Source organism: Acinetobacter halotolerans (assembly GCF_004208515.1).
GTDB lineage: Bacteria > Pseudomonadota > Gammaproteobacteria > Pseudomonadales > Moraxellaceae > Acinetobacter > Acinetobacter halotolerans.
Genome location: NZ_SGIM01000006.1, coordinates 115,343 through 173,013, shown reverse-complemented (window position 1 = coordinate 173,013; position 57,671 = coordinate 115,343). Strand labels below are relative to the sequence as shown.

General features: G+C 40.8%; 49 protein-coding genes and 1 pseudogene (2 of these 50 running past the window's edge). 32 read left to right on the top strand and 18 right to left on the bottom strand.

Features of this window, described 5'->3' with window-relative positions:
* Nucleotides 1-10, top strand: the 3' end of a protein-coding gene (locus EXE30_RS09175) for a DMT family transporter (protein WP_130162115.1). The gene continues 458 nt to the left of window position 1, outside the view; the window shows 10 of its 468 coding nt (coding positions 459-468); its start codon lies off the left edge, out of view; the stop codon is at nucleotides 8-10.
* A 287-nt stretch (nucleotides 11-297) separates the two neighbouring features.
* Entirely contained in the window at nucleotides 298-1,902 is a 1,605-nt protein-coding gene (locus EXE30_RS09170; RefSeq protein WP_130162114.1) for a GMC family oxidoreductase, read from the top strand.
* A 35-nt stretch (nucleotides 1,903-1,937) separates the two neighbouring features.
* Here EXE30_RS09170 and ntrR read toward each other — a convergent pair whose 3' ends face one another.
* The 3 genes from ntrR to EXE30_RS09155 form a co-directional block, all read right to left on the bottom strand.
* Nucleotides 1,938-2,684 carry an ADPR responsive transcriptional repressor NtrR gene (gene ntrR / locus EXE30_RS09165; protein ID WP_130162113.1) on the bottom strand — a complete coding sequence of 249 codons (747 nt, stop codon included), beginning with the start codon at nucleotides 2,682-2,684 and terminating at the stop codon, nucleotides 1,938-1,940.
* Between the two features lie 331 nt (nucleotides 2,685-3,015).
* Entirely contained in the window at nucleotides 3,016-4,503 is a 1,488-nt protein-coding gene (locus tag EXE30_RS09160) for a nicotinate phosphoribosyltransferase (protein ID WP_130162112.1), read from the bottom strand.
* 18 nt (nucleotides 4,504-4,521) lie between these two features.
* Nucleotides 4,522-5,406: a phosphoribosyltransferase family protein gene (locus tag EXE30_RS09155; RefSeq protein WP_130162111.1), complete on the bottom strand. Its 885-nt coding sequence runs from the start codon at nucleotides 5,404-5,406 to the stop codon at nucleotides 4,522-4,524.
* 349 nt (nucleotides 5,407-5,755) lie between these two features.
* Here EXE30_RS09155 and EXE30_RS09150 point away from each other — a divergent pair, with 349 nt between their 5' ends.
* Complete coding sequence (locus tag EXE30_RS09150) at nucleotides 5,756-6,931, top strand: zinc-binding dehydrogenase (RefSeq protein WP_130162110.1); 1,176 nt, start codon at nucleotides 5,756-5,758, stop codon at nucleotides 6,929-6,931.
* Nucleotides 6,932-7,048: 117 nt separating this feature from the next.
* On the opposite strand, the gene EXE30_RS09145 is transcribed toward EXE30_RS09150, so the two are convergent.
* The 4 genes from EXE30_RS09145 to betI form a co-directional block, all read right to left on the bottom strand.
* Nucleotides 7,049-7,840, bottom strand: a complete 792-nt coding sequence (locus EXE30_RS09145; RefSeq protein ID WP_130162109.1) for a TorF family putative porin — start codon at nucleotides 7,838-7,840, stop codon at nucleotides 7,049-7,051.
* A gap of 64 nt (nucleotides 7,841-7,904) precedes the next feature.
* Nucleotides 7,905-9,599: a choline dehydrogenase gene (gene betA, locus EXE30_RS09140; RefSeq protein ID WP_130162108.1), complete on the bottom strand. Its 1,695-nt coding sequence runs from the start codon at nucleotides 9,597-9,599 to the stop codon at nucleotides 7,905-7,907.
* Between the two features lie 78 nt (nucleotides 9,600-9,677).
* The gene (betB, locus tag EXE30_RS09135) at nucleotides 9,678-11,150 is read right to left on the bottom strand and encodes a betaine-aldehyde dehydrogenase (RefSeq protein WP_130162107.1); all 1,473 of its coding nucleotides are present in this window, start codon (nucleotides 11,148-11,150) and stop codon (nucleotides 9,678-9,680) included.
* Entirely contained in the window at nucleotides 11,143-11,766 is a 624-nt protein-coding gene (gene betI, locus EXE30_RS09130; protein WP_130162106.1) for a transcriptional regulator BetI, read from the bottom strand. The genes betB and betI overlap by 8 nt, the downstream gene beginning before the upstream one ends.
* Before the next feature lie 200 nt (nucleotides 11,767-11,966).
* Here betI and EXE30_RS09125 point away from each other — a divergent pair, with 200 nt between their 5' ends.
* The gene (locus tag EXE30_RS09125; RefSeq protein WP_130162105.1) at nucleotides 11,967-13,568 is read left to right on the top strand and encodes a BCCT family transporter; all 1,602 of its coding nucleotides are present in this window, start codon (nucleotides 11,967-11,969) and stop codon (nucleotides 13,566-13,568) included.
* Between the two features lie 120 nt (nucleotides 13,569-13,688).
* Nucleotides 13,689-15,749, top strand: coding sequence for a choline transporter (locus tag EXE30_RS09120; RefSeq protein ID WP_130162104.1), 2,061 nt, complete (start codon nucleotides 13,689-13,691; stop codon nucleotides 15,747-15,749).
* Nucleotides 15,750-15,805: 56 nt separating this feature from the next.
* Here EXE30_RS09120 and EXE30_RS09115 read toward each other — a convergent pair whose 3' ends face one another.
* Together EXE30_RS09115 and mqo are read right to left on the bottom strand one after the other, a co-directional pair.
* Nucleotides 15,806-16,261 (bottom strand): hypothetical protein, encoded by a 456-nt coding sequence (locus EXE30_RS09115; protein ID WP_130162153.1) that lies wholly within the window; start codon nucleotides 16,259-16,261, stop codon nucleotides 15,806-15,808.
* Between the two features lie 412 nt (nucleotides 16,262-16,673).
* A complete protein-coding gene (gene mqo / locus EXE30_RS09110) occupies nucleotides 16,674-18,314 on the bottom strand; it encodes a malate dehydrogenase (quinone) (RefSeq protein ID WP_130162103.1) in 1,641 nt (546 codons plus the stop codon).
* A gap of 257 nt (nucleotides 18,315-18,571) precedes the next feature.
* Here mqo and EXE30_RS16125 point away from each other — a divergent pair, with 257 nt between their 5' ends.
* From EXE30_RS16125 to EXE30_RS09095, 4 genes are all read left to right on the top strand, one after another.
* Complete coding sequence (locus tag EXE30_RS16125; RefSeq protein ID WP_265937116.1) at nucleotides 18,572-18,697, top strand: hypothetical protein; 126 nt, start codon at nucleotides 18,572-18,574, stop codon at nucleotides 18,695-18,697.
* Between the two features lie 589 nt (nucleotides 18,698-19,286).
* On the top strand, nucleotides 19,287-20,048 hold the full coding sequence (locus tag EXE30_RS09105; RefSeq protein WP_213072745.1) for an ABC transporter ATP-binding protein: 762 nt from the start codon (nucleotides 19,287-19,289) through the stop codon (nucleotides 20,046-20,048).
* The gene (locus tag EXE30_RS09100; protein WP_130162102.1) at nucleotides 20,045-21,475 is read left to right on the top strand and encodes an ABC transporter permease; all 1,431 of its coding nucleotides are present in this window, start codon (nucleotides 20,045-20,047) and stop codon (nucleotides 21,473-21,475) included. The genes EXE30_RS09105 and EXE30_RS09100 overlap by 4 nt, the downstream gene beginning before the upstream one ends.
* Nucleotides 21,472-22,815, top strand: coding sequence for a DUF3526 domain-containing protein (locus EXE30_RS09095; protein ID WP_130162101.1), 1,344 nt, complete (start codon nucleotides 21,472-21,474; stop codon nucleotides 22,813-22,815). The genes EXE30_RS09100 and EXE30_RS09095 overlap by 4 nt, the downstream gene beginning before the upstream one ends.
* A 138-nt stretch (nucleotides 22,816-22,953) precedes the next feature.
* Here the strand turns inward: EXE30_RS09095 and EXE30_RS09090 are convergent, their stop codons facing one another.
* Nucleotides 22,954-23,646: a hypothetical protein gene (locus tag EXE30_RS09090; RefSeq protein WP_130162100.1), complete on the bottom strand. Its 693-nt coding sequence runs from the start codon at nucleotides 23,644-23,646 to the stop codon at nucleotides 22,954-22,956.
* A 330-nt stretch (nucleotides 23,647-23,976) separates the two neighbouring features.
* Nucleotides 23,977-24,201, bottom strand: coding sequence for a DNA-binding protein (locus EXE30_RS09085; protein ID WP_130162099.1), 225 nt, complete (start codon nucleotides 24,199-24,201; stop codon nucleotides 23,977-23,979).
* A gap of 203 nt (nucleotides 24,202-24,404) precedes the next feature.
* Here EXE30_RS09085 and EXE30_RS09080 point away from each other — a divergent pair, with 203 nt between their 5' ends.
* The gene (locus EXE30_RS09080; protein ID WP_130162098.1) at nucleotides 24,405-26,639 is read left to right on the top strand and encodes an ATP-dependent nuclease; all 2,235 of its coding nucleotides are present in this window, start codon (nucleotides 24,405-24,407) and stop codon (nucleotides 26,637-26,639) included.
* The gene (locus tag EXE30_RS09075; RefSeq protein WP_130162097.1) at nucleotides 26,626-28,467 is read left to right on the top strand and encodes a UvrD-helicase domain-containing protein; all 1,842 of its coding nucleotides are present in this window, start codon (nucleotides 26,626-26,628) and stop codon (nucleotides 28,465-28,467) included. The genes EXE30_RS09080 and EXE30_RS09075 overlap by 14 nt, the downstream gene beginning before the upstream one ends.
* 126 nt (nucleotides 28,468-28,593) lie before the next feature.
* On the opposite strand, the gene EXE30_RS09070 is transcribed toward EXE30_RS09075, so the two are convergent.
* The 3 genes from EXE30_RS09070 to EXE30_RS09060 all read right to left on the bottom strand — a co-directional run bounded on the left by EXE30_RS09070 (nucleotide 28,594) and on the right by EXE30_RS09060 (nucleotide 33,038).
* Nucleotides 28,594-29,877: a ribonucleotide-diphosphate reductase subunit beta gene (locus EXE30_RS09070; protein WP_130162096.1), complete on the bottom strand. Its 1,284-nt coding sequence runs from the start codon at nucleotides 29,875-29,877 to the stop codon at nucleotides 28,594-28,596.
* A 138-nt stretch (nucleotides 29,878-30,015) separates the two neighbouring features.
* Nucleotides 30,016-30,147, bottom strand: coding sequence for a hypothetical protein (locus tag EXE30_RS09065; protein WP_004669850.1), 132 nt, complete (start codon nucleotides 30,145-30,147; stop codon nucleotides 30,016-30,018).
* A gap of 56 nt (nucleotides 30,148-30,203) precedes the next feature.
* A complete protein-coding gene (locus EXE30_RS09060; protein WP_130162095.1) occupies nucleotides 30,204-33,038 on the bottom strand; it encodes a ribonucleoside-diphosphate reductase subunit alpha in 2,835 nt (944 codons plus the stop codon).
* A gap of 523 nt (nucleotides 33,039-33,561) precedes the next feature.
* Here EXE30_RS09060 and bfmR point away from each other — a divergent pair.
* A complete protein-coding gene (bfmR, locus tag EXE30_RS09055) occupies nucleotides 33,562-34,278 on the top strand; it encodes a response regulator transcription factor BfmR (RefSeq protein WP_004669852.1) in 717 nt (238 codons plus the stop codon).
* Between the two features lie 85 nt (nucleotides 34,279-34,363).
* Nucleotides 34,364-36,004, top strand: coding sequence for a sensor histidine kinase BfmS (gene bfmS, locus EXE30_RS09050; protein ID WP_130162094.1), 1,641 nt, complete (start codon nucleotides 34,364-34,366; stop codon nucleotides 36,002-36,004).
* A gap of 94 nt (nucleotides 36,005-36,098) precedes the next feature.
* Here the strand turns inward: bfmS and EXE30_RS09045 are convergent, their stop codons facing one another.
* Nucleotides 36,099-36,455, bottom strand: a complete 357-nt coding sequence (locus EXE30_RS09045; protein ID WP_130162093.1) for a hypothetical protein — start codon at nucleotides 36,453-36,455, stop codon at nucleotides 36,099-36,101.
* Nucleotides 36,456-36,547: 92 nt separating this feature from the next.
* Nucleotides 36,548-37,966, bottom strand: a complete 1,419-nt coding sequence (locus tag EXE30_RS09040; protein WP_130162092.1) for a GGDEF domain-containing protein — start codon at nucleotides 37,964-37,966, stop codon at nucleotides 36,548-36,550.
* A gap of 396 nt (nucleotides 37,967-38,362) precedes the next feature.
* On the opposite strand from EXE30_RS09040, the gene EXE30_RS09035 reads away from it, so the two are divergent.
* The 16 genes and pseudogenes from EXE30_RS09035 to EXE30_RS16070 form a co-directional block, all read left to right on the top strand.
* Complete coding sequence (locus EXE30_RS09035; protein ID WP_130162091.1) at nucleotides 38,363-38,914, top strand: NADH-quinone oxidoreductase subunit A; 552 nt, start codon at nucleotides 38,363-38,365, stop codon at nucleotides 38,912-38,914.
* A 6-nt stretch (nucleotides 38,915-38,920) separates the two neighbouring features.
* Nucleotides 38,921-39,598, top strand: a complete 678-nt coding sequence (locus EXE30_RS09030) for a NuoB/complex I 20 kDa subunit family protein (protein WP_004669857.1) — start codon at nucleotides 38,921-38,923, stop codon at nucleotides 39,596-39,598.
* Nucleotides 39,599-39,684: 86 nt separating this feature from the next.
* Complete coding sequence (gene nuoC / locus EXE30_RS09025) at nucleotides 39,685-41,472, top strand: NADH-quinone oxidoreductase subunit C/D (RefSeq protein ID WP_004669858.1); 1,788 nt, start codon at nucleotides 39,685-39,687, stop codon at nucleotides 41,470-41,472.
* A 12-nt stretch (nucleotides 41,473-41,484) separates the two neighbouring features.
* Nucleotides 41,485-41,994 (top strand): NADH-quinone oxidoreductase subunit NuoE, encoded by a 510-nt coding sequence (gene nuoE / locus EXE30_RS09020; protein WP_004669859.1) that lies wholly within the window; start codon nucleotides 41,485-41,487, stop codon nucleotides 41,992-41,994.
* Nucleotides 41,991-43,316: an NADH-quinone oxidoreductase subunit NuoF gene (nuoF, locus tag EXE30_RS09015; protein ID WP_130162090.1), complete on the top strand. Its 1,326-nt coding sequence runs from the start codon at nucleotides 41,991-41,993 to the stop codon at nucleotides 43,314-43,316. Before nuoE ends, nuoF begins: the two co-directional genes overlap by 4 nt.
* A gap of 11 nt (nucleotides 43,317-43,327) precedes the next feature.
* Nucleotides 43,328-46,012 (top strand): NADH-quinone oxidoreductase subunit NuoG, encoded by a 2,685-nt coding sequence (gene nuoG, locus EXE30_RS09010; protein WP_130162089.1) that lies wholly within the window; start codon nucleotides 43,328-43,330, stop codon nucleotides 46,010-46,012.
* A 3-nt stretch (nucleotides 46,013-46,015) separates the two neighbouring features.
* Nucleotides 46,016-47,032 (top strand): NADH-quinone oxidoreductase subunit NuoH, encoded by a 1,017-nt coding sequence (gene nuoH, locus EXE30_RS09005; protein ID WP_130162088.1) that lies wholly within the window; start codon nucleotides 46,016-46,018, stop codon nucleotides 47,030-47,032.
* 18 nt (nucleotides 47,033-47,050) lie between these two features.
* Nucleotides 47,051-47,593 carry an NADH-quinone oxidoreductase subunit NuoI gene (gene nuoI, locus EXE30_RS09000; protein ID WP_121930106.1) on the top strand — a complete coding sequence of 181 codons (543 nt, stop codon included), beginning with the start codon at nucleotides 47,051-47,053 and terminating at the stop codon, nucleotides 47,591-47,593.
* Nucleotides 47,593-48,111 carry an NADH-quinone oxidoreductase subunit J gene (gene nuoJ, locus EXE30_RS08995; RefSeq protein WP_171065302.1) on the top strand — a complete coding sequence of 173 codons (519 nt, stop codon included), beginning with the start codon at nucleotides 47,593-47,595 and terminating at the stop codon, nucleotides 48,109-48,111. Before nuoI ends, nuoJ begins: the two co-directional genes overlap by 1 nt.
* Nucleotides 48,111-48,419 carry an NADH-quinone oxidoreductase subunit NuoK gene (nuoK, locus tag EXE30_RS08990; RefSeq protein ID WP_004638057.1) on the top strand — a complete coding sequence of 103 codons (309 nt, stop codon included), beginning with the start codon at nucleotides 48,111-48,113 and terminating at the stop codon, nucleotides 48,417-48,419. Before nuoJ ends, nuoK begins: the two co-directional genes overlap by 1 nt.
* Nucleotides 48,416-50,311: an NADH-quinone oxidoreductase subunit L gene (nuoL, locus tag EXE30_RS08985; protein WP_121930107.1), complete on the top strand. Its 1,896-nt coding sequence runs from the start codon at nucleotides 48,416-48,418 to the stop codon at nucleotides 50,309-50,311. Before nuoK ends, nuoL begins: the two co-directional genes overlap by 4 nt.
* A gap of 1 nt (nucleotide 50,312) precedes the next feature.
* On the top strand, nucleotides 50,313-51,911 hold the full coding sequence (gene nuoM / locus EXE30_RS08980; RefSeq protein ID WP_130162087.1) for an NADH-quinone oxidoreductase subunit M: 1,599 nt from the start codon (nucleotides 50,313-50,315) through the stop codon (nucleotides 51,909-51,911).
* 3 nt (nucleotides 51,912-51,914) lie between these two features.
* Complete coding sequence (gene nuoN / locus EXE30_RS08975; RefSeq protein WP_130162086.1) at nucleotides 51,915-53,411, top strand: NADH-quinone oxidoreductase subunit NuoN; 1,497 nt, start codon at nucleotides 51,915-51,917, stop codon at nucleotides 53,409-53,411.
* 106 nt (nucleotides 53,412-53,517) lie between these two features.
* Nucleotides 53,518-54,153: a uracil phosphoribosyltransferase gene (gene upp, locus EXE30_RS08970; RefSeq protein WP_121930189.1), complete on the top strand. Its 636-nt coding sequence runs from the start codon at nucleotides 53,518-53,520 to the stop codon at nucleotides 54,151-54,153.
* 118 nt (nucleotides 54,154-54,271) lie between these two features.
* A complete protein-coding gene (locus EXE30_RS08965) occupies nucleotides 54,272-54,562 on the top strand; it encodes a cold shock domain-containing protein (RefSeq protein WP_130162085.1) in 291 nt (96 codons plus the stop codon).
* A 30-nt stretch (nucleotides 54,563-54,592) separates the two neighbouring features.
* Nucleotides 54,593-54,722, top strand: a pseudogene (locus EXE30_RS16070) (excalibur calcium-binding domain-containing protein); the annotation flags it as partial.
* A gap of 10 nt (nucleotides 54,723-54,732) precedes the next feature.
* Here EXE30_RS16070 and gigC read toward each other — a convergent pair.
* The gene (gigC, locus tag EXE30_RS08955; RefSeq protein ID WP_130162084.1) at nucleotides 54,733-55,617 is read right to left on the bottom strand and encodes a LysR family transcriptional regulator GigC; all 885 of its coding nucleotides are present in this window, start codon (nucleotides 55,615-55,617) and stop codon (nucleotides 54,733-54,735) included.
* Nucleotides 55,618-55,729: 112 nt separating this feature from the next.
* On the opposite strand from gigC, the gene EXE30_RS08950 reads away from it, so the two are divergent.
* On the top strand, nucleotides 55,730-56,491 hold the full coding sequence (locus tag EXE30_RS08950; protein ID WP_130162083.1) for a ferredoxin--NADP reductase: 762 nt from the start codon (nucleotides 55,730-55,732) through the stop codon (nucleotides 56,489-56,491).
* A 58-nt stretch (nucleotides 56,492-56,549) separates the two neighbouring features.
* On the opposite strand, the gene EXE30_RS08945 is transcribed toward EXE30_RS08950, so the two are convergent.
* Complete coding sequence (locus tag EXE30_RS08945; protein WP_130162082.1) at nucleotides 56,550-56,972, bottom strand: hypothetical protein; 423 nt, start codon at nucleotides 56,970-56,972, stop codon at nucleotides 56,550-56,552.
* A 208-nt stretch (nucleotides 56,973-57,180) separates the two neighbouring features.
* Between EXE30_RS08945 and EXE30_RS08940 the strand changes: the two genes are divergently transcribed.
* Both EXE30_RS08940 and EXE30_RS08935 read left to right on the top strand, forming a co-directional pair.
* Nucleotides 57,181-57,381 carry a hypothetical protein gene (locus tag EXE30_RS08940; protein ID WP_130162081.1) on the top strand — a complete coding sequence of 67 codons (201 nt, stop codon included), beginning with the start codon at nucleotides 57,181-57,183 and terminating at the stop codon, nucleotides 57,379-57,381.
* Nucleotides 57,382-57,613: 232 nt separating this feature from the next.
* A protein-coding gene (locus EXE30_RS08935) for a mechanosensitive ion channel (protein WP_130162080.1) crosses the window boundary here: on the top strand, nucleotides 57,614-57,671 show its start. The gene runs 1,505 nt beyond the window's last position; the window shows 58 of its 1,563 coding nt (coding positions 1-58); its start codon is at nucleotides 57,614-57,616; its stop codon lies off the right edge, out of view.

The following is a 57,671-nucleotide window of genomic DNA, read 5'->3' as shown; positions in this document are numbered from 1 at the left end:
ATCATCTTGAAAAATATTGTAGATACATGGAGAAATAAACAATCACTGGATCAAATATTTCGTCTTGAAGCTGAATATTTTAAATAGCAATAATGAGAGAAAGAACTAATAGCTTAATCTTTTGATTGGACTGATTATTTGTTGCAACCCTCTTGCAGGATTTGGCTATTGTAGTTTGGGAAATATCCAGTTACTTTGCATTTCAGGTGGGATATTTCTTAGGCAGCTACCGCAGGATTTAGGTGCGATGTCTGACACATTGTCTGAATGTTTAAAAAAGAAAAAATAGGGATAGAGATGACACAAACAGCTTTTGATTTTGTAATTATTGGTGGTGGTTCAGCAGGATGTGTGCTGGCTGGACGATTATCTGAAAATCCGAACATTTCTGTGTGTTTATTAGAAGCAGGAGGAGATGGAAATAGTTGGTTGGTCAACACGCCAGCCGCAGCGGTAATCAGTATTCCGACAAAATTGAATAACTGGGCAATAGATACCATCCCTCAAAAAGGTTTGAATCAACGTAAAGGTTATCAACCGCGTGGTAAATGCTTAGGGGGGAGTTCAGCGATCAATGCGATGGTGTATATCCGTGGGCATCGTGATGATTATGATCATTGGGCCGCACTGGGAAATACAGGTTGGTCATATGATGAGGTGCTTCCATATTTTAAAAAATCAGAACATAACGAAAGCATTAAAAATGATTACCATGGTCAACATGGGCCTCTCAATGTGAGTAATTTATGTTCAGATAATAGTTATCAAAAAACATTCATCGAGGCGGCTAAACAGGTGGGTTATCCACTCAATGATGATTTTAATGGCGCTGAACAAGAAGGTTTAGGGGTTTATCAAGTCACACAAAAGAATGGTGAGCGTTGGAGTGCCGCACGAGCTTATTTATTACCCCATTTAGGCAAACGTCCAAATTTACATGTGATTACACACGCGACAGTTTCTCGTATTGTCATCGAAAATGGTCGTGCCGTTGGTGTGGAATATAAACAAAAAAATCAAACTACGATCGTTCAGGCAAACAAAGAGGTGTTGTTGTCGGCAGGGGCATTCCAATCTCCGCAAGTATTGATGTTATCGGGTATAGGTCCACGCCAAGAGCTAGAAAAGCATGGTATTCCAGTCATAAAAGATTTGGCAGGGGTGGGTGAGAACTTACACGATCATCCAGACTTTATTTTTGCTTATAAAACCAAACTGATGGAGGGTACATTTGGCTTATCTTTAGGTGGAAGCTTAGATTTAGTTAAACAAATTGGGCGCTATCGTAAAGAACGTCGCGGTTTGATTACCACGAATTATGCTGAATGTGGTGGTTTCTTAAAAACGCGACCTGAACTAGACAAGCCAAATTTACAGTTACATTTCGTAATTGCCATTGTGGATAACCATGCGAGAACAATGCATGCTGGACATGGTATCTCGTGTCATGTTTGTTTGTTAAATCCACGTGCACGTGGTTCGGTCAAACTCAGTGGTAAGCACGTGGATGATCCTTTATTAATTGATTTTAAGTTTCTTGAGGATGAGCAAGATCTTCAAGATATGGTGGATGGCTTTAAAGTCACGCAGAAGTTAATGCAAGCGCCAGCGTTAAATGAAAAGATCAAAGAAGATATCTTTACTGCGAATGTGAAATCGGATGATGAGATTCGGGAGATTTTATGTCAGCGTGTAGATACGGTTTATCATCCTGTCGGTAGCTGTAAGATGGGTGTAGATGAGATGGCGGTGGTTGATCCTGAGCTGAAGGTTTATGGGGTTGATGGTCTTCGTGTTATTGATGCTTCAATTATGCCAACCGTGGTGAATGGCAATACCAATGCTCCTACGATTATGATTGCAGAAAAAGCAGTTGATATGATTCGTCAAACTTGGAAGTAAGATTTTGGAGCTAAGGGTTTTTGCCTTAGCTCTTTTTATTGATCACAGGGATGACGTGGTGTTTCCAACATACGTGGGAAAGTAAAATTATAATCTTTTAGAGCATAGCGAAATAGTTGAGCAGGGCGTTTACCTACAATTTTCTGTTGTCCTGTTTCTTCAACTGCTCCTGCTTCTTGCATCCTACGTCTAAATGATTTTTTTTCTAATGTATGCCCTAAAATAATTTCATAAATGGTTTGTAATTCGGTCAATGTAAATAACTCAGGCATTAGACTGGCCGGTAGAGCAGTATAGCGAGTCTTATTGCCAAGACGCCCAAATGCGATCTGTAGTAATTCCTTATGATCGAAGGCTAAATCAAGTTTCAAGGCCTCCTCTAAAGAATGCCATTGACTCTTTTCATTTGCTGTACTTTCTTGAATGTCAAATTTATGAAAATCAATCAATGCAAAGTATAGAGACGTAATAGACCAGCCTCGTGGATCACGATGATGGTTGCCGATGGTCTCGACTTGTTCGAGATAAGGTGAGTTAATGCCTGTTTTCTCAACCAATTTACGATGCGCCGTTGCCATTAAATCTGAATCAGTTCTTAAATTGACAAAGCCACCAGGTAAGGCCCATTTTCCTTTTTCTGGAAAGTTCGAGCGTTGAATCATTAAAACCTGTAATTGACCTTTTGCCACAGAGAAAATTGCCATATCAACGGTAAACAAAGGTGTGTCATAGTCTGTTTTTAAATAGTGGGCAAGGTATTCCTGTTCAGAAGTATAGGTCATTTGGATTACTCTCATTGATGAGTGAGTTAAGTATAAAGGTTTTTTTATATTTAGATTAGCTGTTTATAAATGGAAAAATGAGGGTGGTCTGATTTTGGTCTAGACTCGAAATTTATTGATAAATCAAAAGGTTTCTGTATTGGTTATTGCTTACTTTTCGAGGGTGAAAAGTAAGCAAAATCCTTTATTAAGCTGTTGGTACATCCTGAGCGATTTTAAAGCTCAACGTTGAAAGCAGCACAAGACCATGAAACAGGGGTATTTATGCTGTCCGTCACGATAGTCAATAGTCGATTAATTTCAGGTCTAAAGTTAATTTTTTTAAATGATTTTATGCCAATCTCTCCCGAATCTGATCAAGTGAACACTCTCTTAACAATTGGCCATTTTCAAATACGGTTTGAAGTACGCCCATATTTTCTTGTTCAGCAGTTTGTTGATCAAATAATTCAAAACCATTTTCAGTTTGCTCAATACGCAATAAACCTTTGGCAGATTTTTTCACACCTGAATCCGTTGCTGGGTCTTTGAATAAATCACGACCAACGCCGTTCACTTGTCCCCAAGTAGCTTTCACTGCAAAACCAAACGTATCACGTGTGAGGTAGTTATAGGTGTAGCTACCAATCCCAAAGACTAGATTGTTTGAGGCAAAGCCTTTGGCAACGAGACCTTTTAAAATATTTTGTGCACGTTCCAGTGTAATTGAGTCACCATAGATTAAACCGACACGTTCATTCAGCACTTTATAGCCTTGAGTTGTTTCGGTACCTCCAAAAATCTCCCATAAACATTGCACTGCGCCTTTATAAGCAGGGCTGTCCACTTCTGCATCGGGATCACCGCAGATAATTTTCACAGGATCACCTGAGTCCGGACGAAATACCACTTTGGCTAAACCTAAGGCATTTGGCTGTCGATTTAGAATCTCTGCTTTTAATTCAACGCTAAACTCAGTAATGACGCGCCAAAAATCCCAAGTATCCGATACGATACTGACCACACCAGACGGATAAAGCTCACAGATAAGACGTCTAAAGGTCTCGATTTCACTGTCTTCACTGCCCATACACATAACACTGTGTTCAGTTGCAGGAACTGAAACGCCCACTACACCTGTTGCATTGTAATATTCTTCTGCATAGTCAATCGAAGCGACTGAATCTGTACCAATAAAGCTGGTTAAGTGACCTACGCCAGATTGGGCTGCATCATAGATGCCACTCATACCACGGCTACTAAAATCATGACCTTGAACGGGAACAAAATCTAAAGCTGCACCTGTTTTTTCTGCATATTGAGTTAACAAGCGTTTGTATTCATAAGCAATTGTTGCAGTGGTGCAACTTTTCCATAGCTCGGCACTAAGCACTGTTTCAATATAGTTGGTTAACCAAAAGAAATTTGGATCAGTATTGATAATGGTCAATACAGGCACTTTGATATTAACTCGGCTACCTTCTGTCAAGGCCTTAATTTTTAATGGTAAATATCCGAGATCGTGCAAGGCTTCGATGTGCTCGACAGGCACTGCACCTTCACCTAAAGAATTGTCCATACGACGTTTATAGGCTGCGACCACTTTAGCTTTGGGCTGATTAAAAAAGCCCTCGTTCCATGTTTCAATCAAGAAGTGTTTGATAAAGCCTTGTAGACCAAAGAAAACAATTTTGTCATCAAAATCAGGCATCATTTTGGCTAAACGAGATGAGCGAGGTGTGAAGTTTGCATACACGTATTCAGTTCCCACTGGATACTGACGACGGTGATCGGCTTTGTAGAAATCGATTGCATTGAGTGGATTAATTTTAATACTCATTTTTATATTCCTCTTACTTTAAATCTTAGTTTTGAAATTGATAATTTTGAGTTTTGTTGATTCTGATTGAGCCAAGCTGTTACTTGTAAATACCTGATCGACCAATCCATCAAATACCGCCAAACCTTTGCTAAAAATGCCATGCGTGACATACAGAATAATGTTTTGGCAGTTTAGGCTGCGTAGTTGTTTGGCAATACCAATAAAGGTTGCGCCACCATCACAAATATCATCGGTGATCACTGCTGTTTTTCCTGTCAAATCAGGGCTATCCACCGCCGTTGTTCTAATTTTTCCAGTGCTTGGATCGCGTTTCTTTTCACAGCGAATCATCTCAATCGCCTGGTGGCGTTGTGGATTGATGTTATTGGCAATCACTTGGGTACGTTGGGTTGCGCCAGCATCGGGACAGACCAAAACTGTATTGCCAGCCGATAAAATCCGCATCAGTTCTTCACTTTGCTCAATGATCTTGACTGGCTCAATATTGATCACCTCTTGGAAGCTGGTGTTTTGGCGGAGTAGATCAAGAGTGACTTGGCTATGACAATCCCAAACCACAATTTTTTGACGTTGTCCTGCAAATTTTTCTGCATTGCTATTTAATAACTTAGTCATCAAATCTAGTGAGAAGGCCTGACCTTGGGCACAGATACGGTCTTGGCGAGCATAAGGAAAATAGGGGATTTCAACACTAAGACGAGTTCCCTGCTCAATCAAAACATTTTCCAATAACAGGTAATCCATCACATCTGCGCTGTTGTTTAGTGAGGCTTTGATATGTGTACTTTCTTGCAACTGATCAATCACGTTTTGTTTGAGTTCGATATGACGTTCGCCACCTGAAAACTGCAAAAACTCGATGGGAACATTCGCTTGAGCTGTCATAAGTTGAATCGCCATTTTTAACCTCTCCAAATAGTGTCTTAAAGCCAATAAATATATATTGTCATAAAGACACTATATATTGCAATAGCTCTTTTTGATTTTTTTAAATGAAATAACCGAAGATAATTTCTCTATGATTTTTGAAACTGCTATAAAAAATAAGGATAAAAATTGAAATGAAATCCTATGAGAGGTTTTTAGTATTTTGGTTAGCTGACCTCATTTGATAAAGATATTGATATTTAGGTCATGGATTCTGACAATGCAGTTTGTCAAAATTAAAATGAAATGTGTTAGTCCGACTGTTTTAATTGAGAAAACTGAAAAACTAACAAATGCAATAAAACAATAAGGAAAGCATCCTATGAAATCGTTAGTTTGTCATAATGCCGAGCTGAAGCTGGAAGACAGTTTTCAATTAGTCCCCGCGAAAGGGCAAGTATTACTTGAAGTGGTACGTTGTGGAATTTGTGGCTCGGATTTACATATGCAACATCACTGTGATCATATGCATGATTTGGCAGCGCGAGTCGGTTTTAATGGGGTTGCAAAATCCTCTGATAAGCTCGTTTTCGGTCATGAGTTCTGCGGAAAGGTATTGGATTATGGCCCAAAAACACGCCGTAAATTAAAAGCAGACACTTTGGTTTGTGCGATGCCATTGCTCAATGTTGATCCACAAGGATATGTGCCAACAGGTCTTTCACCAAGTGCATCAGGCGGTTATGCAGAACAAGTTTTAGTTCAATCCAGTTTAATGTTTGAAGTTCCGAATGGTTTGGATGCGGATAGTGCTGCGCTGACAGAACCGATGGCTGTTGCCTTGCATGCGGTGCGTCGTAGCCGAATTAAGAAAAATGAGCCAGCAATCGTGATCGGTTGTGGTCCTGTTGGTTTAGGTGTGATTATTATGCTCAAAGCGATGGGTGTTAAAACTGTCGTTGCCAGTGATTTTTCACCAAATCGCCGTAAGTTGGCTGAGCAATGCGGTGCAGATATATTGATTGATCCTAAACAGCAATCTCCATTTAGCAGTTGGAAAGAGCTGGGTTTGCTGGGTAATGTCTCTGAAGCAATTAATATGGGGATGGGCATTTTTGATAAAGTTCAGACTTTCTCATTGCCATGGGTCAATGCAATGCGTGTGGGTGACAAACTCGGTTTGTTACCGAAGCGCCCAGTGATTTTTGAGTGTGTTGGTGTGGCAGGTATCATGCAGCAGATCTTGGAGGGTGCGCCACTGTTCTCACGTATCGTGGGGGTTGGTGTTTGTATGCAAAGCGATAAGATCGAACCTGCATTGGCGATCAATAAAGAACTCGAAATCCAGTATGTGCTGGGTTATACGCCACTGGAGTTCCGTGACACCTTGCATATGATTGCCGAAGGTAAAATTGATGTTTCACCACTGATTACAGGTGTGGTGGGCTTGGAAGGGGTAAGCAATGCCTTTAATGCATTACGTGATCCAGAACAACATGCAAAAATCTTGATTGATCCAAAACGAGCAGGATCGGATATTCAATTGATCAAAGCATAATTAGACTAAAATAAAAGCTGCTATTTTTGGAAATAGCAGCTTTTTTGTTTTAAATGACTAAAATAGCCTAAGCAATCTCTATCTAAACAGATATTGGAATTTAGTTAAATTGAGCACTTAAAAGCTTTTGGTGAGGGAAAATGTCACAGTCGAATCAATTGGATCTGAGACTCGGGCATTCGGATTACCATTACTGTATTCTTTGTAATAATCCTCTTTGTCCCATGCTTTGCTATACATGAGGCTAGCTGCAAGATCATAAGGAAGTTCTTTATTGACCGAGAAACTGGCATCTTGAAAGCTTGCTGCTGAAAAGTTTTTAATACGTTGATTGCCATAATGAGCATCGGCAGACCAACCTTGACCTAACGGTTGATGCCAATTGACATCTAAATAGCCTGAACCACGTGAGTGCTGATCATTGCCTACACCTAAAGTCTTTGAGTTATTACCAAAATAATCTTGGGTATAAGTCACAGCATATTTGACGGTGACGGGTCCATAAGCAATCTCTGGAATAATTTCACCATAGTCAAAACTGGTATGACCTGTTTCAGCTGTGGTTTCTGCGCCTGGATAAAAATAGTAAGCGACAGTGACACCGAGAGAAAGATCACCAAAGCTACGCGAATAACCCGTATAAACATCCCACTCTACAGAAGCGTCGCGAATAAAATGATCACTTACCGTCGATGCCCACGTACCCACGAACAAGCCATTGGGATGTGCATAATCAAGACCGCCTTGTAGGGCTGGTTTGCCCCATGTTTGTTGAAAGCCGCGTGATACATATTGGCTTGCAACGGTGAGATTGGCACTAAACGGTGATACTGTTTCAGTGGTTGACTCGGTTGCATGAGCCGTGTGTAAAAAAAAGCCCAAAGGTAAAGTGAATAAAATTCTTTTCATTTGAATTTTCCTAATGGTTGGCAGCACCTTAGATCGCTAAGGCGCTGAACATAACTTAACTAGGTTATGCAAATGGACGTAAAGGGGATTGGCGTACTGGAGCAGTACCAGCTTTGTAGTAGTCTGCTTGGGAGCGTGGTAGCTTTTGTCCACGAATTTGATCAGCAATTTTCTCTGCCATCATAATGGTGGTGGCATTTAAATTACCTGTGATGATCAACGGCATAATCGAGGCATCAATGACACGTAAGCCTTGTAGGCCATGAACACGACCTTGTCCATCAACCACCGCCATCTCGTCTTCGCCCATTTTGCAACTACATGATGGGTGGTAGGCCGTTTCAGCATGATTGCGAATAAAGTCATCCAGTTCAGCATCAGTTTGCACGTGTTTTCCGGGACTGATTTCTTCGCCACGATATGGATCAAGTGCGGGTTGGTGCATAATTTCGCGGGTAATACGGATACCATCGCGGAATTCACGCCAATCTTGTTCTGCTGACATGTAGTTGAACAAAATACTTGGATGTTCGAATGGGTCTTTAGATTTCAGCTTAATTCGACCACGTGATGGTGAGCGCATCGAACCAACATGGGCTTGAAAACCATGTTCTTTTACCGCGTTACTGCCATTGTAGTTAATTGCAACAGGCAAGAAATGGTATTGGATATTTGGCCAGTCAAACTCATCTGAACTGCGGATAAAACCACCTGCCTCAAACTGATTGCTTGCGCCGATGCCTTTGCCAAGGAACAGCCATTCAGCACCAATCGCGGGTTGGTTATACCATTTCAATGCTGGGTAAAGAGAAACAGGTTGCTTACATTTGTATTGCAAGTACATTTCTAAGTGGTCTTGTAGATTTTCACCTACACCAGGAAGATCTTGTACAACTTCGATGTCCATAGATTTGAGGAAGGTAATTTCACCAACACCTGAGCGTTGTAAAATTTGTGGCGATGCAATTGCACCTGCGCATAGTAATACTTCACGTTTGGCCTGTGCTTGTTTCATGTTGGCTTGATCAGTACCAATGATGTACTCAACACCAACCGCTTGTTTATTGTTAAACAAGATTTTATTGGTCATTGCATGGGTTACGATGGTGAGATTTGGACGACCTTTTGCCATATCCAAGTAACCACGAGCTGTACTTGAACGACGACCTTGCGGTGTCACAGTACGATCCATTGGGCCAAAACCTTCTTGTTGATAGCCATTTAAATCATCGGTACGTGGATAACCTGCTTGTACGCCTGCTTCAACCATTGCGTGGAACAACACATTATTATCATTTTTAGGTGTTGCGACTGAAACAGGGCCATTGCCACCATGATAGTCATTGCCACCAATATCGCGCGTTTCTGCTTTTTGGTAGTAAGGCAAACAGTCTGCATAAGTCCAGTCTTCAAGACCTTTAAGCGTTGACCATTGATCTAAATCCATGGCATTGCCACGGATATAACACATCCCATTAATTAAGGATGAACCGCCTAGTCCTTTACCACGTCCACATTCCATACGACGATTGTTCATATGTGGTTCTGGATCGGTCAAATACGCCCAGTTATAGCGGCGACCTTGTAGAGGAAAAGCCAAAGCTGCTGGCATTTGTGTACGAAAATCTAAACGATAATCTGGACCGCCTGCTTCTAATAATAAAACAGTCACATCTTGGTCTTCTGTGAGACGTGCTGCGAGAACATTTCCGGCAGATCCTGCGCCAATGATAATGTAATCGAATTCTTGCTTATTCATAATTAGCCTTTATTGTTGCATGATCAACTGAATACATCGTGATTCAGTTGATCAAGTGAAGATAAAGCGCAATGCTTTTTAGAAAATGCTTTGGTAATCACCAAGCTCAACTTGAATGGATTTAATACGGGTGTAATGTCCCAAAGTGGTTAAACCATTTTCACGCCCAACGCCAGATTGTTTATAACCACCGACTGGCATTTCAGCAGGGGACTCGCCCCATGTGTTGATCCAGCAAATACCCGCTTCGATCTGATGAATCATGCGATGTGCTCTACTGATATCTTGAGTCACGATGCCAGCGGCTAAACCAAAGGTGGTATTGTTGGCACGACGAATCACTTCTTCTTCAGTGGTATAACTGAGAATACTCATGACTGGCCCAAAAATTTCGTCCTGTACAATCCGCATATCATCGGTACAGTCACTAAACACGGTAGGTTGAACGTAAGCACCTTGTGCAAAAGCATCTTCAGTGAGACGATCGCCACCAATTAATAATTTGGCACCTTGTTGCTTGCCTGCATTGATATAAGAGAGAACTTTGTCCATATGAGCAAAGCTGGTAAGTGGACCAAAGTTAGTTTCATGATTCATCGGATCACCGATACGAATACGTTTTACGCGTTCGACGATGGCCGCTTCAAAATCAGCTAACAGGGCTTTTGGTACAAAGACACGGGTACCATTGGTACAGACTTGACCCGAACTAAAGAAGTTGGCCATCACCGCAATATCTGCGGCACGGTCGATATTTGCATCGGCACAAATGATCAGTGGTGATTTACCACCGAGTTCCATGGTGACTTCTTTAAGGGTAGAGCCTGCGGCACTGGCCATAACTTTTTTGCCAGTTTCGACTCCACCAGTAAATGAAATTTTTTCGATGATTGGATGTTCAGTTAACCATTGTCCAATTTCACTACCAGCACCTTGTACAACGTTAAATACGCCGTTAGGAAGACCTGCTTCGGTATAAATTTCTGCAAGTTTAAATGCGGTTAGGGGAGTGGTTTCACTTGGTTTGAAAATCATGGCATTGCCTGCTGCAAGTGCAGGGGCAGATTTCCATAAAGCAATTTGAATCGGGTAGTTCCAAGCACCAATCCCAGCAACCACACCGAGTGGTTCACGGCGAGTATAGAAAAAGCTTGATTCACGAAGCGGGACTTGTTCGCCTTGAATTGCAGTCGCAAGACCTGCGTAGTATTCAAGTACATCGGCACCTGTGACGATATCAACGGTTGATGTCTCGCTGTAGGCTTTACCAGTATCGAGTGTTTCAAGTTGCGCCAGCTCATCATTACGTTCACGTAAAATGTCAACTGCACGGCGTAAAATACGAGAACGCTCTATGGCTGTCATAGCAGCCCAGATTTTTTGTCCTTGTTGCGCGCTATGAACTGCGGCTTCAATATCTTGTTGCGAGGCTTGTTGAAGTGTTGCAATCACTTCACCATTGGCAGGGTTAATACTATTAAATGTTTTACCACTGGTTGCTTCAACATAGCGTCCGTGGATATATAGTTGATGAACGTGTGCATCACTCATTCTGTTTCTCCTGCAAAGGTTTTTTCGCAAATTGTAATTGCGTTTTGACATAGTCATAGGCGATGGAACGGGCAAGTTGGCTGTCAAACTCATCATGACTGCTTAAACTGCCGCGTAGCCATAATCCGTCAATCAATGCCGCTAATCCGCGAGCGGCAATGCTGGCCTGTTCTTTATCGAGTAACTTGAGAAAATAAAACTTCAAGTTTGAATACAGACGTTGATCATTAATGCGTTGCAAACGACCCAGTTCAGGTAGATGCATACTTGCAGACCAAAAGTCCAACCAGACGCGCATGGCTTGTTTATTGACCTGACTGATATCAAAGTTGGAATCAATAATCGCCTTAATCTGGCTTTCAGGATGTGAATCAGCTTCAACTTTGTATTGATCTGTTTTCTGACGTAAAACGTTGAGCATTTCCTGCATACAAGTATTGATAAGTCCTTGTTTGTCACCAAAGTAATGACTCACAATGCCCGTTGATACTTCAGCTTTTTTTGCGATTTGTGCAATGGTGGTGTTGGATAACCCTACTTCATAAATCACGGTGAATGCAGCGCTGATAATTTCTTCGCGTCGCACATGCTCAGGTTTTACTCTACGTTTTGTCATGTTGATCCATTGAAAGCCCGATTCAGGTACTTTTTATTTAACATTTCTCAATGTTGAACATCATAACATTTTTTTATCATACTTTTTATTGATTGAACGTTCAATCAATAAAAAGTATGATCTGTAAAAATCAATGAATTTTTGATTGGTTGGTCAAGATTTGAAGTAATAAGAATACACCGATTGCAAGGAGCAACCAGATGGTGTCAAAAAGTAATGCTGGATTTACATCCGAACGCGTTCGATTAAATTTATTTGTTTTTTGGAGCTCAGCAATCAGTATTGGCGTTTTCGGCCTATTGTTTGTGCTGTTTCCAGAGCAAAGTCAGTTTTGGCTCACCTATGTGCAAGAGCAAGTCAACCAATTGTTTGGCTGGTATTACATGTTGGTCATTGTTGCTTGTTTAGGCTTTGTTGCATGGTTGGCTTTTTCGCGAGTTGGGCAAATCCCACTGGGAAAAGATCACGATAAACCTGAGTTTGGTTATATGGCTTGGGTGTCGATGCTATTTTCAGCAGGTATTGGTATCGCATTATTGTATTACGGTGTTGCTGAACCTGTTGATCATTTCTTAAGGCCACCAGAAGGTGAGGGCGGCACAGTTCAGGCGGCGCGAGATGCCATGATGTATAGCTTTTTACATTGGGGTATTCATGGTTGGGTGCTGTATGCCTTGATCGGTGTCACATTAGGTTATTTTGCTTTCCGTTTAGATTTGCCACTGGCATTGCGTTCAGCCCTTTATCCTATCTTTGGTGAGCGAATTTATGGCTGGGTCGGGGATTTCGTCGATGGATTTGGTATTTTAGCCACGGTTATTTCATTGGTCACCAACTTGGGTATAGGCGCATTAGTCCTCGTCTCTGGTCTTGTTTATTTGTTACCTGATATCCCTAATAATCATACAACGCTGATAGCAGTGGTGCTGTTGATGATGTTTGTGGCAACGATCACCACGGTGATCGGGATTGAAAAAGGCTTGGCTTGGCTGTCTCGTATTAATCTGCGTTTATTGTATGTGTTGTTATTATTTGTGTTTTTAACCGGACCGACCAATCATCTGCTCAATGGTTTAGTGCAAAACGTAGGGGACTACCTGAGCCAGTTTATTGCCAAAAGTTTTGATATGTATTTGTACGATCAGCAAGCAAATACATGGTTAGGTTCATGGACGGTATTTTACTGGGCATGGTGGATTGCTTGGGCGCCATTTGTTGGTATGTTCATCGCGCGTATTTCTAAAGGACGCACCATTCGTGAAGTGGTTTTAGGTGTATGTCTTGTTCCACTTGGTTTTACTTTGGCGTGGATTTCGATTTTCGGAAATACCGCCATTCATTTAATTTTAGATCAAAAACAAAAGGTTTTAGGGGAAATGGTCCTGGCTGACCCCGCATTATCGTTATTTAAATTTCTCGAATATTTGCCTTTCAATCCTTATATTGCTGGGATTGTTGTTATGATTTGTTTCGTTTTGTTTTTGACTCCAGTGGGTTCGGGTACACTCATGATCGCAAATCTATCTTCGAAAGGAGGTAGCAATGAAAGTGATTCACCTATTTGGTTGCGTATCTTTTGGTCTGTGGTGATTACTATTGTCAGCATTGGTCTACTCTTGGCGGGTAGTTTCGATGCGATGCAAAGTGCCGTTGTACTCTGTGGATTGCCATTCTCAGTGATTATTTTGCTTTATATGTTTGGTTTAGCCAAAGCACTTAAGCAGGATAAACACAACCTTCAGCCACCGCATGTGGTTACGAGGTCAACACCTCATCCTATTGAAGAACCAGAAGTTATGTAATTTCGGTTAATGACCTTTATTTTTCATTTTTTTATTCAGAATGGTCTTTTCTTTATTGTTTAAATAGGGAGAAGACAACGATGGATATTTTCTTTTTTTCTCGAATTCCTTGAGGATTGTATGGTGACAGATAATCCAAGAGCAGTTGATGATTCATCTATTCAAACAAAAGACCATCTCAATCGTGTGGTCTTTTATGTTTCAGCGCTCATAATTTTAATATTTTCATTAACCACGATTTTGTTTAATGATTTCGCCAATCACGTATTGAATACGGTTTTGGGTTGGGTCAGTTCCACATTTACTTGGTACTACTTACTTGCAGCAACGCTTTATTTAGTCTTTGTGGTCTTTATTGCCTGTTCTCGTTATGGCGATATCAAGCTTGGACCAAAACACTCAAAACCTGAATTTAGTTTATTGAGTTGGTCTGCGATGCTATTTGCCGCAGGGATCGGGACGGACTTAATGTTCTTCTCGGTGGCAGAACCCTTGTCTCATTATATGAACCCACCTGTCGGTGAGGGGCAAACCTATGAAGCTGCGCGTCAAGGTATGGTGTGGACATTATTTCACTACGGCTTGACGGGTTGGGGGATGTATGCCTTGATGGGCATGGCTTTAGGCTACTTTAGCTATCGTTATAACTTGCCGCTCACTATTCGTTCCGCGTTGTATCCCATTTTTGGTAATAAAATTGATGGTCCGATCGGGCATTCTGTCGATACAGCAGCCGTGATCGGAACGATTTTTGGTATCGCCACAACCTGTGGTATCGCTGTTGTTCAAATCAATTATGGTCTACATGTTTTATTTGATTGGCCTGAGGGCTTATGGGTTCAGTCTGGTTTAATCTTAGTTGCAGTCATTGTCACGATTATTTCTGTGACGGCTGGGGTCAATAAAGGGATTAAAGTTTTATCTGAAATTAATATTTATGTCGCCATTGGCTTAATGTTATTTGTTTTATTTTTGGGTAATACCGAATTCTTACTGAATGCTTTGGTACAAAACTTTGGTGATTATATCAGTCGTTTTCCAAGCTTGGCTTTAGATAGTTTTGCGTTTGAGCAACCGACTGAATGGATGAATAGCTGGACCATTTTCTTCTGGGCATGGTGGGTGGCTTGGTCACCATTTGTTGGGCTATTTTTAGCGCGTATTTCTCGTGGGCGAACCATTCGTGAGTTTGTCTGTGGCACTTTAATTATTCCTTTATTGTTCACCATTACATGGTTATCTATCTTCGGAAATAGTGCCTTATACAATGTCATTTTTGATGGCAATACGGCATTGGCGCAAACGGTTCTCACTGATCCTGCACATGGTTTCTATGACCTATTGGCACAATATCCATGGTTTGCATTTGTCGCTGGGATTGCCACGATTACAGGCTTGCTATTTTATGTGACCTCTGCCGATTCTGGCGCCTTGGTATTGGGTAACTTCACTACCAAATTTTCCAATATTGATAATGATGCACCACGTTGGTTGCGTGTCTTTTGGGCGGTTGCCATTGGTTTACTGACCCTTGCGATGTTAATGGCAAACGGTATCACCGCCTTACAAAGCGCCACGGTGATCATGGGACTCCCATTTAGTTTTGTGATGCTGTTGGTGATGGCGGGATTGTATAAATCTTTACGTTTGGAAGACTACCGCAATGCCAGTCGAAGCCTCAATGCTGCACCAGTAGTGGGTAATGTTGATATTCTAAACTGGAAGCAGCGTTTACGGCGTGTGATGAAGCATCCGGGGACAACCGAAACATGTCACATGTTAGATACTGTGTGTCATCCTGCGGTGAAAACGGTTGCTGATGAGTTAATTAAGCAGGGTATGCAGGTTGATGTGACCAGCACACCGCTTGAAGAAAACGATGCGCTGTATCATCTTGATCTCACGATTTATTTGGAAGAAGAACATAATTTTGTCTACCAAATCTGGCCTGTGCGTTATACAGCGCCAAACTTTAGTGAACGGGGTAAACGGGGTAAACAATTCTATTATCGTTTAGAAACCTTCTTATATGAGGGCTCTCAGGACAATGATCTAGTTGGCTATACCAAAGAACAGGTGATTAATGATATTTTGGATAAATATGAACGTCATATGTCTTTCTTGCATATGAATCGTATTGGCCCGGGAAATCGTCTTTTGTATCCTGACTCGCAGGATTAAAACAACGCTATTAATAAAAAACCCCGCAAATCATTGTGGGGTTTTTTATTGGGTTGTCATAAAGCACCGTACTGTTGCCATGTTTCACCTGTATCATGAGCTGCGTATTTTTCTTTTAACTCATGTAAAGATTGAGCTTGATAAAGTGCAAAGACGATTAAAATTAAAAATAACCCCGCCAGTTTGATGAGTTTTTTATATCGATAATGTCCTGAATATAAATAAAAAATACAATAGAACGCTAACACTAAATAAGTGCAAAAAAGAGAGTTTAACGCTAAATAAATCAGCAGGAAGGTCGTGAACACCAAAGCTGTTCGATTTTTAAAAGTGTTTGGTCTGAAACTCAATAGATGAAGTACCAACAGCCCCAACGACGTCCAAAACAGATAAGTGCTACCGCCAATGATCACAATATAAGCGGATTGGAGGCATAAAAGAGCCAACCATACCAAGACGGAAAAAATAATAACTTTAGAGCGGCCAGATGTTGCAGGTAACGAGTCTTTCATATGAATTAGATTACAAAATACCAAGCGCATGATTAGACGTCATAAAGATGCCACCGATAGCGGCGGCGCGTCCAAGAATGCTCTCGGAAAAGGGTAAATTGCAGTTGAGGTTACTGAATAAAAAATGTTGATGCTGTCACATGTGCTCATAATAGTGAGAAATAAGACAAAAAAATACAGTTGTCTGGTAACAATCAAGAATAGCAAACTGCGAGGGCTAATGAGCACAAATAGTTTTTTTCAATCAAGTAGTGCAACAGAAAAGTGCGGACTGCATATTGACGTTCAATACACTCAAGTCACGACGGGAGCATGCTGTAAACATGGGTGATGTAGTAGAGCAAAGAAGGGCATACTCAATAAAAAAGGGATGAGTTGTAACTCATCCCTTTTGATGGATCTAGGGATTTACTTATTGAGCTACAGCTTCCGCTTGAGCTACTTTTTTAGCAGGAACTAAGTTCGCAGGCGTTGAGTAGGTTAAGCCTAAAGTAGAGCTGGTGTAATGACGGATTTGATCTAGCAACGCTGGATCTGTTGCAAGGTCTTGACCATAAGAACGAACGATTTCATGAAGTTTGCCATTCCATTCCCCAGCTGTTTGTTCAGGGAATGCTTTTTCAAGTAAGTTCAACATGATGTAAGGCGAGGTCGAAGCACCTGGAGACGCGCCAAGAAGTGCCGTTACAGACTTATCTTCAGATGCAAAGATTTCTGTACCAAACTGCAATTTAGCAGCTTTGCCCGGCTCTTTCTTGATGATCTGTACACGTTGACCACCTTGACGTAAGTGCCAGTCTTTCGGATCAGCTTCTGGGTAGTATTTTTTCAACTCATTGAAACGATCTTCATCAGACATCAATACTTGGCTAACCAAATACTGTACGAGGTCAGCATTATGTAAGCCAATCGCTGCCATTGGCAACACATTGTTCTTGTTGGTAGATGCAAGTAAATCAAGTTGCGAACCATATTTCAGGAATTTGTTTGAATAGGTTGCAAATGGCCCAAACAATACATATTTCTTACCATCGATATAACGTGTATCAATATGTGGTACTGACATCGGAGGTGCACCAAGATCCGCACGACCATAAACTTTAGCTGTATGCTTTTCAGTGATTGCAGGATTATCGGTAACAAGGAATTCGCCACCAACTGGGAAGCCAGCATATTGTTTTGCTTCTGGTAAGCCAGTCATTTGCAATAATTTAATGGCTGCACCGCCCGCACCAATAAACACAAAACGTGTTTTGACATGGTTGACTTCACCAGATTTCAAATCTTTAAACGCAACTGACCACGTATTGTCATCATTTTTACTGATACCAGTTACTTCAGTTGACGTTCTGAGTTTGAAGTTTGGATTTTTTTCCAGATGATTGACCAGTTGAGTTGTGATCGCGCCATAGTTCACGTCAGAGCCAACGTCCATACGTGTCGCTGCGAGTTTTTGTTGCGTATCACGACCAGCCATAACTAAAGGCGCCCATTGCTTAATTTTAGCTGGGTCTTCAGTGATTTTCATGCCTGCAAATAATGGTTCTTTGATCATGGCGGCATAGCGCTTTTCCATGAATTCCACATTGTCACCCCATACAAAGGCAATATGCGGTACAGGATTAATAAAGGTATTTGGTGTGTTTAATACACCTTGTTTTACTTGATGCGCCCAAAATTGTTTTGCAATTTCAAACTGACTCGCCACATTGACGGCTTTAGAAACGTCCATCTTACCGTTTTTTTCTTCGGTATAGTTCATTTCCATAAAGCCTGAGTGACCTGTACCCGCATTGTTAAAACCATTTGAACTTTCTTGAGCAACTGCATCAAGACGTTCATACATGCGAACATTCCAATCGGGTTGTAGTTCGTTGAGGTAAGCACCTAAAGTGGCACTCATGATACCGCCACCGATCAGTACAACGTCGACAATGGGTTCATCACTTTTAGTTTTGATTGCCTTAGACGTAACAGGTCTAAAAAGAAAGGCAATTGCGATAACGATTAGCACTAGAAGGAGTGCTAATAAATACTTCCAAAATTTTTTCATTCAATTTACCTTAAAAATTAAATGACTCCCTATATGTTTGATATAGAGAGAAAAGATTTAAATGAGGATTGGCGTATTAAAGACACATCAGGATAGGCGAGTGCTTTAATTGAAGTTGGAGACAATTTTGTGAATTTTACTTTAATTTGGATAGTATTTTTGTGTATTTAATGTTTCAGAATACGTGACTCATATCACTTTTTTAAGTCTTGGTCAGGGTAACTTATCGGAATACTTGAGCTTTAGGGTTAATGCACTTGGGCGAAAGTGAGTGGAGTGTCCGAAGCATTCGCTTACATATCCTAGACAATGGTGGAAATTACATCCATGAAATCCGTGCATGTGCGTCTGTATTCAAAATTACTGAATTAGACGAATCTTAAACCTAAGTTTTGACTTAAATTTATTTAAGTGCAGTAAATGTTATGTTATAAATACACTTTTATGTTGAAATGTTATAACATTTCATTTTGGCTTGGTGAGTTTTCCCGTGGTTAACGTTCTATAGCCATCAGAGTGAATGCAATTACAAGATAAATTGGTTCGGATTTTGATGGTGGAAAAAGAGAATTAGATGCTTTAAGTGCTTCACTTCTTTATAAAATCAATGATGAATTATTGACTTCTCTCTCGATTGAACATTCAAAAGATGATGGTAAGCATGACGATCAAGGCATGCCATATTTTCATTTTTGCTGAAAAACTTAACAGATGAAATCTATGCCACAACAGCAAGAAGAGATGCGTACGTCTTTCTTGGGGAGGCTAGGGGTTTTGAATTGGGTCTGAAATATAAGTTTGAAAAACTAAGTATTGATTACAAAGATATTTATCAATACTTGTCGCGAATTATATCGGCATTACAAGCATAGTGATCGGTTATGATCGCTAAAGTACAAACAGTATGCCATTCGTTCGTTAGTAGCTATCCAGTGTGAGCTTCACACTTTTGATTGAATAAAAGGGTTTCGAGTGAGTATAAACAAACTAAAGCTACCTTCTACTGTCATTGATTCCAGTGATTATGTGTTAGAGGCCAGTACGGTCGTTGCTGGTTATGGCAACAAAACGATTCTGCAACAACTAGATTTACATATCCGTTGTGGTGAAATTTATGCATTGCTTGGTGCCAATGGTGCTGGTAAGACCACAACACTAAGCCTCTTTCTTGGTTTCTTAGCACCTCAAGCGGGGCGAGTACGTGTACAGGGGGTTGATCCGATTACACAAGCTGCTGAAGCTCGACGCAATATTGCTTATATTCCAGAAAATGTTGCGCTTTATGAACATTTGAGTGCTCGAGAGAATGTCGCTTACTTACTCGACTTAGCGGATCAAAATGTAAGTCAGGACAGTATTGACCAAGCATTGGCGGCGGCAGGGTTGGCTCAAGACGCTTTTGATCGCCGTGTCGGTGGATTTTCTAAAGGGATGCGTCAAAAAGTTGCGATTGCTTTGGCTCTAGCTCGTAAAGTACCAGCATTGCTGTTGGATGAGCCGACTTCTGGACTTGATCCGCAGGCAACGACTGAATTTAACCGATTATTAGGTGTGTTACGGGAACAAGGCGTTGCTATTTTAATGGTCACGCACGACTTGCTCAGTGCGGCTGATGTTGCGGATCGTATTGGCTTCTTGGATGCCGGGCGTTTGGTTGAAGAGGTAGCTGCAACGGGTGTTGATCGCTTTGATGTACGTGCCTTGCATCGTCGTTATGCCGGATATGAGCTATGAGTGTTGTGAAGCGAATCGCCCGCGAAGAATGGCGCTATTTGTTTCGAAACCGAGTTGCTGTTTTTGGTTTGTTATTACTCTTGGTCTTAATGTTAGTCGCAACATTTAATGCTTGGGAACATCAAAATCAAACCAATGCTGAGCGAGCGCATTATCAGGCGCAGGTTAATCATGAATTTGAAGCCCAACCCGATCGCCATCCACACCGAATGGTTCATTATGGACATTTCGTATTTCGACCACTCAACCCATTGGCCGCGTTTGATACAGGTATTGATGCTTATACCGGTAATACGTTGTTTTTAGAAGGGCATCGGCAGAATAGTGCAAACTTTGGTGATGTACGTCAATCCTCTTTGTTATTACGTTTTGGTCAGTTGACTCCCGCTTTTGTTCTACAAGTGTTGGCACCACTGCTATTAATTTTTGTTGGCCATTCAGGGGTTGTACGTGAACGTGAATCGGGTACCTTGCGGGTTTTATTGGCACAAGGGGTGAGCGGTCGGCAACTGGTTATGGGTAAGTTGCTGGCACTTACTGGTTTTGCTGGATTGATCATTTTACCTGCACTTTTAGCGTTAGGCTGGATGGCGATGAGTGGGCAGACATTATGGTCATTCGTTTTGTGGCTTTCGGCAGGTTATATCCTCTGGTTACTCATATGGACTTTTGCTGTTGTATTGATGTCTAGCTTATTTGCACGTACCCGTGATGTGCTTTTAGCGATGTTAGCGGTTTGGGCTGTAATGGTCATTTTATTACCACGCTGGATACCAGATGTTGTCAATACAACCATCGAGCTTCCAACCCGTATGGAAAATGAAATTAATGCACAACGTGAATATCGAGCATTAGGCGATGCGCATAATCCAGATGATCCGAAGTTTACTGAGTTCCGAGATAAAGTGTTAAAAGAATATGGTGTTACACGTATTGAGGATTTGCCAGTCAATTTTAAAGGCTTAGTCGGCATGGAGGGTGAACGTCAATCTACAGAATTGTTTAACCGCTATGCAACAGCAACGCTTGACTTGCAAGCACAACAAAACCAAATCGTTGATCAGTTTGGATGGCTCAGCCCAACATTGGCATTACGACGTCTTTCGATGACAGCCTCAGGCACAGATTTAGATAATTTCCGTCGTTTCTTAGAGCAAGGAGAGCATTATCGTTACGACTTGATTCAAGGATTGAATCGGCTTCAAGCAGAAGCGTTAACTTATGCGGATGATACTGATAAAAATAAGGAAAATCGTATTGACCACAAGCATTGGCAGTCTTTCCCAACATTTGAGTTTAAACCTAGAACAGTCTCTGAAACTGGGCAACAAATTGTACCTGCTGGCAGTATTTTATTGTTGTGGTTAGTCGCTCTCGCTATTGCCACATGGTTCCAAGCTAGCCGACTCGGGAGAATTGTACGATGAAATGGTTAATACATGAATGGCGTTTGTTTCAACGATCAACTCTCTCTATCGTGGCCATTCTCTTACTATTGGCTCTGACAACCATGTCGGTATGGTCTGGCTTAAAAGAAGTTGAACGGCAACATCAGACAATTGAACATTTAGCTTCTATTCATGAACAGGATGTAGCTGCCATAGCAGATCAATATGCCGATGCAGGGGATGTTGGTTATCCAGCGTATTATACTTTTCATAATACTTGGGATGCACCGTCTGATGCTGCTTTTTTAGCGTTGGGATTACGCGATGCAGCGCCTTATGTGTTGCGAGTGCGGGCTTTGGGTTTACAGGCACAATTATATGAAGGAGAAGTATTCAATCCTGAATTGGCATTATCGGGTCGATTTGATTTTGCATTTGTACTGATTTATCTGGTTCCTTTATTTGTGATCGCACTGTTACATGATTTGATCTCTGTAGAGCGTCAGTCTGGTCGCTTAGGTTTATTGCTTTCACTACCTGATGGAACACGTATTTGGCGACGTCGTGTTGCATTGCGATATGGCCTGCTTTTAACTTGCTTGGTTGTTCCTGTGTTAATTGGTGCAGTTGTCGCGGGTACTGCATGGGCGACGGTGGGTATGGTTGTATTCATCGCGGCAAGTTATTTGGCTTTTTGGGTTGGACTTGCGCTACTTGTTGCTACACGTGGTTGGCGCTCAGTAACCAATGCTACTGCATTGATGGGAGCTTGGGTGATGTTGACTTTAGTGCTCCCAACATTAGCGAATGTTGCTTTGGTTCGTACTATTCCTGTCCATCAAGGGGTAGATTTAATGCTAGCACAACGTCAGATCGTGCATGGCGCTTGGGAAGTTCCACGAGAACAAACCATGCAACGTTTTTTCGCGAGTCACCCTGAGTGGAAAGATACTGCGCCTTTGGCAAAAGGCTTTCAATGGAAATGGTATTTTGCCTTTCATCAAGTAGGGGACGAGAGTGTGGCTGGCCAAGCACAGCAATATCGTGAAGGATTGTTGAAACGTCAGGCATGGACTGATCGTATCGGATGGTTCTTGCCGGGTGTAGGTGCGCAAGTTGCCTTACATCAATTTGCAAATACCGATCTACCTGCGCAATTGCACTATCAGGATCAGATTACGAATTACCATAAACAGATTCGAACATATTACTACCCATATTTGTTCAATGATTTGGAATTTAATTCTGCTGAGTTTGATGCACGACCTGTGTTTAAACCTGAGTCGCATGATGCGGGATCAATCCATATGCATACTTGGATTATGTTAATCCTTTGTTGGTTGATCGCAGGGTTGGGGATAAGAAGTATCTACAATTGATGATTTGTGGATAGATGGTGTAGTAGGTCATGTCGTGAACTTGCAAACTCTGAATCCGATTGTTGACGTAAAAAAATAGAGCCTGATGGCTCTATTTTTTATAATAAATATTCGTTACTCGACACATAAATTGTCATTTTAATTTTTTTGCTTTAATGCAAATTCAATAAGTTCTAATTGGTATTTGTAGCGTTGGATTTGATAGTTGACAATCATTGCACCTAAAGCAATTCCTGTTAGAAAAGCTGTGCCATACAGCAGCAAGGTTTGGACTATGTCCCCATTAGTTAATGAAAATGAAACAGATGGTGTTTTTGAAAATTCTTTCCATACAGACCAACCTAACCCTATTAATGAAAACACAGCATATTTGTCCGAGTTTCCAATAAATGTAGAAATTCTATTACTGAGTCGGGAGCATTTTAACTGAAGCCAATCTTGCACTTCTAAAAGAGTTTCTTTTTTATACTTGGTTAATGATTCAATTGCTTTTTTATCATGTTCAATTTCAAGTATCAACCAATCAAAACTTCGCGATTTAAATTTGAATATTGATACTAAGCCAACGCATATATCGATAATGATATACATCGTTGGTATAAACATAGTTAACAAAGCAAACCATATAGCAATTTCTCTTCCTTGATCCGTAAAGGGAGATGCCTTATGCCATACAGCCAGTATAACTAATATTAAAAATAAAATGCCTGTAATAGCAGTCATGTATTTATAGCCTCGTCTGGTAAGGCTTTCTAAATACGTTTCTCTGTTCTTTGCTGGCAAGGGTTCAAGTTGATTTAACTGTACTAAAAGGGGCTTTATTTCTTGCATGGTTTTCCTCAAATAGATAATATATTTATAAATTAAGTAGGTTAATTCCTTGTCATTTAATTTAAGTCATTAGTTTTATTTATGGGATAGAAAAAGTTAGAGATGCGTCATTTTATGTCGTAAAAATTCTAGTCTAAGTGATTTTTACATCATGTTTGTAAGTATGCTAAATAGTTTAAATTTTAAATTATGATTCTAATGGATTGAAATAACTTAATTTTTATCTTAATGGTCAAAGCCTAACCAATATTATTGTTATCCCAATGTATATTGTATAGAACCAACGGATCCGAAAGGATCCGTTTCTATTTGTGCTTTATGAAATTCTTGTCACAGCGTCTCCTTAATTTTTTCGAAAGTAAAATCAGGTTCTATAATTCCATCCTTTAGACCAAGTTTGACTGTGATTTGATGGCTTTTACCTCGGGTAGGCTTATGCTTGGCATTTAGAACTTGATATACCTGCTTTGGAGAGAAACCATTCTCTCTAGCCCATTCAGCAATTGATAATCCTCTGATTTGTAAAGTTTCTTTGACTTCACCAGGTGTTCTCATAAAAAATGCCTTACATAGAAATATGTCTATATAGGTTTATTTATATACAAGTTGAGAGAGGATATTAAGTTTGATTTATATTTAACTTATTGTTTTTTCGGTATTTTGTGTAATATGTTGAATTTTATTTACAAAACTATAGAAGATTTCAAAATAATTTCGTAATGTTAAGATTATGTTTTATAAAATAATTAGGGGTAAAAATGAGATTAGTAAAAGCTGACATAAAAAATTTCCGAAAACTAAAAAACTGTTCACTGAGTTTTTCATCAGATCAAACGATTCTTGTTGGTGCAAATAACAGTGGAAAAACCTCTGCGATGAAAGTTTTAAAATTATTTCTAAAACATGAATCTTCAAATGAAGGTTTTAAATACACAGATTTTACATTTGATAATTGGGGGCAATTGAATAAGAGGGCTCAATTTTGGCTTAATGAAACAGTTATAATGAATGCAGAGGAAGAATTACAAGAGTGGAAAAATTTGTGTCCTACTTTAGACCTCATCATAAATGTGGAATCTTCTGAAATTCATCATGTAATAGAGTTTTTACCTTCTTTGGATTGGGATGGGGGGCTCATTGGCTTGAGATTAAGGTTAGAGCCTAAAAATATAGAAGAATTGCGAAATGATTTTGTTGAATTATGCCATGAGAATAAGAGAGTTATGTCGGAGAATGGACAAATTGAACTTAGTAATCTTTGGCCTAATGAAAATATACAAGAGTTTTTAAGTCGCCATCTAGATAAATATTTTAAGATAAAATCATATGTTATTGATCCATATGTTAAAGAAACAGAAGAGCTTATATTGGATACTAGTGAGCCTCTGAAAGGCCTAATAAAAATAGACGTCATTGGTGAAGATGCAGGTTTTTTTAATAGTAATGGTGCAAAAAATTTATTATCGACAATTATCCAAAGTTTTTATAAATCACATTTTGATAATGATGATCGTAGGAAAACAGCTAATGATTTAGTAGCAATTAGAGCAGTTAACGACTCTAAAAGTGCTTTTGATACGACTCTAACGGAAACTTTCTCAGAAATATTAAGTGAAATAAGAGACTTAGGATATCCTGGAAGTAAAAATGATCCTAATATAAGTATTTCCAGTAAGATTGACCAAATAGAAACATTAGGTCATGAAAGTGCAATACGCTTTAAGATCAATAATGATGATGGTGAAGAGGAAATTAAAATCCCCGAAGGGTTAAATGGATTAGGTTTTCGTCGGTTAATTTCTATCACTTTAACATTAATAGATTTTCGTGAGTCTTGGTTAAGAAGTAATAGATTAGATCAAGAACCCATAGAACCTTTACATCTAGTTCTTATTGAAGAACCTGAAGCTCATTTACATGCACAGGTACAGCAAGTTTTTATAAAGAAAGCATATGAAACCTTGTGTCATGGTCAACCTAGTCATTGTAGAACACAATTATTGGTAAGTACTCATTCAAGCTATTTGGCACGGGAACTAGACTTTTCAAATCTACGTTACTTTAAAAGAAAAAATAGTGACTTGATACCACATGCAGAGGTAGTAGATCTTTCTAAAACTTTTGATGAAAATGCATCACAAAACGAGAAATTTGTTACTCGTTATATTAAAACTACTCACTGTGATTTATTTTTTGCGAATGGAATTATTCTGGTTGAAGGTGATGCAGAAAGGTTGTTAGTACCTCATTTTATTAAAAATCATTTTCCTAAACTTAATAGTAGTTATATCTCAATCCTTTCTGTCGGTGGAGCACACGCTCATAGATTGCAAAGTTTGATTGAAAAACTTGACTTACCCTGTTTGATTATTACTGATTTAGACTCAGTTATAAAAACAATCCAAATGGACGAAGAGGGGAATATTAAGATGAATAAAGATAATACTGAAAAAGTAAAGTATGAGAAATGCATTCCTCTTCTTAATAAAGGTCAATTAACGAATAATGATACACTAATAAAATGGTTCCCTATGAAAGATCAAGTTGATGATCTATTAAAGCTGGGGTATGAGGAGAAAGCTAATGGAAATATAAGAGTTAGTTACCAAACTCAGGTCTCTTTTGGTTTTAAAGGTGAACAGAAAATAGCATTTCCTTATACATTTGAAGAGTCTGTTTATTTTGAAAATAGACCTTTGATTAATACCGTCTTTAAAAAAGATATAAATAAGGATGATAAGCGGATAAAGGCAACTGGGGTTCTATTAAAAATGATTAAGGCAGAGGAGTGTGAAGACGTTGATCATTTTAGGCAGAATATTTTTTCTGCGTTAGACAGTAATAAGGTTGATATGGCTATGGATTTAATTTATGGCCTAGAACCTAAAGAATTAAAAACACCGCAATATATTGATGAAGGCCTAAGTTGGCTAGAAAATAAAATAATAGGTGTTGATGAGTTGATAAAAGGGGAAATTAATGAAGTCTGTTGATGCTGTGGTTTTAGAGGATTTAATTTTTGATTATGTATCTTCATCACCCCCTCAAAGTTTCGTTTTATATGCAGGTGCTGGTGCAGGAAAAACACATACTTTGCATCAAACACTCAAGAAGATAAAAGAAAATATTCTTTTGTCTCTGAGTCGAGAAAATAAAAAGCTTGCAGTGATAACATATACAAATGCTGCCTGTGATGAAATTAAAGAACGGATAAACTTTGATAGTAATTTTTTTGTTAGTACGATACATAGTTTTGCTTGGAGTTTAATTTCACCTTTTACAAAAGAAATTAAAGAAATAATTAGAGAGAGGTTGAAAGAGACAATTAGCGATGAGGAGGAAGCCTTAAGTAAATCTAGAAATTTAAACAATAAAACTAGTTTAGGTCGACAAGAGAGGATTAAGAAGTCTTTAAAAAGATTATCTTCATTAGAGTCAACTAGACGTTTTTCTTATAATCCAAATTCTTCAAATGTTGAGGAAAGCTCATTAGAGCATTCAGAGGTTATAGATATTTTTTCAAAATTATTAATTGAAAAGAAATCATTTAAAAAAATTTTAGTGAATAAGTATCCGATTCTCTTTTTAGATGAAGCTCAAGATACCTATGAAAAAGTAATTGATGCATTAGTTCAAACACAAATTGAATTTCATAATCAATTTGTGATTGGTTTGTTTGGCGACAATATGCAACGTATTTTTACTAATAATAAAAAAGACTTAGACACCTTTGCTCCTGAGAATTGGAGACGACCACAAAAGGTTGAAAATTGGAGGTGCCCAAAAAGAGTAGTAAAATTAATTAATAAAATCAGATTTGATGCTGATAAATTCCAACAAGAGTCTAAAGTTAGTTTTGATGGTGTCGTTCGTTGTTTAATTATTGATTCTAATAATCCGAGTTTGGATAAGTTGTTAGTAGAGGATGAAATATGTAAAATTATGGGAGGGGTAACTAATGATGATAAATGGAATTCACGTTCTGAAATAAAAACCTTAATTTTAGAGCATCATATGGCTGCAACTCGTTCTGGATTTCATATATTTTATAAGCCATTGTATGATTCTGCATTGCGTAATAAATTAAGTTCCGCAGATACCCAATCCTTAAGGTTTTTAGTTGGTACATTTTGTGAGTTTATTAACTCCATAATATCTAAAAATGATTTTAATATAATAAAAATTTTAAGAACTAGTTCCGATGTTTTTCGTAATTTTTCTATTATAGAGGACCAGTTATCTTATTTGAAAATTATAAGAGATAAAAAAAATGAACTATTTAATTTGTTAACGGATAGTAATAACTCTATAAAAATTATTCTTAATTATATTTATGAAAACAGTCTCTTAAACATTCCACCACTATTATTACAAGCATTAATTTTGGATAGCCACGCTCTCGATGAAGATAACATGTCCTCAGAACTTATTGCATATAGCCAAGCCTTGGATGCAAAAATAGATCAATTATTTAAATATGCATCCTATATTGATGGAAGTTCAGCTTTTGATACTCATCAAGGTGTTAAAGGTTTGCAATTTGAGAGAGTAATGGCGATTATAGATGATGATGAAGCAGGTGGTTTTTTGTTTGATTATGAGAAGTTTTTAGGTATTAAGGAATTAAGTGCATCAGATATAAAGAATGAGTCGTTAGGGCTTGATAGTGCTTTATCCCGTACCAGAAGGTTATTCTATGTAATTTGTAGTCGTGCTGAAAAAAGTCTGGCAGTAGTGTGTTATACAAAAAGTCCGATGTTCTTGAAAGATAGATTAATCGAAAAAGAATGGTTTCTTGAAAGTGAAATACATTTAGTTTAATTAAAAATAAAAAAATCCGATATTAAATCGGATTTTTTTATTTCAATGGCATTACATGTGTCGCGTAATGTCGTTACATGTGTCGTAAATGTCAACTCATGTGTCGCGTGACGTTTCTTTAATTTTTTACCAGCTCAAAGCACCGCCAGTTTGATAATCAGTTACGCGCGTCTCGAAGAAATTCTTCTCTTTGCGTAAATCCATCATTTCTGACATCCACTGGAATGGATTGGTCACACCAGCAAACTGCTCTGGTAAACCAAGTTGAGATAGGCGACGGTTACAGATGAATTTTAAGTATTCTTCCATCATTGCTGCGTTCATACCCAATACACCGCGTGGCATCGTGTCACGTGCATATTCGATCTCAAGCATCGTGCCTTCAAGAATCATTTGAATGACTTCTTGTTGGAATTCAGCCGTCCACAACTGTGGGTTTTCGATCTTGATTTGGTTAATCATATCGATACCAAAGTTCAAGTGCATCGATTCATCACGCAAGATGTATTGGAATTGCTCAGCAACACCATTCATCTTATTACGACGACCCATAGATAAGATTTGACTGAAACCACAGTAGAAGAAGATACCTTCAAGTACACAATAGAATGCGATCAAGTTACGCAATAAGATTTGATCGTTTTCAGGTGTACCTGTTTGGAAGGTTGGATCGCTCAATGACTGTGTATATTTTAAACCCCATGCTGCTTTACGTGCAACACTTGGGACTTCGCGGTACATATTGAAGACTTCGCCTTCATCCATACCCAAAGATTCAATACAGTATTGATAAGCATGGGTGTGAATCGCTTCTTCAAATGCTTGACGCAAGATGTATTGACGGCATTCAGGGTTGGTAATATGACGGTAAATCGCCAAGACCAAGTTGTTTGCAACCAATGAGTCCGCAGTCGAGAAGAAACCTAAAGAACGCATGATGATGGTACGCTCATCTTCAGTTAAGCCATTTTCAGACTTCCAAAGCGCGATATCATGGTTCATGTTGACTTCTTGTGGCATCCAGTGGTTGGCACATCCGTCTAAATACTTCTGCCAAGCCCATTCATATTTAAATGGAACAAGCTGGTTCAAGTCTGCACGGCAGTTGATCATCGCTTTGTCATCAACTTGCACACGTTGTGCACCCATCTCAAGCTCTTCTAAACCCGGTGCAACATCGAGATGTTCTAAGGCTTTAGATGCTCGAGCCAACGAATCGGTGGGATTTGTTGATCGGATGGCACTGGCTCCAGTGGATTGTGAAGCTGCCATGCTCTGCGATGAAGGCTCTGCATCAGATACCATCTGCGTATCAACCGTTTTTTTCGGTTCGACGGGCGCAGACTTGTGTTCATGTGTAGTCGGTTTTTGCGAATCATCTTCAAAATCGTCCCAACTTAGGATAGACATTTGCGTTCTCTCTTCGTTGTGTATAGCTGTTATCGACATCTCAACAAAGACATCTTAAATATACGCTTATATTGTGTAAGCAAAATTAAGTTTTATCGATTGATATTCAAAATTTTGATGAACTCAGACCTACAATCCCTAAGACTTATTTTGCTTACGCTGTTGTTTGCGAATGGCTAAAAATGCATAAACCATGGGCACATAAAAGAAAATAAAAGCAAAGATCAGAACAGCAAGTCCTAACATATAGTTATGGCTAAAATTGAACATAATCTCTGCCTTCTAGTTAAGTCCCCCTTTTTGAAAAAGGGGGATTTAGGAGAATTTTACTGACAAGCTTCACAGTCTGGGTTGTCGATTGAACACGCCATTGGCACTGGAGCCGCAGTGGTAAAACCGTCTTCTTCAACTTTAGCTTCTGGCTTCTTCTCTTCTACAGCTTGTGCTGCAACCACAGGAGCTTCAGCCGATGCTGGTTTCACTGCATTGAGTGCACCCGTATTAATCGTTGATTTCTCAGCAGAGGTTGCACCCAAAGCTCGGAGGTAATAAGTCGTTTTCAGACCACGTAACCATGCCATTTTATAGGTGATGTCAAGCTTCTTACCATTTGCACCAGCGATATAAAGGTTCAATGATTGTGCTTGATCGATCCATTTTTGACGACGAGAAGCAGCATCAACGATCCAACGTGTATCCACTTCAAATGCAGTCGCAAAGATTGCTTTTAATTCTTCAGGAATACGCGCAATTTTCTGTACAGAGCCTTCAAAGTGTTTCAGGTCATTGACCATCACGGTATCCCACAGACCACGTTCTTTTAATGCACGAACGAGGTATGGGTTGATCACAGTGAATTCACCAGAAAGGTTTGATTTCACATATAAGTTTTGGAATGTTGGCTCAATGGATTGAGACACGCCACAAATATTTGAAATGGTTGCCGTTGGTGCAATCGCCATCACATTCGAGTTACGCATACCATCTTTTTGAACTTTGGCACGTAATGTGTCCCAGTCCAAACGTTGAGTACGGTCAACTTCAAACATACGCTCTGGACGAGTTTTTGCAACAAGGTCTAAAGAGTCGATTGGAAGGATACCTTGATCCCACAATGAACCTTTAAATGTTGTATACACACCACGTTCAACAGCCAAATCACTCGAAGTTTGGATTGCATAGTAGCTAATCACTTCCATTGATTCATCAGCAAAATCAACTGCTGCATCAGAACCATAAGCGATGCCCATTTCATAAAGTGCATCTTGGAAGCCCATGATACCCATACCGACAGGGCGGTGCTTCAAGTTCGAGTTCTTCGCTTGTGGAACTGCATAGTAGTTAATGTCGATCACGTTATCGAGCATACGAACTGCAGTTTTAATGGTACGAGCAAGTTTCTCGCGATCGAGCACACCACCTTTAACGTGTTCTACGAGGTTAATCGAACCTAAGTTACATACCGCGATTTCATCTTGGCTAGTATTTAAGGTGATTTCTGTACACAAGTTTGATGAGTGCACTACGCCAACGTGTTGTTGTGGTGAGCGTAAGTTACATACGTCTTTGAATGTGATCCAAGGATGACCAGTTTCAAATAACATAGAAAGCATTTTGCGCCATAAGTCTTTCGCACGGATTTTCTTATGAAGCATATTGCTTTCTTTAGCAATGCCTTCGTAGTAAGCATAACGCTCAGCAAAGGCAGCGCCCGTTAAGTCATGCAAATCTGGTGTTTCAGAAGGGGTGAATAATGTCCAATCACCATCTTCAAATACACGCTGCATAAATAAGTCTGGCACCCAGTTTGCAGTGTTCATGTCATGAGTACGACGACGATCATCACCGGTGTTCTTACGTAGCTCTAGGAATTCTTCGATATCCAAGTGCCAAGTTTCTAGGTATGCACAAACCGCACCCTTACGTTTACCACCTTGGTTGACAGCGACTGCGGTATCGTTAGCAACTTTCAGGAATGGCACAACACCCTGAGATTTACCATTCGTACCTTTGATATATGAGTTCAACGCACGAACAGGTGTCCAGTCATTACCTAAACCGCCAGCCCATTTTGATAGCATTGCGTTGTCACGCATTGCACCATAAATGTCGTACAAGTCATCACCAATAGTGGTCAAGTAACAGCTTGAAAGTTGTGGGCGTAATGTACCTGAGTTAAATAGGGTAGGCGTAGATGCCATGTAGTCGAAGCTAGACAGTAAGTTATAGAACTCAATTGCGCGGTCTTCTTTATTTTCTTCACTGACTGCCAGACCCATCGACACACGCATAAAGAATAATTGTGGTAATTCAAAACGCACGCCATTTGAATGGATAAAGTAACGGTCAAATAAAGTTTGTAGACCTAAGTAGGTAAACTGGTTTGAGCGTTCTGGTCGAATCGCAGCTGCCAATTTTGCAAGGTCAAAATTAAGAAGATCAGGTGAGAGTAGATCGAGCTCAATCCCTTTCTTTAAGAACGTTTCTAAAGCATCACCTTCCGAAGTATCGGTTGGTAAACCTAAGAACACTAAGCCTGTGCTGACCAACTCATTACATAACAAACGTGCCGTCACATAAGTATAGTTTGGTTCTTGTTCGATGCGGGTACGTGTTGCCATCATCATCGTGGTGGCAATATCACTCTCTTTGACACCGTTATATAAGTTCTTAACAGTTTCATCGACAATGGCTTGTACATCAATGCCTTCCAAACCCGCACTTGCAGTTTCGATCGTGGTGGTCAGTGCATCCAAGTCCAAAGGTTGTAGTTGACCTTTGGCATCAATGATTTGAAGTGTTGGATGGTGGTTTGCCCCAGTTTGTTGGCGCGCAGTTGCACGTTGATCTCGATAGATCACATAGGCACGCGCAACTTTCTGCTCGCCTGTACGCATCAATGCCAACTCAACTTGATCTTGAATTTCTTCGATATGAATCGTGCCACCTGATGGTAAACGGCGATTGAATGTATTCAGAACCATCTCTGTCAGTTGTGTGATTCGGTCATGGATGCGACTAGAGTCAGCACCTTGTTGACCTTCAACAGCTAAAAAAGCTTTCCCAATCGCAACAGAGATTTTTTCAGCATTAAAAGTCGCAATTTCACCAGTGCGCTTAATAACCTGAAGTTGGCCGGGAGTAGAAGTGATGATGCTCATGTCAGCATAGCTCCATTATCATCTATATTTTTATGTTCATAGACCGTTTGAATCGAGCAAAAATTATGCCACGATGTTTGAGGGATAAACACAAGACTTAGTGGTTAAAGTTTATTTTAAACACAAGATACGGTATTTTTAGCAGTAGATCAATATTGACATTTTACTAAAGTTTTTTTCATGTTTTAACTGCTGATTTCACAGACACATAGCATAGCAAAGCCCTTCAAAAAGCCGTATAGATAACTCTGTGGATAACTCAAAAAACAAACACTTAAATTCTTTTTGACCAACTAAGAAACAAATTGTTTAACATTGGAACAAATTTTATACTTATTATTCATTCTGTTGGAGAGAAGCATAAAAAACTGAAAAAGCCATTAAAATTCATAATTTTAATAAAATTATAACAAAATGAGGTAGGCGTGTATCAGTTTGGTGAACGGCTACTTGTTTACAATGTAAACGTGTGTATATTGCAAAACATGAACCAATGTATATGCCAAATTTTAGGGGCAAACAAATGAGCCAAGAAGAAAAGTTACCGAAAATTTTGATCGTAGAAGATGATGAGCGTTTAGCTCGGTTAACACAAGAGTATTTGATCCGTAACGGTTTAGAGGTTGGGGTTGAAACTGATGGTAACCGCGCGATTCGTCGAATTATCAGCGAACAACCAGATCTAGTTGTGCTTGACGTCATGTTGCCAGGTGCGGACGGCTTAACCGTTTGTCGTGAAGTGCGTCCGCATTATCATCAACCGATTTTGATGTTGACAGCACGTACAGAAGATATGGACCAAGTACTTGGTTTGGAAATGGGTGCAGACGATTATGTTGCTAAGCCTGTTCAACCACGTGTGTTGTTGGCTCGTATTCGTGCGTTATTACGCCGTACAGATAAAACAGTTGAAGATGAAGTCGCTCAACGTATCGAGTTTGACGATCTTGTGATTGATAATGGCGGTCGTTCAGTGACCTTAAATGGTGAGCTGGTTGATTTCACCAGCGCTGAATATGATTTGTTGTGGTTGTTAGCGTCGAACGCAGGGCGTATCTTATCTCGTGAAGATATTTTTGAGCGTCTACGTGGTATTGAGTACGATGGCCAAGACCGCTCAATTGATGTGCGTATTTCTCGTATTCGTCCAAAAATTGGCGATGACCCAGAAAACCCGAAACGAATTAAAACAGTACGCAGTAAAGGTTATTTATTCGTTAAAGAAACCAATGGGATGTAAAATTCAGCCCCTCCTTTTCTCGTAAAGGAGGGTTTCTCTTTTTTAACAAGGAGAAGTTGTTGAATAACTTGGAATCATTTCCCTTATGGTGAGTCGAGTACTGAAGAACAGCATATTCTTGCGAATTTATGCTGGATTGGTCGTATTGGTGGTTGTGGTCGCCGCATTTTGTTATTTGCTGGTACAAATCATTAACTATCAACGTGCGCAAGAATATCGTGAGTCTCTCACGGATGGTATTTCCTACGTTATTAGTGAGGGGGTATCTCGTCAACCAGAAAAACAACAAAAACTAGATTGGATTTCAGATGCATCCGATTTGTTGGAATTGCCCATCTATTATGTGGATGCAGCGCGAGTCGAACTTTCTCGGACTGAAAAGAAACGTATCGCTGTACAAAAATCCGTGGTTCGTTACGATGCAAATCATGGTGTTGGTTACATCATTATTGGTTTGAAAGATGATCCTCAGCATTTCCTCTATATAAAAGTCGATAAGCTAGGTGAGCGTCAAATGAAGGCGCTGCCAATTTTTGTCTTGGATTATTTGATTTTTTATCCGGGGCAGGAGCGAGAGTATTTAGAGAAAATTAAAGAACACTTTTATTATCCAATAGAAATTTTAGATATTAGAGATATTAATTTAGATTCAGAGCAGATTGGTCGTTTACGTCAAGATCAAAGTGTGTTGTTGTATAAAGACAGTGCCAGTATACGCGGAACAACCATTTCGATTGTTTCGCCGATGCCGAATCACCCTGCACGGGTTCTGCTCTTGGGTCCAGTTCCAATGTTTAATTGGATGCCTTTTCAGCTTTCTGCTGGCATTACCTTATTCAGCCTCTTCTTACTCAGCTTAGGTGTTTATGGTCTGATTTTGCCTCTCGAACGTAAAATTCGTCAGGTACGTTATGCCTTGAATAAAATGAAGTCGGGTGATTTGTCATTGCGTGTACCGATTGAAGGTACGGATGAAATGGCAAACTTGGCATCAAGTTATAATAACATGTCAGACCATATCCAGCGTTTGATTGAAGCGCAACGGGAGTTGATGCGAGCAGTTTCGCATGAGCTGAGAACACCTGTGGCGCGGATCCGTTTTGGAATGGAAATGTTGGCTGAGGAAGATGATTATAATTATCGGATTCAGCAAGTCGATATGATTGATAAGGATATTGAAGCACTAAATACCTTAATCGATGAGATTATGACTTATGCCAAGCTTGAGCAGGGTACACCATCCTTAGACTTTGAGGAGATTGTACTGGTTGAGGTGCTCGATCAAGTTGCGATGGAAACTGAGGCACTGAAAACTCAAAAAGAAATTGAATTGATTGCGCCATCCTTGGTATTAAAAGTAGATGCAGAGCGTCGTTATTTACATCGTGTGGTACAGAATTTGGTTGGAAATGCAGTACGTTATTGTGATCATAAAGTGCGTATTAGTGGCGGTATCCGTGCAGATGGTCATGCCTACGTTTGTGTGGAAGACGATGGTCCGGGTATCCCTGAGCAAGAGCGAGCGCGGATTTTTGAGGCTTTTGCGCGTTTAGATGATAGTCGTACCCGTGCTTCTGGTGGGTATGGCTTGGGCTTATCTATTGTGAGTCGTATTGCGTATTGGTTTGGTGGTGAGGTTCATGTGGATCAGAGTCCAAACTTAGGCGGTGCGCGCTTTATGATGACGTGGCCTGCAAAACGTTATAAGCAAACCTTAAAGAAATAATCAGCACTTATATACTAAAGAAAATGTTTCAACTCAAAGCCAAAGCACTGTTTGCTTTGGCTTTGTCGTATATGTTTTGGATATACGGAGTGGTCTATTCTTGAAGGGAGGAGTCTGGTTCAATTAAAGGGCGACCTGATTTTAAACTTCGTAGGGCATCTGCATTAAAATCAACCAACAAAGAATTGTTTTTAACGTCTATTTTATAGCTTTGGATGAGTCGTTCATCTCCATTTATGGTTTCTACTCGATAAGCATCTGCAATATTAAGAATTCCTTCAAGATTTGTTGTGGTTGATGCAAAATCTTCTCTAAATAATTCGTAAATATCCCTTAAATCGAAAATTGCGTTATCGGCATCTGGGTGTTTTCGGACGTAATTCTCAATATGACGTATGAGTAATTGTGAAAAAAAGAAATAATCTGAGTGGTGTGCGAATTTTAGATCCATATTTTTCTCCTTATTGTCTATCTTTAGAATACCGATCTATTGCCGAAGCTGTGTAAAAAGATAATTAAAGTATTTAGCTGAATTGCAACATATTATTTCGAAATCACCACCTGATTTCGTCCTTGTCTTTTGGCTTGATAAAGTGCGTCGTCCGCTTGCTTAAATAAATATTCAATTGAATGTTGGTTTTCAGCGGTACAAACAAAAACACCAATACTGATTTGGATGGAAAAAGTTGGTTGATGTGCTGACTCTATGGGCGTTTGACTGACCTGTAAGCGGATTTTTTCGGCAATATGGTAAGCAGTTTCAGTATTGGTGTTATTTAAGAAAATAGCAAATTCTTCGCCTCCTAAACGTCCGATCAAATCCTGAGGTCTTAAAAGGGATTGAATGGTTTTTACACAGCTTTGTAGCGCTAGATCACCGACGAGATGGCCGTAGTTGTCATTGACCTGTTTGAAATGATCGATGTCGAGCATTAAGAAGGCTGTGGTATGGCCTGAATTTTTGGCTTGTTGTTGTAAGAGTTGTAATGATTGGAGAAATTGGCGTCTGGTTAAGCTGGATGTTAACTCATCATGAGCAATCGTGTGTTGTAGCTCTCGAATCAACTTGGATCGCACCACATTAATACTAGACACGGTGAGTGGGGCGATAGTCATCATAATTAACCCGAGGCGAATTGAAATCGTATTATTTAGATATTGATCGGGATAAAGTAATAAATAATGTTGGGACACGTGATGAATGATAAAAGCACAGCTTATAGAGGTGATAATCGCCACTGAAAAATGAGGGTATCTCAGTGCGCACCAGATCAATGGTGCAATTGGATAGAGTAGCGAACCTGGCCCTGCATCATAGTAGGCAATCACAATTGAAATAATGACTGCAACCAAAGGTAAGCTTTCTAGAATAATTTGAGATTTAAATGCATTAAGTTGTTGCTTGAGTTTGGCTAAATATGGGGTGCTAATGATAGCGGGTAAAAGTAAGAGTGCATTCTGAATTTCTGCTGTAAACCAATGCCCATAATCAAGCCAGAACGAGCCCAAAGCAAATTTAGTATCAAAAAAAGGCAGTGTAATTGCTGCAAATAACGCACTCGACAATCCACCGATACAACAAAAACTAAATAAAAATAAATAGAAATAGCCTAAATGCATTGAGCGAATGACGCTGTTAAATTTTATGTAGAGGGCAAGTGTGACCAGCACATAGATTAAGTTGGCAGAGGTTAAACAAATATTTAACAGAAAGGGTGTACCCTGTAAGCTATCTGCAATGAGATAGCCAAGGATTGCACCGATAAAACTGATTGGATGACGTGTTTGTGGGAAACGAATCAGCAAACCTAAAAGGACGGAATTGGCAGGCCAAAAGGAGGCAAGAAAATTGAGCTGTCGGGTTGCTATGCCGAGTAAACAACAAAAAAGAATGACACCTGTAAATAATAAGAATAATTGAAAAAGCGACAGAGGCTTTAGTGCTACTCTAGGTTGAGCCATTCTGACGCTTTTCCTTCGGGATCTTGGTCGCGCTATTATATAAATTTTGTTTAAATTTTCATCATAAATTTGTATTAATGCAATGATTTAGTGCAAGCTGCAATAATTATGCGCATAGGTCGTAAATTGCGATAGTTTTTGGTACATAAATAAAGAAAAAAATGATTAACATGCTATGTTTGATTTGTTAATTCGATTTTTGAGGGTGAATTAACCTTGATCTTGGATATATTTGTAATTTTAAGGACAAAATCATCCGAAAGACTAAAGCGCTTCAACTAGCATGAGAAATTAGAAATCAGGTACAATTGGCGGAATTAATTTTGTGTTTGGTGTATTTGAAGGCCAATACATACATTCTTTGTTAAAAATAGGCCTGCCAGGAGTTATCCCCGCATGAGTGCCATTACTCCATACGATTGGGCGATTATTGCCTTCGTGATCGGCGTTACATTTCTTTGCGTTTTTATGCTGACCGTTCCTTTACTCCTTGGGGGTAAAGCTTGGGGACGTGCCAAGCAAGAACAGTTTGAGTCAGGTGTAGTAAGTGCGGGCGGTGCTCGTATTCGCTTGTCAGCCAAGTTCTATCTAGTTGCGATTTTCTTTGTCGTTTTTGATTTAGAAGCCCTCTACCTCTATGCATGGGCAACCTCTGTCCGTGAAGTCGGTTGGGTGGGTTTTGCAGCTGCCACAGTGTTTATTTTAGTGTTACTTATTGGTTTGATTTATGAACTTTCAACAGGTGGACTTAACTGGGCACCTTCAGATCGTCGTAAAGCGGCTGGTATTAAAACTAAAATTGGTTCACCAAATATGAATATCGCTGACATTACTCGATTCAATAACATTGAAGAGTTAATCGTCGATCCTACTGGTCAAATTCCAGCGCAGTCTTCTGGTCGTGTTAAGTCTAAAACACCGACTACCTCATCATCTGAACAGGAGTAAGTCGGGATGAAATATACTTTAACCCGTGCGAATCCGGATGCCGATCAATATCCATTACAAGATCGTCAAATCGTAACTGATCCACTTGAGGAAGAAGTCAATAAAAGTGTGATGATGACTCGTCTAGAAGATGCTGTACATACAGCAGTCAACTGGGGTCGTAAAAACTCTTTGTGGCCATTTAACTTTGGTACTTCTTGCTGCTACGTCGAATATGCAACCACATTAACGGGTGTGCATGATTTATCTCGTTTCGGTGCAGAAGTAATTCGTGCTTCACCACGTCAGGCTGATTTGATGATTGTTGCAGGAACATGCTTTGTCAAAATGGCACCTGTAATTCAACGCTTGTATGAACAAATGCTTGAGCCTAAATGGGTCATTTCAATGGGTGCTTGTGCTAACTCTGGTGGTATGTACGACATCTATTCTGTGGTTCAAGGCGTAGACAAAATTATTCCTGTTGATGTGTACGTCCCAGGTTGTCCACCGCGCCCAGAAGCATTGATCCAAGCTTTAATGTTATTACAAGACCAAATTCAACTTGAGCGCCGCCCACTTTCAGCCGTAATTGGTGATGATCTTCAGCCTGTGTATAAGCCAAAGATGATGCCAGAACGCGACCGTAAAAATGCTGAACGTATTGCGGTGAAAAACTTGCGCTCTATGGATGAAATTAAATAATTTTTGAAGATGAGTTTTTGACATATCTGATGGATATGGTCATCTAAAAAATTGCCAGAATTTGTATTGAATAGGAAGCCAAACCAATGGCTGAAACTGACATTGCTATGCCAGAGTCAACACCAGTTGATTCACGCCCAGCATTTGCAATCGTAGAAGAGCTCAAAAATAAATTTGGTGAGAACTTCTACGTGCAGGCGACTTTTGAAGAGTTTCCAACAGTCTGGGTTGAGCGCGCACGCGTGCAAGAAGTCCTTATGTTCTTACGTAAAGTAGAACGTCCTTATGTCATGCTATTTGACTTATCTGCGATGGATGAGCGTTTACGTGTTCATCGTGATGGTTTACCTGCATCTGACTTCACTGTGTTTTATCATTTACTTTCACTTGAGCGTAATAGTGATATTCGTGTCAAAGTGGCTTTGAATGAAAATGATTTAAACCTTCCAACGGCGACTAACATTTGGCCAAATGCGAACTGGTATGAGCGTGAAGCTTACGATATGTTCGGGATCAATTTCGAAGGGCATCCAATGCTGCGTCGTATCTTGTTACCAACGTATTGGGAAGGTCATCCATTGCGTAAAGAATATTCTGCCCGTGCGACAGAATATACGCCGTATATGCAAGACCAAGCTAAGCAAGACTTCGAACAAGAACATCTACGTTTTGTACCAGAAGACTGGGGTCTAACACGCGGCAACGCTGATGAAGACTTCATGTTCCTGAACTTAGGTCCTAACCATCCATCTGCGCACGGTGCATTCCGTGTGGTTCTACAGTTGGACGGTGAAGAAGTGAAAGACTGTGTGCCTGATATTGGTTATCACCACCGTGGTGTGGAAAAGATGGCTGAACGTCAAACATGGCATTCTTTCATTCCTTATACTGACCGCGTGGACTACTTGGGTGGTTGTGCTCAGAACATGCCGTATGTGATGGCTGTAGAGCAAATGGCAGGAATCAAAGTTCCTGAACGTGCGCAAGTGATTCGGGTCATGTTGAACGAATTGTTCCGTATCAATAACCACTTATTATTCTGTGGTACGGCGATTCAGGATGCGGGTGGTATGACGCCAGTATTCTATATGTTCGCAGATCGTCAAAAAGTCTATGACATCGTTGAGGCGATTACGGGATACCGTATGCACCCTGCATGGTTCCGTATCGGTGGTACGGCGCATGATCTTCCAAATAACTGGCAAAAACTGGTTAAAGAGTTATTGGAGTGGATGCCAAAACGTTTGAACGAGTACTACACCGCAGCACTTAAAAACTCAGTATTTATTGGTCGTACCCGCAACGTTGCGCAATACGATGCAAAATCTGCGTTGGCTTGGGGTGTGACAGGTACAGGTTTACGTGCGACAGGTATTGATTTTGATGTACGTAAATATCGTCCATACAGTGGTTATGAAAACTTCGATTTTGATGTGCCGCTCGAATATGAAGGCGATGCGTACGCGCGTGTTCTGGTTCACTTCCGTGAAATTACCGAGTCACTGAAAATTATTCAACAGTGCTTGGATAATATGCCTTCTGGCCCATATAAAGCGGATCATCCACTGGCTGTTCCACCACCAAAAGACAAGACATTACAAGATATTGAAACTTTGATTACGCACTTCTTGAGCGTGTCATGGGGTCCTGTAATGCCAGCAGGTGAAGCATCGTTTATGACTGAAGTAGTGAAAGGTGCAAGTACCTATTATCTCACGTCTGATAAGTCGACGATGAGTTACCGTACTCGTATCCGTACGCCAACATTCACTCACTTACAGCAAATGCCTTCAGTGATTAATGGTAGCTTGGTCTCTGATTTGATCATCTATTTGGCAACCATTGACGTGGTTATGGCTGACGTGGATCGCTAGGGGTAAACGATAATGATGATTTTGACTGATAAAAAACCTCGTGTGAATGTTGAAGGGATTTTGACTGCTGAAGAAATCCATGACATTGAACATCACATTGATCACTATCCGTACCCACGTGCTGCATCACTTGATGCGCTCAAGTGTGTACAACGCCGTAATGGTTGGGTAGATGACGCTCAAATGAATGCGATTGCGCAATTATTGAGTATGAGTGTGGCTGATTTGGAAGGTGTAGCAACGTTCTATAACCGCATTTATCGCCAGCCTGTAGGCCGTCACGTGATTTTATTGTGTGACTCTATTGCTTGCTTCTTGATGGGTGCAGAAACTTTGGCAGAGGCTTTCCAGCGTGAGTTGGGAATCCAATATGGACAAACCACAGCAGATGGTCGTTTTACCTTGCTGCCAATTTGTTGTTTAGGCAACTGTGACAAAGGTCCAACTTTAATGATTGATGAAGATACCCACGGTTTAGTGGATGTGTCATCAGTCAAACAGTTATTGGAGAAGTATGTATGAATACTGAACCAAAACCAATCTATGGCGACGGTAACCCAGAAACACATCCATTGACTTGGCGTTTGAGTAAGCAAGAGCATGTTCGTGCTGCTGATGATTATGAAGCGCTTGAAGGTTATGCAGGCTTTAAAAAAGCACTCAGTATGCCACCAAAAGATGTATTGGAAGTGGTCAAAGCTGCAACCGTAAAAGGTCGTGGTGGTGCAGGTTTCCCAGCAGGAATTAAATGGTCATTAATGGCACCTAATGATGGTGGTCCACGTTATTTGATCTGTAATGCCGATGAAATGGAACCGGGTACTTTTAAAGACCGTTTGCTGATGGAAAAGCTTCCGCATCAATTGATTGAAGGGATGCTGATCGCAGGTTATACCCTAGAAGCGACACATGGCTATATTTTCATTCGCGGTGAGTATGTTGAAGCTGCTCAATACTTAAATGAAGCATTAGAGCAAATCCGTGCCAAAGGTTACTTGGGTGAAAATATCCTAGGGACTGGCTGGAACTTTGAGATGCACGTGCATACAGGCGCAGGTCGTTATATCTGTGGTGAAGAAACTGCATTGATTAACTCGCTTGAAGGTCGTCGTGCCAACCCGCGTACGAAACCACCATTTCCACAGGTGGCAGGCGCATGGGGGCGTCCGACGATTGTCAATAACGTTGAGACCTACAATAACTTGCCAGCGATTATGCTGCGTGGTCCTGAATGGTATATCAATCTTTCTGCGCATAAATCCAAAGACCCTGGCACCAAGATTTATGGTGCATCAGGTAAAGTGAAATTCCCTGGACTTTGGGAGCTTCCATTCGGTACGACTGCGCGTGAAGTGATTGAAGAGCATGCAGGTGGTATGCGTGATGGTTTAACCCTGAAAGCATGGTTACCGGGTGGTGCATCAACAGACTTCTTGGCTGCTGAGCACATTGACCTACCAATGGATGCTGAAAGCATTATGAAGGCGGGTTCTCGTTTAGGAACGTGCTTGCTAATGGTGGTTGATGAAACCCAATGTATGGTTTCTGCGACCCGTAATTTAGAAGAATTCTTTGCGCGTGAATCTTGTGGTTTTTGTACACCATGTCGTGATGGTCTACCTTGGGCTGTTAAAGCACTGAAAGCACTTGAAGATGGTAAAGGGAAGATGGAAGACATTCAACATCTGTCTGAACTCACTAAAAAGTTGTGGATCGGTAAGACTTTCTGTGCCCATGCACCGGGTGCGATGGAGCCGCTGATGGGCGCATTAAAATATTTCCGCCATGAGTTTGAAGCAAAGGTTAAAACCCATGCTCCAGCTCTTGACGTAGAACAAGCTTAAGGAATTCGACTATGGCTACAATTCATGTCGATGGAAAATCGTACGAAGTCAATGGTTCTGAGAACTTGCTACAAGCATGTTTATCTCTCGGACTTGATATTCCGTATTTTTGTTGGCACCCATCCTTAGGTTCAGTTGGTTCTTGTCGTCAATGTGCGGTGACTCAGTATGCAAATCCTGAGGACACACGTGGACGTTTAGTGATGTCATGTATGACACCTGCGACCGACAATACCTATATTTCTATCGAAGACAAAGAAGCAACCGAGTTTCGTGCATCGATCGTTGAATTTTTAATGACCAATCACCCACACGACTGTCCAGTCTGTGAAGAAGGTGGGCACTGTCATTTACAAGATATGACGGTGATGACACAGCACGATCGTCGTCGCTACCGCTTTACCAAGCGCACCCATCATAATCAAGAATTGGGTTCGTTTATTGCGCATGAGATGAACCGTTGTATCGCTTGCTATCGTTGTGTGCGTTATTACAAGGATTATGCTGGCGGTACAGACTTTGGTGTGTATGCCAATGCATCACGTGTGTATTTTGGACGTCCAGAATCAGGAACCTTAGAATCTGAATTCTCTGGTAACTTGACTGAAGTTTGCCCAACTGGTGTATTTACCGATAAAACACATTCTGCACGTTATAACCGTAAATGGGACATGCAGTACGCACCAAGTGTTTGTTTTGGCTGTTCTTCAGGTTGTAACATTTCACCGGGTGAGCGTTATGGCGAAATTCGTCGTGTCGAAAACCGTTTCAATGGTGAAGTGAACCAATACTTCCTGTGTGATAAAGGTCGTTTCGGGACTGGCTATGTCAACCGTGAAGATCGTCCTCGTCAACCACAGTTCCGCAATGGTGACTCTGTTGCAACCGTGACTGTGGATCAGGCACTTGATCAAGTGATTGATCAACTTCAAGGCAAGAAAGTGTTAGGAATTGGTTCACCACGCGCAAGCTTGGAATCAAACTACGCACTTCGTGAATTGGTTGGACAAGACAACTATTCAACCGGAATGTCGCAAAAAGAGCAAAATCTGGTTGAGTTGGCTGCGTCAATCATGCAAACACAGGGTATTCATAACCCGAACATGCGTGAAATTGAAAGCTATGATGCAGTATTGATCTTGGGTGAAGACTTAACCCAAACTGCACCACGTATGGCTTTATCTGTTCGCCAAGCAGCGAAAAATAAAGCCAAAGAAATGGCGGCCAAGACCCGTACACCAGACTGGTTAGCAGAACCTGTACAACGTATTGGTCAAGATGCAAAATCTCCAATCTATATCCTTGCTGCAACACAAACGCGTTTAGCGGATGTGGCAACGGGTGAAGTGGTTGCATCGCCAAATGATATTGCGCGTTTAGGTTTTGCTGTTGCTGCAGCTGTAAACGGCGAAGCATTGACTGGTTTAGCAGATGATGCAAAAGCATTTGCACAAACGATTGCTGACACATTGAAAGCAGCGACCAAGCCATTGATTATCTCTGGTACGAGTCTGCAAGATCCTGCAATCATGGAAGCAGCAGCACAAGTTGCTCAAAACTTGGGTGGAAATGCAGGTTTATCCTTGACGGTTCCTGAAGTGAACTCAATGGGCTTGGCATTGTTTGGTGGTTTAAGCTTAGAACAAGCCTTCGCACAAGATTATGATGCGGTTGTCATTGTTGAAAATGATTTAACGCGTCGTTTACCTGTTGCACAAGTCAAAGCTGGGTTGGATAAAGCTGAAACAGTGATCGTACTTGACCACAGTGAAACTGAAACCTTGAAATTGGCAGATATCGTCCTTTCTGCAGCAAGTTTTGCTGAGGGTGATGGTACGGTGGTGAGCCAAGAGGGCCGTGCACAACGTTTCTATCAAGTCTATGACCCAAGCTACTACAAACCTGAATATGCGATTAAAGAATCATGGCGCTGGTTACACGCCGTTGAGACGGGTCTAAAAGGTAAAGTGGTTGACTGGACGTTACTTGATGATGTGATTGATGACATTGTTAAAAATGTTCCAGTACTTGAAGCGATTCAAGATGTTGCACCAGATGCAGGCTATCGTGTTCATGGTTTGAAAATCGCACGTGAACCACGTCGTTATTCGGGGCGTACTGCGATGCGAGCAGGAATTTCGGTGCATGAACCAAAGCAACCGACTGATCTAGATTCGGCATTGACCTACTCGATGGAGGGTTATGTTGGAACACAGAATGCGTCATCGTTGGTTCCATTTGCATGGGCTGCAGGTTGGAACTCACCACAAGCTTGGAACAAATACCAAGATGAAGTGGGTGGTCACTTAAAAGGTGGTGATTCAGGTGTTCGATTATTCGATCGTTTAGCCAAGCGTCCAGCACGTAGCTATGTTGCACCGACAGCAGTTGTTGTGAATCCTGAAAGTTTCCGTCTTGTACCAATGCACCATATTTTTGGTTCTGGTGAGTTCACGATTAAAACGCCTGCGATGGAATCTCGTATTCCTGAAGCGATGTTTGCAGTGGCTGAACAAGATGCGACACGTTTAAATGTTCAAGATGGTCAACGTATTACGATTAAAGCGGGTGAGACCAGTATTAGCTTACCTGTACAAGTGATCGAATATTTACCAACGGGTTATATTGGTTATCCAATTGGTTTAGCACCAACGGTTTCATTGGCTGAGCCTGTGTCTGTGGCAGTAGGAGTGTAATTCATGAATCAAGAATTTATACGTCAAACGCCACTTTGGGCTGAGCAATGGCCAATCGCTTATTCAGTGATTCAAGCGATTGTTATTCTGCTGGTTGTGGTGTTGATTGCGGCATTGATGTCGTTTATTGAACGTCGTCTTTTAGCACTCTGGCAAGATCGCTATGGTCCAAACCGTGTTGGTCCAGGTGGCATGTTCCAGATCGTTGCCGACATGCTCAAGATCATGTTTAAAGAAGACTGGACACCAAAGTTTGCAGATAAGTTAACTTTCCGTTTAGCACCAGCAGTTGCGATGGCAACTGCGGTTCTTTCATTCATGGTCATTCCTGTGAGTCCGATGTTGGGCGTAGCAGATATGAGTATCGGTCTATTGTTCTTTATGGCAATGGCGGGTATTGCAGTCTATGCCGTGTTATTTGGTGGTTGGGCTTCGAACAACAAATACTCATTATTAGGCGGTTTACGTTCTGCGGCTCAAACCATTTCTTATGAAGTGTTCTTGGGTATCTCGTTGATGGGTGTGGTTGCGATTGCAGGCTCATTTAACCTTCGTGAAATCGTTGAAGCACAACGTGATATGTGGTTCATCATTCCACAATTCTTAGGTTTCTTGATCTTTGTGGTTGCAGGCGTTGCGGTGACGCATCGTCATCCATTTGACCAACCTGAAGCCGAGCAAGAATTGGCTGAGGGTTACCATGTTGAATATGGTGGGATGAAGTGGGGGATGTTCTTCGTTGCTGAATATGTCAACGTGGTGCTGATCTCTGCTTTGATCGTGACTTTATTCTTCGGTGGATGGCTTGCACCATTTAACTTAGAAATTCCATTTGTTCCACCAGTATTCTGGTTCATTATCAAAACAGCATTCTTCGTGATGATGTTTGTCTTGGCTCGTGGCTCGTTAATGCGTCCGCGTTATGACCAAGTAATGAATTTTGGTTGGAAAGTTTGTTTGCCATTGGCGTTGGTCAACTTGTTAGTGACTGGTGCTGTGATTCTGATGAATCAGGCCTAGGACAGCAGGGAGTACAAAATGTATAAAATTCTAGCTGGATTCGGATCGATTGTACGTTCGTTGTGGATGGTGTTTAGCCATGTAACGCGTAAACGTGACACGATTTTATATCCAGAAGTACCAGCAGAACAAATTGTGCCTCCACGCTTTCGTGGTCGTATTGTATTGACGCGTGATCCAGATGGTGAAGAGCGTTGTGTAGCATGTAACTTATGTGCGGTTGCATGTCCTGTGGGCTGTATTTCATTACAAAAAGCGGAAAAAGAAGATGGACGTTGGTATCCAGAATTTTTCCGTATTAACTTCTCTCGCTGCATCTTCTGCGGTATGTGTGAAGAAGCTTGCCCAACAACTGCGATTCAAATGACCCCAGATTTCGAATTGGGTGAATATGTACGTCAAGATTTGGTTTACGAGAAAGAAAACTTATTGATTTCTGGGCCGGGTAAATACCCTGACTATAACTTCTACCGTGTTGCTGGTATGGCGATTGATGGTAAAGGCAAAGGTCAAGCACAAAAAGAAAGTGCGCCAGTCGATGTACGGAGCTTATTACCATGATGTGGCCATTTTATTTGATGGCACTTGTGGCCATCGTTTCGACTATTCGTGTTGTGACTAATACGAATCCTGTACATGCACTTTTAAGTTTGATCGTGTCACTACTTGCGGTTGCAGGTATTTTCCTGATCGTCGGTGCGCCATTCGCTGCTGCACTTGAGATCATCGTTTATGCAGGCGCGATCATGGTCTTGTTCGTGTTTGTGGTCATGATGTTAAATCTTGGTCAAGACACCGTTGAACAAGAAAGTAAGTGGTTGAGCTCTGATGCTTGGGCATTTCCCGCATTGATGAGTTTTCTCATGGGCTTGCTTTTAGTCTGGATGCTGGGTAGCGACTATACGACTTCAGGTGCAGTGATGGGGCGTGAAGTAGTGGGTCCTAAAGCAGTGGGACAAGCATTATTTACGCATTATCTATTATTGGTAGAAGTTGCCGCGATGTTATTGCTTGCAGCGTTAGTTGCAGCATTCCACCTAGGCAAACGTGAACCAGGTGCAGAAGAGGATAAAGAATAATGGGACACATCCCTTTAGAACATGGTTTGATTGTCGCAACCATCCTTTTTGCACTGGGTTTTTACGGTGTAATGGTGCGACGCAACCTATTATTTATGTTAATGAGCCTTGAAGTGATGATGAATGCCGCCGCATTGGCATTCGTCTTAGCGGGTAGCGTTTGGGCGCAACCAGATGGACAAGTCATGTTCATCTTGATCTTGACCCTTGCAGCAGCAGAGGCGTGTATCGGTCTTGCGATCGTTCTTCAGTTCTATCATCGCTTCCATCATTTGGATGTAGATGCTGCTAGTGAGATGCGCGGATGAGTACATTATATTTAACCGTTTTATTCCCGCTCATTGGTTTTATCCTTTTAGCGGCAGGACGTAACAAACTTTCTGAAAATGTAGCCGCAATTATTGGCGTGGGTTCAGTTGGTCTATCTGCTTTATTTGCATTAATTGCAGGTCTTGCATTTAGCAATAGTGGTGAAACTGTCTTTATTCAACATTTGTGGACATGGTTCAGTGTTGGTGGTTTTGAACCAGGGATTAGTTTACAACTTGATGGCCTTTCATTGCTGATGATGGGAATGGTGACAGGGGTTGGTTTCCTGATCCACATTTTTGCATCTTGGTATATGCGTGGTGAAGAAGACTATGCACGCTTCTTTTCTTATTTCAACTTATTCGTTGCCAGCATGTTGTTGTTGGTACTTGGCGATAACTTAGCGTTATTGTTCTTAGGTTGGGAAGGTGTAGGTCTCTGCTCATACTTGCTGATTGGTTTCTATTATTCTAACCCAGCCAATGGTTGGGCGGCGATCAAGGCATTTACCGTAACGCGTGTGGGTGATGTATTTTTACTGATCGCATTGTTCTTGCTCTATCAACAGTTTGGTACTTTGAATATCCAGTACATTGTTGAAAATGCAGCAGCGGTGATGACGCAAAGCTCTTCATTGTCGATCTGGACAGCATTGATGTTGTTCTTGGGTGCAGCAGGTAAGTCAGCGCAAATTCCACTCCAAACGTGGTTAGCGGATGCGATGGCAGGTCCGACACCAGTTTCTGCATTGATCCACGCAGCGACCATGGTTACAGCGGGTGTGTACTTGTGTTGTCGTATGTTCTCTGTGATGGAAATGGCACCAGAAGTGATGCAATTCATTTCGATTACAGGTGCGGTGACATTGCTAGTAGCTGGTTTTGCAGCATTGGTTCAAACCGATATCAAACGTATCTTGGCTTACTCAACCATGAGTCAGCTCGGTTATATGTTTATGGCGGTGGGTGCTGAAGCATACCAAGCTGGTTTGTTCCACATGTTGACGCATGCATTCTTTAAAGCGTTATTGTTCTTGTCTTCTGGTGCGGTTATTTTGGCCTACCATCATGAGCAAAACATTTTCAAGATGGGTGGCTTGTTCAAGCATAACAAATTCTTATTTGCCTGTTTTGCGATTGGTGGTGGTGCACTAGCTGCAATCCCATTTATCACCGTCGGTTTCTTCTCTAAAGATGCGATTTTATGGCAAGTTTGGGCGCATGGTCACACTACAGGTATTGAGACTTATGGCTCATTATTCTGGGTGGGTGTTGCTGGTGCATTCTTAACCTCTATTTATACGTTCCGTTTGATTTGGATTGTATTCTTTGGTGAAGAAAAGACCCCATATCACGAAATCAAAGGTGCGACTTACTGGGCGCCGCTTGCAATTTTGGCTGTACTTTCAACTGGTGTTGGTGCTTTGTTGCAAGGTCCAGTACAAGGGCTGTTAAATACCGCGGGTATCCCTGCATTTGTGATGACGGATGCGCTAGCACATTTACAGCATGCGGTTGAATTAAAAGCGGTTGGTATTGCGCTGGCTGGTTTGGTGGTTGGTATTGTGCTGTTTGTCTTTGCCTATGGTGCAGTCAAATCTTTTGCTCAAACATCGCTGGGTTCAGGTTTAGCACACATCTGCCGTACTGCATTTGGTTTCGATGCTTTATATAACATTGTATTTGTAAAACCTTATTTATTGATTGCGAAAATTTTAGGTCGCGATCCAGTAGATGGTTTGTGGTTGGTACTTCCTGCGATCGTGCAAGGTGGTAATAGCTTTACAAGTTCGCGTCAAACAGGTTCATTACGTGAATACGCATCAAGCATGTCACTTGGTATCGTGGTGCTATTGATGGTCTTGATCGTTATTGAGGTTGTGGGGAAATAAAATGGAAAATAATTTAATTTTACCCGCACTGATTTTAGTTCCTTTCATTGCTGGTTTTATTTGTTGGTTGGTAGATAAATTCGACCAACATTTACCGCGCTGGATTGCCTTGATTGGTATGTTGATTACCTTCGGTCTAGGTATCGCACTTTGGCAAAATGGTGATTTTGTCTATAAGTTAGGTAGCCAAACACCATCTTGGGCGGCGGAGTTCTACCTTCCTTGGATTCAGACCTTAGGTATTAGTATTCATCTTGCAGTAGATGGCTTATCTCTTTTGATGGTGCTACTGACTGCATTACTGGGTGTACTTGCTGTTGGCTGTTCATGGGGCGAGATTCAGAAAAACGTTGGTTTCTTCCACTTAAACCTCCTTTGGAGTTTAGGTGGGGTTATCGGTGTCTTCCTTGCAATTGACTTATTCTTGTTCTTCTTCTTCTGGGAGATGATGCTTGTACCAATCTATTTCTTGATTGCGTTATGGGGTCATAAAGGCTCGAATGGTCGTTCACGTGTTTATGCTGCTACCAAGTTCTTCTTGTACACACAAATCGCTGGTTTGATCATGTTGATCGGTATCGTAGGACTTGTTGTCTATGGATACACGATGACAGGCATGATTGGGTTCGATTACAACTATCTTATGGCTGTAGCGCACCGTTTACCGCCAGAAGTTGCTTATGCATTTATGTTGTGTTTCTTCATCGGTTTTGCGGTGAAACTTCCTGTATTTCCATTACACGGTTGGTTGCCAGATGCGCATGCGCAAGCACCAACAGCGGGTTCTGTGGACTTAGCAGGGATTTTGATTAAAACTGCAGCGTACGGTTTACTTCGTTTTGTGATTCCATTCTTCCCAGCAGCATCAGCACAATTTGCTGATATCGCGATCATTTTGGGTCTAATTGGTATCTTCTACGGCGCATTCTTGGCGTACCAGCAAACAGATATGAAACGCTTACTCGCGTATACGTCTATTTCACACATGGGTTTCATTTTACTTGCTATCTATGCAGGTAACATTCTGACCTTCCAAGGCTTAATGATTATGATGCTGGCGCATGGCTTGTCATCAGCTGCATTGTTCATCATGTCGGGTCAAGTGTATGAACGTTTACATACCCGTGACTTGCGCTTAATGGGCGGTCTTCGTGGTCAACTACAATATTTGCCATTCTTCTTGATGTTCTTCGTTGCGGCACTTGTTGGTGTACCTGGGTTAGGTAACTTTATTGGTGAATTCCTGATCTTAATGGGTTCATTTAAAGCCTATCCAACCTTCACGATTATGGCAGCAGTGAGCTTGGTATTTGCTGGTCTTTATGGTTTGATCTTGATTCACAAAGCCTTATTCGGTGAGCCAAATTCTGAACAAAAGCAACATTATACAAGCCCACTTAAAGATTTATCGGCGCGTGAAGTCAGCATTTTGATGATTTGCGTGATTGGTTTAGTTTGGTTAGGTATTTACCCTCAAACATTCTTGGATGTGTCTCATTCGAGTATGCAGTGGTTAGTAAATAGTTATATGCCAGTACAAGAAGTTGTCGAAACTGTTCAGCAGGCTGCAACTCAACTTGAACATGTGGAGATGCAATAAATCATGAACTTCACACTTTCTTTTTCTGAGCTTATGCCGCTTGCGCCCGTGATGATTGTGGCATTGACTGCAATCGTAGTGATGTTATTGATTGCGATTAAACGCCATCATAACCTTATTGCAACAACCTCAGTGGTAGGTTTAAATCTCGCGGCAATCTTGATTGTATACACCATGTTTACTGGAAGCTTTGTTCCTGTAAATGTAATGGGCATGTTTATGGTTGATCCATTTACCATGCTCTATCAATTTCTGATTTTGATTGCAGCTTTGGCGTGTTGTACTTTGTCTCATGCTTATATCGAGACTTATAAAGACAACCGTGAAGAGTTGTATATCCTGTTACTGACTTCAGTAGCGGGTGCAATGTTGATGGTTGCAAGTTCACACTATGCGGCATTCTTCATTAGTCTTGAGCTCATGTCGATTCCGATTTATGGAATGTTGGCGTATACCTATCAACGTAGTCAGTCTTTGGAAGCAGGGATTAAATATCTCGTACTTTCTGCGACCGCATCTGCGATGTTATTGATGGGTATGGCATATATTTATGCTTATACAGGTTCATTGTCATTCTATGATTCAGTTCAGAATTTATTCGCTGTTATTGATCAGCCAATGGTCTTATTGGGCTTAGCATTAATTATCTTTGCTGTGGCATTCAAACTCTCGCTTGCTCCATTCCACAAATGGACGCCTGACGTGTATGCAGGTGCGCCAGCACCAATGGCAACCTTCTTGGCCACTGTCGCTAAAGTTGCAACAATCGGTTTATTTGTACGTTACTTACTCACCTCTGGTGCAATTCTTGATCAAGGTTTAATTACGGTTTTAACCATCCTTGCAGTATTGTCAATTGTGGTCGGTAACTTACTCGCTGTACGTCAAGTGAACTTGAAGCGTATCTTGGGTTATTCATCGATTGCGCACTTTGGTTATTTGTTGATTGCTTTAATCAGCATGACTTATGCAAGTCTAGGTAGCGTAACGGTTTATGTGATTACTTATGTACTCACTACAATCGGTGCCTTTGGTGTTGTGGCGTTGATGTCAAGTCCATATAACAATGCGGATGAAGCACAAAGTCTTGCAGACTACCGTGGTTTGTTCTGGCGTCGTCCGATTTTGACTGCTGCTTTAACTGTGATGATGTTATCTTTGGCCGGTATTCCATTGACAGCAGGCTTTATTGGTAAATTCCTTGTCGTGTTAGCTGCAGTTACAACTCAGCACTGGTTCTTGGCTGCGATGATTGTCGTCGGTAGTGGTATCGGTTTGTATTATTACCTCCGTGTGATGGTAGTGATGTATATGACACCACCTGATGTACCGCGTATTGATGCTGATGCCCATTGGGGTCAACAAGTCGGTGGGATCATGGTGCTCGGTGCTGCATTACTGGTATTGTTCTTGGGTATTTATCCAGATCCGATGATTAACTTGGCATTGAAAGCAGAAATTCTTTCTCCATTGCATTTTATGTTATCTCAACAGCAGTAATGATCTGATTTGTACAAAAAAGCCTCCAAAATTGGGGGCTTTTTTATTGAAGAGTAAAAAAACACTTTATAATAGTCAAAGATTAATATGTTTTAGGTACATGCTTGTGTCCATTCAAGAAATTCATCATCCACTTATTCGCCATAAACTTGGTTTATTGCGTCGTTCAGACATTAGTACCAAGAACTTTCGCGAATTGGCGCAAGAAGTTACGATGTTATTGACTTATGAAGCTACTAAAGACCTACCAATGGTTGATCATGACATTGATGGTTGGGCTGGGACGGTCTCAACGCAACGTATTGCGGGCAAGAAAATTACCATTGTTCCAATTTTACGTGCGGGTATTGGGATGTTAGAAGGTGTACTCAGCCTGATTCCAAGTGCAAAAGTTAGTGTATTGGGTCTAGAGCGTGATGATGAAACGTTAGAAGTTCGCACCTACTATAAAAAGCTAGTGCCAGATGTTGCCAATCGTTTAGCCATGATCATTGATCCCATGTTGGCAACAGGAAACTCTTTGATTGCTGCAATCGATGTCTTAAAAGCAAGTGGTTGTAAAGATATTCGAGTCATGATCTTAGTTGCTGCACCTGAAGGTGTTGCAAAAGTGGAAGCAGCCCATCCTGATGTGCGTATTTATACGGCTTCGATTGATCAAGGATTAAATGCTGAAGGCTATATCGTTCCTGGTTTGGGCGATGCAGGTGACAAGATTTTTGGTAGTGTTCAAAAAGATTAATTTTTGAAATACAGATAAAAAGAGGCTGCATTCACCCGTAAAATCTTTGTGGGCGGATCAACGGTCTCTTTTTTATATATACTGTGACTAATAGCGTTTAAAGAATAGGGTGAAGTTAATGAAGCAAGAGTTCTATCAAGGAAAAATTAAACAATACAATCCAGACAAAGGGTTTGGTTTTATTGCAACGGCTGAAGGAGATGTGTTTTTTCATATCTCAGAATATCCAACAGACGGTGAGCCGAAAAGAAATGAAAAAGTGAAATTTGTGGTACTTGAAAGTGATGGGAAATATAAAGCCACAAAAATTGAGCGCATTGATCCAAACCCTGCCAAAACTAGAAAAACTAAAATACTGGCGCATAATGAGTCGATCACAACAGAGTTGTTGTCAAATTTTAGACGCTAGTTATTTCGTTTCAGCCTAGAAAATCACAGCGAATTTAGCTGTGATGGACGCAGACATTGTTCTCAAATGCGATCTTATGAAGAGGCTGTCTTCTTTTAGTTGTCCAAATACCGAAATGGATGGCGATGGCATTCCATGTGAGCGGCAATTTGGACGATAACAAGATTAGATCAAGTCTGATTTTCGCAGAACTGTAAAAAAGCTTTTAAGCCAGGTCCTTGATATTTTTGACGATGTACCAGCATGTAGAGTGGGCGAGTCAATTGCCAATATGGCGTGTCTAAAATAACCAATTGACCTTTTTCAAGCAATGGTTCAATCGCAAGTTTAGAAATACACGACATCCCTAAACCACCCGCAACGATTTTTAAAATCGCTTCGTTGTGACCAAGGGTTAAACGAATATTGGCATCGGGTAAGTCTTGCAAGATTGCGTTATCAAACACTTCGCGTGTGCCTGAGCCTTCTTCACGTAAAATCCATTCGACATCAAGAAAATCTGCTTGTGTGATAGGGCGATTTAGCTGAGCTAAAGGATGATCAGGTGCACAACACACGGCTAATTCATCATTACGCCAATGAATGCATTGCAGTGAAGGCAGATGACAAGAACCTTCAATTAATGCTAAATCAAGCTGAAACTGATTAACTGCTTCAATCATTTGGCGTGTATTACCCACTTGTAGTTGTAGGTGAGCTTGGGGGTGACGCTTTAAAAAATCTGCCATGAGATCAGGCATTAAATAATCACTGATGGTCAGGGTAGCACCTAAGCGTAAATCAATGCTTTGTAGCTCGCCCTTCGCTGCTTGTTCAAAGGATTCGCAACGACCTAATATTTCCAAAGCTTGTGGAAGTAAAAATCTTCCTAAATCATTAAGTTGTAATCGTTTACCTAAACGGTCAAATAAAGGTGCGCCAAGACCGTCTTCTAAATCAGCTAAAGCCATGCTCGCCGCACTTTGTGTGAGTCGGACAGCATCACTGGCTTTGGTTACCGTTCCCTCTTGAGCGACCGCCACGAAAACTGCCAATTGGCGTAATGTCATGCGCATGTTAAAAGCCTTAACGTGTGGAGGGTCTCGTCACATTTAACAGACCCTAGAGTATTCATCAATAATCAGATCATGCTACCATGAGCGCACTGTTTCGTGCCACGTTCAAATCATGTCAATTGAAAAATTTAGCGTAGAAAAAGTTTTATCGGTACAGCGTTGGACCAGCAACCTTTTTAGTTTCACAATGACTCGACCAGCTCACTTTAAATTTACCGCAGGGCAGTTTGCTCGGATTGGTTTAATGGTCGGTGATGAGCTAGTCATTCGTGCGTATTCCGTGGTGTCTTCGCCATATGATGAAACCTTAGAGTTCTTTTCGATTGTGGTACCCGATGGGGCATTTACCTCAAACTTACAGCACCTAAAAGTCGGTGATGAACTCTATCTCGAAAAAATATCTTATGGGTACCTAACACTAGCTCGCTATCAACAGCCATTGCCACAAGATTTATGGTTGCTGGCTACGGGAACAGGTCTAGCGCCATTTCTTTCCATGTTGCAAGACTTTGAAACGTGGAAAAAATATCAGAAAATCACCTTGGTTTACAGTGTCCGAACTGAGTCTGAGTTGGCGTATATCGAGCGTATTCAAGAGATTGCGGAACTGTTTGGTGAGGGGCACACTGGGTTTAAATTTGTGCCGATTATCACCCGTGATCCAAATGCAGCTTTACGTGATCGTTTGCCAGTATTGATTGCAAATGGTCAGTTAGAAAAAGCTGTAGGACTGTCATTCAATCCTGACAGCAGTCATGTGATGTTATGTGGCAACCCACAAATGGTTGATGACACCAAAGAAGCATTAAAACAGCGTGGTCTTACCATGAATCGCCGTGGAGAAGGAAATATTGCGGTAGAGAACTATTGGTAATGAGCGATTGTAGCGGCGCTAGAGGGCGACGGAAGCAGTGTGTGGGAGTGGATATATTTTAATGAACAAACATATCCATAAATTCACGGATTTCTTGAATTGCGGTTTCGACATCTGTAGTGAGCCAAGTAGGTTCGAAAATCCCTGTGTAATGTTCTAAACGATCTTGCGGAACGACCAATCGTACAGGGCAATCTTCTTCCAATAAACGCCAAGGTAAAATCGGAACTTCATTATCTAAAAAGGGTTGAACATTGCGAATGTCAACAATCATCGCGTTGATGCAATCAGGCAATGGCATCACAGAAAGTTCTTCTGTTCGACGGCGAAAATATTCCAAATCTCCCCATTTTAGGATATAGCTCGGCTTATTGAACTCAATAATTCCAATCAAATGTTCGTCGCGTGTGTGATGTAAAAAACACTGATGAGTAACATCTGTGTCTAATTCAAGAGAAACGCGTTGTTGGCTATAGGACATAAAGCAGAATGGTAAAGAGATGAGAGGGGCTATTATAGCTTACTTTTATCACATTCTAAAATCGCGTATATTTTAAACAAAACTTCAAACAATAAAAAGTAGTGTTATGCAAACAAGACAACGTTATTCCGAAGTTTCTTCACACAATGCAACATTGTGTACTGCTATGATAAAAGTCAAATAAGTAATAACAAGAGGGCTAGCTACGATGCATGATTTTAGTAAGCCAAAACCGCATGTGGAAAGTAAAGAAGATACAGCGCGGAAACGGAAACTACCTGTCTATATGCTCATCATTGTTGGAATTTTTCTGATCGCGCTACTTGTGTTTATGGTTGCTGACCATTCAGCTAAGCCTACTGCACAGGTGATCATGTCTCATTTGCAGACGTTGGTGCTGCATGCTTAGAGCATTATTTAAGACCATATTCGATGAATAATTGAGTAACCAAGGCCCTTTGGTATAAATCAAGGGGCTTTTTGCAAACTATTACATGTTTTTTGTTGTATTAGTGATGCGGTTCATTGATTGAGAAATAGACAAAAATTAAGGTTAAAGCATCCATAAATTATGTGCTTGCTCATAAAGCGATCATGAGTGGATAGTACAGAATGTAAAAACATGACATAAGGATAACAACATGAATGAATTTTTTAGAGACCCCTCCCAAAGAGGAGGATTCGATGCAATGTATTATT

What these genes read in the sequence shown, in the direction of transcription:
- EXE30_RS09170 (WP_130162114.1), top strand. Translation starts at nt 298, where the DNA reads ATGACACAAACAGCTTTTGATTTTGTAATTATTGGTGGTGGTTCAGCA.
- ntrR (WP_130162113.1), bottom strand. Translation starts at nt 2,684, where the DNA reads ATGACCTATACTTCTGAACAGGAATACCTTGCCCACTATTTAAAAACA.
- EXE30_RS09160 (WP_130162112.1), bottom strand. Translation starts at nt 4,503, where the DNA reads ATGAGTATTAAAATTAATCCACTCAATGCAATCGATTTCTACAAAGCC.
- EXE30_RS09155 (WP_130162111.1), bottom strand. Translation starts at nt 5,406, where the DNA reads ATGGCGATTCAACTTATGACAGCTCAAGCGAATGTTCCCATCGAGTTT.
- EXE30_RS09150 (WP_130162110.1), top strand. Translation starts at nt 5,756, where the DNA reads ATGAAATCGTTAGTTTGTCATAATGCCGAGCTGAAGCTGGAAGACAGT.
- EXE30_RS09145 (WP_130162109.1), bottom strand. Translation starts at nt 7,840, where the DNA reads ATGAAAAGAATTTTATTCACTTTACCTTTGGGCTTTTTTTTACACACG.
- betA (WP_130162108.1), bottom strand. Translation starts at nt 9,599, where the DNA reads ATGAATAAGCAAGAATTCGATTACATTATCATTGGCGCAGGATCTGCC.
- betB (WP_130162107.1), bottom strand. Translation starts at nt 11,150, where the DNA reads ATGAGTGATGCACACGTTCATCAACTATATATCCACGGACGCTATGTT.
- betI (WP_130162106.1), bottom strand. Translation starts at nt 11,766, where the DNA reads ATGACAAAACGTAGAGTAAAACCTGAGCATGTGCGACGCGAAGAAATT.
- EXE30_RS09125 (WP_130162105.1), top strand. Translation starts at nt 11,967, where the DNA reads ATGGTGTCAAAAAGTAATGCTGGATTTACATCCGAACGCGTTCGATTA.
- EXE30_RS09120 (WP_130162104.1), top strand. Translation starts at nt 13,689, where the DNA reads ATGGTGACAGATAATCCAAGAGCAGTTGATGATTCATCTATTCAAACA.
- EXE30_RS09115 (WP_130162153.1), bottom strand. Translation starts at nt 16,261, where the DNA reads ATGAAAGACTCGTTACCTGCAACATCTGGCCGCTCTAAAGTTATTATT.
- mqo (WP_130162103.1), bottom strand. Translation starts at nt 18,314, where the DNA reads ATGAAAAAATTTTGGAAGTATTTATTAGCACTCCTTCTAGTGCTAATC.
- EXE30_RS09100 (WP_130162102.1), top strand. Translation starts at nt 20,045, where the DNA reads ATGAGTGTTGTGAAGCGAATCGCCCGCGAAGAATGGCGCTATTTGTTT.
- EXE30_RS09095 (WP_130162101.1), top strand. Translation starts at nt 21,472, where the DNA reads ATGAAATGGTTAATACATGAATGGCGTTTGTTTCAACGATCAACTCTC.
- EXE30_RS09090 (WP_130162100.1), bottom strand. Translation starts at nt 23,646, where the DNA reads ATGCAAGAAATAAAGCCCCTTTTAGTACAGTTAAATCAACTTGAACCC.
- EXE30_RS09085 (WP_130162099.1), bottom strand. Translation starts at nt 24,201, where the DNA reads ATGAGAACACCTGGTGAAGTCAAAGAAACTTTACAAATCAGAGGATTA.
- EXE30_RS09080 (WP_130162098.1), top strand. Translation starts at nt 24,405, where the DNA reads ATGAGATTAGTAAAAGCTGACATAAAAAATTTCCGAAAACTAAAAAAC.
- EXE30_RS09075 (WP_130162097.1), top strand. Translation starts at nt 26,626, where the DNA reads ATGAAGTCTGTTGATGCTGTGGTTTTAGAGGATTTAATTTTTGATTAT.
- EXE30_RS09070 (WP_130162096.1), bottom strand. Translation starts at nt 29,877, where the DNA reads ATGTCTATCCTAAGTTGGGACGATTTTGAAGATGATTCGCAAAAACCG.
- EXE30_RS09065 (WP_004669850.1), bottom strand. Translation starts at nt 30,147, where the DNA reads ATGTTCAATTTTAGCCATAACTATATGTTAGGACTTGCTGTTCTGATC.
- EXE30_RS09060 (WP_130162095.1), bottom strand. Translation starts at nt 33,038, where the DNA reads ATGAGCATCATCACTTCTACTCCCGGCCAACTTCAGGTTATTAAGCGC.
- bfmR (WP_004669852.1), top strand. Translation starts at nt 33,562, where the DNA reads ATGAGCCAAGAAGAAAAGTTACCGAAAATTTTGATCGTAGAAGATGAT.
- bfmS (WP_130162094.1), top strand. Translation starts at nt 34,364, where the DNA reads ATGGTGAGTCGAGTACTGAAGAACAGCATATTCTTGCGAATTTATGCT.
- EXE30_RS09045 (WP_130162093.1), bottom strand. Translation starts at nt 36,455, where the DNA reads ATGGATCTAAAATTCGCACACCACTCAGATTATTTCTTTTTTTCACAA.
- EXE30_RS09040 (WP_130162092.1), bottom strand. Translation starts at nt 37,966, where the DNA reads ATGGCTCAACCTAGAGTAGCACTAAAGCCTCTGTCGCTTTTTCAATTA.
- EXE30_RS09035 (WP_130162091.1), top strand. Translation starts at nt 38,363, where the DNA reads ATGAGTGCCATTACTCCATACGATTGGGCGATTATTGCCTTCGTGATC.
- EXE30_RS09030 (WP_004669857.1), top strand. Translation starts at nt 38,921, where the DNA reads ATGAAATATACTTTAACCCGTGCGAATCCGGATGCCGATCAATATCCA.
- nuoC (WP_004669858.1), top strand. Translation starts at nt 39,685, where the DNA reads ATGGCTGAAACTGACATTGCTATGCCAGAGTCAACACCAGTTGATTCA.
- nuoE (WP_004669859.1), top strand. Translation starts at nt 41,485, where the DNA reads ATGATGATTTTGACTGATAAAAAACCTCGTGTGAATGTTGAAGGGATT.
- nuoF (WP_130162090.1), top strand. Translation starts at nt 41,991, where the DNA reads ATGAATACTGAACCAAAACCAATCTATGGCGACGGTAACCCAGAAACA.
- nuoG (WP_130162089.1), top strand. Translation starts at nt 43,328, where the DNA reads ATGGCTACAATTCATGTCGATGGAAAATCGTACGAAGTCAATGGTTCT.
- nuoH (WP_130162088.1), top strand. Translation starts at nt 46,016, where the DNA reads ATGAATCAAGAATTTATACGTCAAACGCCACTTTGGGCTGAGCAATGG.
- nuoI (WP_121930106.1), top strand. Translation starts at nt 47,051, where the DNA reads ATGTATAAAATTCTAGCTGGATTCGGATCGATTGTACGTTCGTTGTGG.
- nuoJ (WP_171065302.1), top strand. Translation starts at nt 47,593, where the DNA reads ATGTGGCCATTTTATTTGATGGCACTTGTGGCCATCGTTTCGACTATT.
- nuoK (WP_004638057.1), top strand. Translation starts at nt 48,111, where the DNA reads ATGGGACACATCCCTTTAGAACATGGTTTGATTGTCGCAACCATCCTT.
- nuoL (WP_121930107.1), top strand. Translation starts at nt 48,416, where the DNA reads ATGAGTACATTATATTTAACCGTTTTATTCCCGCTCATTGGTTTTATC.
- nuoM (WP_130162087.1), top strand. Translation starts at nt 50,313, where the DNA reads ATGGAAAATAATTTAATTTTACCCGCACTGATTTTAGTTCCTTTCATT.
- nuoN (WP_130162086.1), top strand. Translation starts at nt 51,915, where the DNA reads ATGAACTTCACACTTTCTTTTTCTGAGCTTATGCCGCTTGCGCCCGTG.
- EXE30_RS08965 (WP_130162085.1), top strand. Translation starts at nt 54,272, where the DNA reads ATGAAGCAAGAGTTCTATCAAGGAAAAATTAAACAATACAATCCAGAC.
- gigC (WP_130162084.1), bottom strand. Translation starts at nt 55,617, where the DNA reads ATGCGCATGACATTACGCCAATTGGCAGTTTTCGTGGCGGTCGCTCAA.
- EXE30_RS08950 (WP_130162083.1), top strand. Translation starts at nt 55,730, where the DNA reads ATGTCAATTGAAAAATTTAGCGTAGAAAAAGTTTTATCGGTACAGCGT.
- EXE30_RS08945 (WP_130162082.1), bottom strand. Translation starts at nt 56,972, where the DNA reads ATGTCCTATAGCCAACAACGCGTTTCTCTTGAATTAGACACAGATGTT.
- EXE30_RS08940 (WP_130162081.1), top strand. Translation starts at nt 57,181, where the DNA reads ATGCATGATTTTAGTAAGCCAAAACCGCATGTGGAAAGTAAAGAAGAT.